Origin of the sequence: Variovorax sp. Sphag1AA (assembly GCF_014192575.1) — a bacterium.
Lineage (GTDB): Bacteria > Pseudomonadota > Gammaproteobacteria > Burkholderiales > Burkholderiaceae_C > Variovorax.
This window is the reverse complement of record NZ_JACHYC010000005.1, coordinates 558,460-613,747: the sequence shown is the minus strand read 5'-3', so window position 1 is coordinate 613,747 and position 55,288 is coordinate 558,460. Positions and strand designations below refer to the sequence as shown.

Sequence of the window (55,288 nt, the reverse complement as noted above, 5' to 3'; positions counted from 1 at the left end):
CAGCACCCGGGCCTCTTCGATCGCGACAAGCTGCTGGCGGCGCGCGACCTGTACGACTTCGACAACATCTTCACCGCACCGCTGCACGGGTTTCGTGACACCGACGACTACTGGTCGCGCGGCTCCGCCAAACCTCACCTGCATCGGGTCGAGATTCCGGCGCTCGTCGTGAACGCGGCCAACGATCCCTTCGTGCCCGCCGCCAGCCTGCCACGGCCCGGCGAAGTCGGTCGGCATGTCACGCTCTGGCAGCCTGCTCATGGCGGCCACGTGGGCTTCCCGCTCGGTTTTCCGCCTGGCCACGTGCGCGGCATGCCCGAGCGCGTCGTCGGCTGGCTCGCGGACCGGTAGCCGAGCAAAATACCCCGATGGACGACATCGTCAAGCAGGCCCTCGCGAAGTGGCCGAACGTGCCGCATTGCTACGGTTGGCTCGGCCTCGACGCCCGCGGCAACTGGTACCTGCGCGATGCGCCCACGCAGGCCGCCGGGCCCTTCGCGGCATCGAAAGGCTCGATGCTCCAGCACGAGAAGCTGATCGAATTCATCCAGCGCAACTACGAGCACGACGCGGAAGGGCAGTGGTTCTTCCAGAACGGGCCGCAGCGTGTGTATGTCGAGCTCGAAGCGACGCCGTGGATCTGGCGCGTGGCCGAGGATCTCTCGGTCAGGTCCCATTCGGGCGAAGAGGTCGAGCCCTCGGCCTGCCTGCTTGACGAGGACGGCAAGCTGTATCTGGTCGCGCCGATCGGCCTGGGCCTCGTGCACACGCAGGACGTCGGCTTGGCATCGGAGGCGATCGAGCAGGGTCGTTGGGTGCCCGAAGATGTCCGCGCGGCCGATCTTCCGGCCCGTTTCGGCTACGTGACCAGCCCCGAGGCACGGCAACCGACCAAGCCCGCTCCGTCGCCCTGAGTGCCGCGCAGGCAAAAAAAGAGCCCGCATAAGCGGGCTCTTTTGTTCTGTGAGGGCCGTTACTTTGCGGCACCTTCGGCAGGCTTGGCCGCATCGGCCGTCGCTGCACCTTCGGCCGGTGCTGCCGCGGCGGGCCGATCCGGCACCGGGAAGTTGGCACCGCCGGCGTTGGCCATGTAGACCACGGCGCGGCCGATTTCCAGGTCCTCGAAGTCGCCGCCGCCCTGCGGAGGCATCGCGCCCTTGCCCTTGAGGGCATGTTCGAGGAGCGTCGCGAAGCCCTGGCCGATACGGGGGCCCCAGGCTGCCGCGTCGCTGAAATGCGGCGCGCCGGGAATGCCGGGGGAACCGTGGCAGGTCACGCACTGCGCCTTGAAGACCGCTTCGCCGGTGGCGAGCGGACGGTTGGCGTCGCGGATTTCGATGGAGCCGACCTTCTTGAGGCGTTCGGCGACTTCGCGGTCACGGACGTCTTTCGAAACGCCATAGAGCGACATGCCTTCGCCCTGTGCGGAACCCGAGGGATGGGTGCCCGAGACCACGTACGAGACAAGGCCCGCAATGATCAGGATGGGAGCAACGAACGAGAAAAATACCGCTAGCAGGAGTTGCTTGGGATTCTTGATCGGGCCGGTGTGGGCTTCTTCTGTGGCCTGGTAGTGCACTTCGTCGCTCATTGGGTCCTCAGTGTGGGGCTCGTCGGGGGCTTTTTAGATCACGGCGGATTATAGGGACCACCCCCGACCTGAGCTGTCGCGCATTCCCGGGGGTGTGCCGCTACCTCGTGCTCCAGCCGCCGCCCAGCGTTTTGTAGAGCGCCACCTGGTTCTGCAGCTTGGCCTGACGCGCCTGCGCCGTCGCCAATTGCGCCGTGTACAGCGACCGCTGCGCATCCAGCAGATCGAGCCCGCTCGCGATGCCGTTGCGATAACGCATGTCCGACAGCTTGAAGCGGATCTCTTCCGCGTTGGCCTGCGCGATGAGCGCGCGCAACTCCTCGTTGAAGGTCGCCTGCCCGGCGAGCGCATCGGCGACTTCGCGGAACGCAGTCTGGATGGCCTTCTCGTACTGGGCCACGGCGATATCGCGTTCGGCCTTCGCCGAATCGAGGCCCGCGCGGTTGCGGCCAGCGTCGAAGATCGGCAGCGTGATCTGCGGCGCGAAGGTCCACGCCTTGGATCCACTCTTGAAGAGCCCCGAGAACTCGGTGCTCGCAGTGCCGATCGACGAAGTCAGCGTCACCCGCGGGAAGAACGCAGCCCGCGCCGCGCCGATGTTGGCGTTGGCGGAAATCAACTGCTGTTCCGCCGCGCGGATGTCGGGCCGCTCAGTGAGCAGGTCCGAAGGCAGCCCCGCAGGCAGGTCCTGCATCGGCGTGAGCGCCTGCAGGCCGGCCGCGCTGCCGGCAAACGCTTCCGGCGGCACCGGCGAGCCGAGCAGCAGCGCGAGCGCGTTTTCGTCCTGCATGCGCAGGCGTTGCTGCTGCGCATAGGCAGCGCGCGCAGTCTCGGCCTGCGACTCGGCAAAGCGGTAGTCGATCTCCGATGCCACGCCGTTGTCGAAGCGCAGCTTGGTCAGCTTGAGCGACTCGTCGCGCGTGTCCATCGTGCGGCGCGTGATCTCGAGGAACTCGTCGTCGCTGAGCACGGTAAGCCAGCCGGTCGCGACCGCACTGACGAGGCTGATCTGCGCCGCCTTGCGCGATTCCTCGGTTGCGAGGTATTGCGCGAGCGCCGCGTCCTTCAGGCTCGCAATGCGGCCGAAGAAGTCGATCTCCCACGACGTGATGCCAACGCCGACCGCATCGACTTCCGACACGTTGCCGATGCCGGTCGCCGAGGGCCGCTGCCGGGTCTGGCTCGCCGAGGCGTTGAGCGCCGGGAACAGCGCCGAACGCTGGATCTGGAACTGCGCGCGCGCCTGCTCGATGTTGAGCACCGACACACGCAGGTCGCGGTTGTTCGCCAGCGCGATCTCGATCAGCTTCACGAGGCGCGGATCGGTGAAGTAGTCCTGCCAGGCGATGGTCGCTGCCGGCGGCTGTTGCGCAGCCGGCGCGGCCGTGTTCGGGAAGGCCTGCGGCACCGGCAACTCCGGACGCTCGTACTTGGGTGCCAGCGAGCACCCGCTCAGGAAGAGGGCCGCGCCCGCCGCGACGGCGGCGAAGCGCATGCGCGGGGTGTGCTTAGTGTTCATGAGATTCCTCGATGCCCGCGGCTTCCGCATGGCGCTTGTCCATCTGGTGCTGGCGTTCGCTGCCCTTGAAGAGCGTGCGGACGACCACGAAGAACACCGGAACGAAGATCACGGCGAGCGCGGTGCCGGTCAGCATGCCGCCCAGCACGCCGGTGCCGATCGCGCGCTGGCTCGCGGAGCCTGCGCCGGTCGCCATGGCCAGCGGCACCACGCCGAGACCGAAGGCCAGCGAGGTCATGATGATCGGCCGGAACCGCAGGTGCGCCGCGGCCAGCGCCGACTCGATCACGCCCTTGCCCTGCGCCTGCAGGTCCTTCGCGAACTCGATGATCAGAATCGCGTTCTTCGCTGACAAGCCGATGATCGTGATCAGGCCCACCTGGAAGTACACGTCGTTGGAGTAGGCCCGCAGCAGCGTCGCCAGCAGCACGCCGAGCACGCCCAGCGGCACCACCATGATCACCGACAGCGGAATCGTCCAGCTCTCGTACAGCGCCGCAAGGCACAGGAACACCGCCAGGATCGCGAAGCCGTAGAGGATGATGGCCTGCGAACCCGCGAGCTTTTCTTCACGCGACTGGCCGGTCCATTCGTAGCCGAAGCCTGCCGGCAGTTGCGCCGCCAGCTTTTCCATCTCCGCCATCGCCGCGCCCGAGCTGTAGCCCGGTGCGGCCGAGCCGGAGATACGCACCGCCGGATAACCGTTGTAGCGAACCGTCTGCTGCGCGCCCGTGACCCATCGCGTGCTCGCGAAGGCCGACAGCGGCACTGGCACGCCCTTGCTGTTGCTCGCGTTGAGCTTCAGCAGGTCTTCCGGCTGCATCCGTGCCGGCGCATCGGCCTGCACCACCACGCGCTGCAAGCGACCCCGGTTCGGGAAGTCGTTGACGTAGGACGAACCCAGCGCCGTCGACAGCGTCGTGTTGATCGCGTCGAAGGTCACGCCCAGCGCGTTTGCCTTGTCGCGGTCGATGTCGATCTGCAACTGCGGCGCGTCTTCGAGGCCGTCCGGACGAACTTGCGTCAGCAGTGGGCTCTTGCTCGCCATGCCCAGCAACTGGTTGCGCGCGTTGGTGAGCGCCTCGTGCCCTGCGCCCGACCGGTCCTGCAGGCGGAAGGTAAAGCCGCTCGCGTTGCCCAGTTCAGGAATCGGCGGGGGGCTCAGCGGGTAGATGAACGCATCGCGAATGCTCGAGAGCGCGCCGAATGCACGGCCCGCCAAGGCATCGGCGGAATGCGCCGGGTCCTTGCGCTCGTCCCAGTCCTTCAGCGTCACGAAAGCAAGACCGGCGTTCTGGCCTTGACCCGAGAAGCTGAAGCCAAGCACGCCCACCATGCTCTGCACTTCGGGTTGCTTGAGGATGTAGCCTTCGACGTCCTGGATCACCGACAGCATCCGCTCTTGTGTGGCGCCCGGCGGGAGCTGCACGTTCACGATGATGTTGCCCTGGTCTTCCTGCGGCAGGAACGAAGTGGGCAGGCGGCTGTAAAGCAGCGCCACCGCGCCGATGATCGCCACGTAGATGATCAGATAGCGCGCCGCGCGGCGCAGGATGCGCGCCACCAGGCTTTCATAGCCCTTGGCCGTGCGCGAGAACCCGCGATTGAACCAGCCGAAGAAGCCCTTCTTCTCGTGGTGATGGCCTGCTTCGACCGGCTTGAGCAGCGTCGCGCACAGCGCCGGCGTGAGCGACAGCGCCATGAAGGCCGAGAAGCCGATCGACGCCACCATCACCGCCGAGAACTGGCGGTAGATGTTGCCGGTCGAGCCCGAGAAGAAGGCGAGCGGCACGAACACCGAGATCAGCACGACCGTCACGCCAATGATGGCGCCGGAGATCTGGCGCATCGCCTTGCGGGCGGCCTCGAGCGGAGAAAGACCTTCCTCGCTCATGATCCGCTCGACGTTTTCGACCACCACGATCGCGTCGTCCACCACGATACCGATCACCAGCACCATGCCGAACATCGTCAGCACGTTGATCGAGAAGCCCAGCGCGGACAGCACCGCGAATGTGCCCAGCAGCGCAATCGGCACCACGATCGTCGGGATGATCGTGTAGCGCCAGTTCTGCAGGAACAGGAACATCACCAGGAACACCAGCGCCACCGCCTCGAACAGCGTCTTCACCACTTCCTTGATGGAGATGCTCACGAAGCGCGAGCTGTCGTAAGGGATGGTCCACTTCACGCCCTGCGGGAAGAACTTCGACAGCTCTTCCATCTTGGAGCGGATCAGCTTGGCCGATTCGAGCGCGTTGCCGCTCGGTGCGAGCTGAACGCCGATACCGACCGCGGGCTGGCCGTTCAGGCGCGCCGACGTCGAATAGGCCTGGCCACCCAGCTCGATGCGCGCCACATCGCGCAGCCGCACCGCCGAACCGTCGGTGTTCGCGCGCAGCACGATGTTGCCGAACTGCTCGACCGTCGTGAGCTGGCCGTTGACCACCACCGTCGCGGCAATCGCTTGCCCCGGCACGTTCGGCAGGTCGCCGATGATGCCGGACGACACCTGCGCGTTCTGCGCCTTGATCGCGTTGTTCACATCGGCCGGCGACAGGTTGTAGCCCTGCAGCTTGGCCGGATCGATCCACACCCGCATCGAACGCTCGGTGCCGAAGAGCTGCGCCTGACCGATGCCGGCGACGCGCTGCAGTTCAGGCACCACGTTGCGCGATGCATAGTCGCCCAGCGCGATCGGATCGAAGGCCGGGTTGTCCGAAGACAGGATCGTGAACAGCAGGAAGTTGTTGCGCGACTTGTCGACGCGCACACCCTGCTGCGTCACCGCAGCGGGCAGGCGCGGCGTGGCGCGCGACAACCGGTTCTGCACGTCCACCTGTGCGAGATCGGGGTTGGTGCCCGTCTCGAAAGTGACCGTGATCGTGCCGGTGCCGTCCGCCTGCGCGACCGACTCCATGTAGATGAGGCCGGGCGAGCCGTTCATTTCGCGTTCGATCACCGACAGCACGCTGTCTTCTAGCGTCTGTGCAGACGCGCCGGGATAGGCGGTGCTGATGACGATCGCGGGCGGCGCCACGGGCGGGTATTGCGAGATCGGGAGCTGCGTGATCGCCACGCTGCCCATCACGATGATGAACAGCGCGATCACCCACGCAAAGATCGGTCGATCAATAAAGAACTTGGCCATGCGGGCGGGCTCCTTACTGCTTTGCGGCAGGAGCCGGAGCGGCTGCCGCGGCAGCAGGAGCGGAGGTATCGGCCGGCTTCCACGGCACCGGCTTCACCGGCGTGCCGGGCGGCATCATCTGCAGCTTCTGGAAGCCGTCGACCATCACCTTTTCGCCGGCCTTCAGGCCGTCGATCACCACCCATTGGTTGTTCTGCGCGGCGCTGATCTTGACGGTGCGCTTGTTCAACTTGCCGTCGTCGCCCACCACCGTGACCGTGTCGCCCTGCTGCGTACGCGTCACCGCCTGTTGCGGCAGCGTGATCGCATCGGCGGCCTGCGCCTGCTCCACGCGCACACGCACGTAGAGGCCCGGCAGCAGGTTCTTGTTCGGGTTCGGCACTTCGGCGCGCAGCGTGACCTGGCCGGTCGTCGAATCCACCGTCAGGTCGGAGAAGAGCAGGCGGCCCGGCAGCGGATATTCACTGCCGTCTTCGAGCACCACGCGCACGCTGGCCGCGTTCGGGCCTTCGGCGCGCTTGAACTGGCCCGCTTCCATCTGGCGGCGCAGGCGCATCACGTCCGTCGCGGACTGCGTGAAGTTCACGTAGATCGGATCGATTTGCTGGATCACCGCGAGCTGGGTTGCATCGCCTTGGCCCACCAGTGCGCCTTCGGTCACCAGCGCACGGCCGATGCGGCCGGAAATCGGCGCCGTCACCGCGGCGTAGCCCAGGTTGATCTTGGCCGTCGTCAGCGCGGCACGGCTCACGCCCACGTCGGCTTCGGCCGTCTTCTGCGCGGCGACCGCGTTGTCGTATTCCTGCTTGCTGACCGCGTTGGCCGACACCAGCGGCTTGTAGCGCTCGGCCAGCGCCTTGGCCTGCGCTGCATTCGCTTCGGCGCGCGCGAGGCTCGCTTCGGCGCTGCGCGCGGCGGCGGCATACGGTGCGGGGTCGATCTTGAACAGCAACTGGCCGGCCTTGACGTCGCTGCCTTCCTTGAACACCCGCTCCATCATGATGCCGGCCGCACGGGCGCGAACTTCCGAAACGCGCGAGGCCTCCAGACGGCCGGGCAGTTCGGTCACAAGGCCGACGCTCGTCGGCGTTGCGACCACCACGCCCACTTCAGGCGCTGGCGGTGCTGCACCACCATGGCCGCCGGCTGCGGGCGCTTCGCTCTTGCCGCAGGCCGCGAGCGTCAGGACAACGGCGGTGGCGGCGGAAACGGCCGCAACGCGCGGCGAAAACAAAAAGGGGCGCGAGACATGCAGTTTGGGCATGCGAATCCTTTGTATCTAGGACGGGGGACAGCGCCTGTTCGCGCAGGGGCCTAAAGCAGCACGGCGAACTCGGCTATCGGGAAAGGGCGGTAGTTTACATACATTCGTGCATGTATAGTGACAGCCTTCACGCGCAAAGGGCCGATTTTAGAAACGGGAGACAAAAATGGTGAGACGCACAAAGGTAGAAGCGCAAGAGACGCGCCAGCGCCTGCTGGACGCAGCCGAAGTGCTTTTTCAGTCGCAAGGCGTGTCGCAAACCACCCTGCAGCAGATCGCCCAGCACGCCGGCGCCACGCGCGGCGCCATCTACTGGCACTTCAAGGACAAGGCCGATCTCTTCAACGCCATGATGGACCGCGTCACCCTGCCACTCGAGGCCGCGGTGCAGCAGGTGGCCAAAGACGGATCGATGGACGGCGTCGAACGCATGATGGTCGAGGCCCTGAAACTCATGACCACCGACCCGCAGATGCGCCGCGTCTTCGAGGTTGCCACCCACAAGGTCGAATACACGCACGACATGCAGTCGGTGCACCGCCGGCACCTGGACGCACGCAATGAATGCGTGGTCGATTTCGAGAAAGCCATGGTCGCCGAGGCCCGCAGCTCGCGCATCAAGCTGCCCATCCCGGCGGCGCAGGCCGCGCAGGGGCTGCACGCGCTCATCAACGGGCTCATCCAGAACTGGCTGCTCGACCCGGAAGCCTTCGACCTCGTCTCGACCGGGCGACGGACCTTCCGCGTCTATCTTGCGGGGCTGGGTTTCGGAAAGTCCGAGCCGGGGTGCGGCTGATAGGCGATAATGTCGGGCTTCCGACAACGTCGGAGCCCAGATCCTCGCTGTATTTCAACGGATAGAATTCGGCCCTCCGAAGGCTGAGATCCAGGTTCGATTCCTGGCGGCGGGACCAGAAAAAACCCTCAAATTGCCCGTTTCCCTCTGTAGACCCACTCTGACAGAGCGAGAAAAAGGGGCTTAAGCGCCGACAGACGGCGATAATTGCGGTACGGAAAGCGGTACGAAGCGGGATGGGCTCGCAGTTCGTACCGCTTTTCGTGTTCGGGCGTTGGAGGCCCGACCGCATGAAACTCACTGATGCAAAGGTGCGCGCTGCCCGGCCTACCCCCGGCGCGGCCCGCACGAAGATTGCCGACGGAAAGGGGCTGGCTCTGGAGATTGACCGGCTCTCAGGTGACCGCTACGCGAAACGTTGGACGCTGCGCTATCGCCTTCGGGGCGTCGAAAAGCGCATGGTGCTCGGCACCTATCCGGAACTGACCTTGAACGATGCGCGCGAGCGCAGCGCGAAGGCACGGCGAGAAGTGGCCGACGGGGGCGACCCGCTCGTGACGCGCCAGCGCGAGCAGGAGCGCCGGAAAGCCGTTGGCGACGGCACTTTTGCAGATGTCGCCGCCGCCACGCTGGAAGCCAAGCGCGAAGGCTGGACGCCGGGCTATGCCGCGAAATGGTGGCGCTACATCGAGGCCGATCTGATTCCCTCGATGGGTGCCCGGGCGGTCGCGGATATCACTGCGCAAGACCTCTTGCGCGAAATCCGGCGCATCGAGGCGCGCGGTGTCGTCGAGATTGCCAAGCGCGTGATGAAAGGCGCAGAGGCGGTTTTCTCGCACGCGCTGGCGCTCGGGATGGTCGAGCGGAACCCGGTGCTCGATGTGTTGCCGTTGATCAAGACCGCACCGCCGCCCAAACCCCACGCGGCCGTTTTCGACCGGAAGGCATTGGGCGCGATGCTGCGCGACTTGCGCGACTACGCCAGCGCGCCGGGTCGTCACATCTTCGTTCAACATGCCGCGCTGGCGCAGTTTCATACCGCGCAGCGGCCGGCGATGGTGAACGGCATGCGGTGGGAGCACATCGACCTCAAGCGCCGCGAATGGCGCGTGCCGTTGGAAACCATGAAGGGGCGTCTCGCCGCGAAGGTCCGCGCCGCAGCAGTCAGTCGCGTGCACGTCGTGCCCCTGTCCCGGCAGATGATGACCATCATCGAGGCCCAGCGCGCGGCGGTGCCCGACGATGTGCCTTTCGTCTTTCCGAGCACGGTCGCGAGCCGGCAGCGCACGACGCCGATCAGCGAAAACACGGTCGGACATGCCTTGCAGCGCTTGGGCTTCGAGCAATCTGCGCACGGTACTAGGTCTTTGTTTCTCACGCTGATGCAGGAAGACGCGAAAGTCGCGTTTGATCATCTCGACCCGGTGCTCGCGCACGGCAAAAGCGGCGTGCGTGGCGCGTATGACCATGCGCAGTTTCTCGAAGAGCGGCCGGCGATCATGCAGCGGTGGAGTGATCTGCTCGACGCTCTGCGCGATGGCGGCAAGGTGCTCCCCATGCGCCGGAAGTCGGCAGCATGATCGGCGGGCCGGAAGCGCTGCGGCGCACGCATTACCCGCTGCGGGAAGTCGCCGAGCACTTCAAGGTCGCGCCGGCCGACTTGCTCGCGCTCGCCTTGCGAGAGACGACGCCGGGCGGGCTGATCCTTTGCAATCTCCACGGTGCAGCAGGGCCAACTGTGGCGATCTCGACGTGGCCGGCCGACGACTGGTTTCCGCCGAAGATTGACGATCTGGCAGGAATGCCGCGAAGTCTGCCCGTCGGGCTGGCATTCATCGACGATGGCGCATTGCGCCGAGTCATGGATGGCAGGCGCGCCCTCATCGAACAGGTAGGGGGATTTGAGGCCCGCAAGCTGGTTGCAATCCGCTTCGAGCCGGCCATCGAGATCGGGCTCGACGATCTCGTGATCCTGGCCGATGGCATTGACCGGCTTGCCGCCATGCTCGGCACGCGGCCCGAACCGGAGCCGCCGATCGACCCCCAGCCTCCGCGCCCGACGAAGGGCGGCAAGCGCCCGCTGCCCGAGAGTGACGCTGACGACATCGAGGCCGAACTCGTCAGGATGTTCGGCAGCATTGCGCGGGTGCCGCTTCCACCGAAGCCCGGAACGCGTTACGAACTTCGCAAGACCTTGGCCGATCCCTATCCCGGCAAATCGCGCTTTACCCGAGCTTGGTCTGCGCTCTGCAAACGCCATCCGCGCCTAGCGCAGAAGTGACCCGCGCCACCCCTCGCAAGAAACGCAAGGGGTTCATTTCGTAAGGTGCAAGGGGTATCGCCGACCCCTATGTCGCGCCCAAAGTCGCCCTCATCGAACATCAGGAGCGCGACACCATGACCCCCGCCAAACTTGCCGCCGCCGAGAAGCGCGACGGTTCTCCGCACGCGAAAAAGGGCTCGGTGGCGCGCGCAACGCCAAGCAGTGTCAGCCGGGCACCCGCTGAGCGTCGCAAGCTCTGGATTGACGTGCATGAGGTTGCCGCACGCTACGACATCGCCCCCGAACTGGTACGAGTTTGGGCGCGCCAAGGTGTCATTCCATCGGGGGTCGTTTTCTCCGAGCGCGTCACGCGCTGGTCGGTCGCTGCGCTGGACGCTCACGACGCCGAACTGCTCGCCAAAGAGGCGCAGAGAGCCGCCTGACAAAAGGAAGCCGGTCGGCCGATCCGGTCCCGGCATCAAGTTCCACGAACCCGGCGCGGTCGTAACGCGCCATCAGGAGCGAGCCATGAGCCGTCCCGACAGTCGCGATTCTCGTCGTTCATCGCCGCCTCGCAAGGGCAAGCGGCGACCCGGCCGACGTGAGCGCGAAGCCGCGAAGGCCCGCCGCCATCCCGAGCCCGTGGGCTCGATCGCCGGGCAAGCCGCAAGGTAGATCGTCATGAGCGCCGCCGATATCGCCGGGCTCGTGCTCGACTTCTGCGCCGGCATCGACCTCGCGCTCTCGGCGCGTCGCAGGACCGACAAAGCTCGCACCGACCATGGCATGCGAGGGAACATTCGCAGCGGTCGTGCGCTGCTGCGATGCCTGCACTTCGAGGGCGCGGTGCTCTTCGAGCTGCTGCATCGCACTTGGCCCCGGCTCGACGCCGCGCTCGAAGAGGCGGGCCGATGACTGCCGCCGCCGATCTTGTCGACCTTGCCGCCCTCGCGCCCGGTGAGCATCGCGTGCGGTGCCCGAATTGCGGGCGCGACAAGCCCGGCGACAAGACGCTCGGCGTGACGGTCGATCAATCCGGTTTCGTCGCGCATTGCCATCGGTGCCACCACATCGAACACGCGCACGCGAGTCGGCGCACGAAGCGCGTGGGCAAGCCGCCGCCAATTGCGCGCGCAGTCGCACGGCATGAGCGTCTGAGCGACGCTGGTGTCGCGCTGTGGCAGTCGACGCGCGAGCTGTTCGATGACGATTCGCCCGCCGCCCGCTACCTGCGCGCGCGGGCTTGCCCGATCCCCCGGCATTCGTCGCTGCGCTGGCTCGACCGCCATGCGCACCCCAGCGGCTACTGCGGCCCGTGCCTCGTCGCGCTGATTCGGGACGTGCTGACCGGCGAGCCGATCTCGCTGCATTGCACCTGGCTGACCCGCGACGGCACGAAAGCCCCCATCGACCCGGCGCGCCGGTTCCTGCCCGGCCATCGCAAGCAAGGCGGCGTGATCGAACTCGCGCACCCCTCGAACTTCGCGGGTGTCGTCGGCGTCGCCGAAGGCATCGAGACCGGGCTCGCGATGATGCACGTCGGGCTCGAATTCGTATGGAGTGCCATCGATGCGGGCAACCTCGCAGCGCTGCCCGTCGTGCCCGGCGTGGCGCAGCTCTGGATTGCCGCCGATGGCGATCCACCCGGCCGCAGCGCGGCCGAATCATGCGCGGCGCGCTATCGGGCGAGCGGCGTCGACGACGTGCGTATCTGGCACGCGCCCGACGGGCTCGACCTCGCAGACCTTGCCGCCGATCCCGAGGAGACACCATGACCGCGAAAAAGGCAGCGGATGCCCTGCGCGACGCGCAACCCTTCGGCGAACCCCAGCGGTCGCGGCGGCGGGCGCAACCCGTCAACGGGCACAGCGAAGAGGCGCGCGCGCTCAACGGCTTCGAGCTGGATGCGCCAGCGGATGCCGTGCCCATCGGCGAGACCGAGGATGAACTCGCGCAGGTGTTCGCCCTTCGAGCCGCCCCGATGCTGCGCCGCTCGCCCGGTCTCGGCTGGATGCACTACGACGGCAGGATTTGGCAGCGCGACGAGTCGCTGATCGCGTACGACCTTTCGCGCGATGTCTGCCGGGAGGCCGCTGCCCGCCACGACCGCGCGCGAGTGCGGCTCGGGTCGGCGCGCACGCGCAATGGCGTGCTCGCGCTGGCCGAAGCGGACCCGCGATTGGGCGTGCCCGTGGCCGACTGGGACCGCGAGCCCTTCGAGCTGAACACGCCGACGGGCATCGTCGACCTGCGAACCGGCAGCATGCGCCCGCGCGTCGCGACCGACTACGTGACCATGTGCACGAGCGTCGGCCCCGACCCCTTCGGCGACTGCCCGCGCTTCAAGAGCTTTCTGGCCGAAGTCTTCCCGGGCGACGACGGCGAGGGCGACGTGCAGATGATCGAATTCGTGCAGCGATGGCTCGGCTACTGCCTCACTGCCGACACCCGCGAGCAGGTGCTTGCGTTCGCGCTTGGCACGGGCAGCAACGGCAAGAGCGTCTTGACCGACCTGACGGAATCGCTCTGGGGCACCTACGCGGTCAAGCTCCCGAGCGCGACGCTCATGCAGGCGCGCGGCGAGCGCCACCCGACGGGGCTTGCGATGCTGCGGGCCAAGCGGCTTGCGATCAGCTCGGAACTTGAGGAAGGGCAGCACTTCGCCGAGAGCCTCGTGAAAGAACTCACCGGCGACGCGACTCTGAGCGCTCGCTACATGCGCCAGGACTTCTTTACCTTCCGGCTCACGCAAAAGCACTTGATCGTCGGCAACACCCGCCCCCGGCTGCACGGCGGCGATGCCGCCATGGCGCGGCGCGTCTTGCTGGTGCCGTTCAACGCGAAGTTCTCCGGCTCGCGCATCGACAAGTCGCTGCTCGCCAAGCTGAGAGCCGAAGGCCCGGCCATCCTGCAATGGGCGATTCGCGGGGCGGCGCTCTGGTATGCGTCGGGGCTCGCGGTGCCCGACAGCGTGCGCGCCGCATCGGCGGACTACATGGAAGAGCACGACGACATCCGCAACTGGATCGCCGAACGCTGCGAGCGAACCGGTCGCATGCGCGCGCAGCCCGCTTACGAGTCGTTCGCTCTGTGGAAGCGCGAGCGCGGCGAAAACGCCCCGTCGGCGACGGTCTTCGGCAACCGGATCACGCAAATCGAGGGCATCGCCAAGCGCAAGAGCAATGGCGTCTGGTACGAGGGAATCTCGCTCACGCCGTCGGCGAGCGAGCGCATTGCCGAAGCTGCCTATCGGGCGCGCTTTCGCGATGAATGAGAGACCGAAATGGAACACTTGGAACACTTTGACTGTTTGCGACGTACGCGCGCGCGCACGCGATATACGTCCATAACGTGCGAAGTGTTCCAACCCTTCCAACTGGCGGCATGTCTCGCACTGCGAGCGCTTAAAAAATGAGCATCGCCGCACTCGTCACGGGCAAGCTCGCCGACAACCCCGAGCGCCGGGTCGGGCCATCGGGCAAGTCGTTCGCGCTCGGGCATCTCATCGCCGACGACGGCGAGCATGTTCACCGCGTGACGCTCTTCGCGTTCCGTGAATCGGCGCAAGAGGTCTTGCTCGCGCTCGGCACGGGCGCAGCGCTCTCGGCGAGCGGCGCGCTCAAGCTCTCCACCTGGACGCCCAAGGATGGCGGCGAGCCCCGCGTGCAGGCGAGCATGGTCGTCGATGCACTCTTGACCTTGCACGAGCGCGCACAGGTCGACCGTGCGGTGCGCCGGGCTCGCGACGCATCGAAGCAGCGCGGGAGCATCGAGCGCAGCCATCGCGAAACCCGGGCCATCTGGCACGGCAACGGCGGTGCATCCGGGTTCGATGACCTGCAAGACGATGAACCCTGAAAGGAGTTCGGACCATGAAGACGCCGCCGATCACCACATCGCTATCGCTCGCCCTGCGTCTCGGTGTTGACCATGCCCGCATCCTGCGCGCCATCGACCGCGCCGCGCTGGACCATCGCAAGGTCGGTGCTGCTGGTGCATGGAGTACCCATGCCACCCCGCGCACGTTCGTCGATGCGAGAGGTCGGGCCTGCGGGTGCTGGCAATTCACACTTGAGGGGTTGTTCCTCGTCGGTTCGTACCTGCCGCACACGCCACGTAAGCTGCGCTGGCAATGCGACGTAGCGAAGGCACTCTCGCAGCGAATCGATGAGCAGGGACTCGGCGAGCAGATGGATGCATGGCTGCTTCGGCATGTCGGGCCAGCGAGCGAGCCATGACCCGCCGCAGAGGGCTCGCCATCTTCGCCACGGGGGCGCGGCTCGACGACCGGGGGGTTTTGGATTTGCTCGCGGTCGGTGACCGGAAACCTAGCATCGCCCACGGCAAGAGCACAAAGGCCCCCGATTCGCCCGCCTCGCCGGACTTGAATCCGCGCCGCAGCGGGCCAAGAATGGGCGTCACGACCGCCGCTGACCTACACCCGAGGGACGTTGACCATGACCGCACGCCGAAGGATCGATCCTGATGTCGCGACGCCCGGGGCCGACTACCTGCGAGCCGTCGTGCTGAACACGAAGGCATCGCACGCCGACCGCATGAAGGCTGCATTGGCTTTGGCACCGCTCGAAAAAGCCGTCGCCACACGTGCGCACGAACTGGGTAAGCGAGCGCGAGAACGGAAGGCAGCGACCGAGCCGAGCGGCGACGGCTGGGATGCGCTGCTGACCCCGCCGAAGCGCGCGCAGTGATCTCGGGCGCTCGAAGATCGCCGCCGCGAAGAACATCGGCGAGCGACTTCCGACGGCACCCAATTGGGACGAGCGGCCCGCAACTAATGGCGCAAATCGGTGCTCGGGAGTCCTTTGCGAGTGTCAGCCCGTGCACAATGCCGGCGTCCAAAAGTCAGCAAAAGGCATCGCCGTTCATGATGGAAATCCTTCGCGATTCAGCTTGGCAATTTGTCGGGATAGTCCTAGCGCTGCTCAGCATCGTTGCGACGTTCGCGGTCTACTTGTGGCAGCGGCAGACGAAGGAACTGGCCTTCGGCGTAGTTTCGTCGAGACGACCCATAGCAATCGCCGATGAGCTTTCGTCACGCGTCACGGTGCATGTAGATGGCAAGCCCGTCGAAAACCTTCGCCTGATGGTCTTTGGCCTGAAGAACTCGGGGCACCGCGCCATAGCCGTGGCCGACTTCGAGCGTCCGCTGTCTGTTGCCTTCGGCGGCGGTCAAATTGTCTCGGCCGAGATCGCTAGCCAGCATCCGAAGAATCTCGGTGCCGAGCTTAGCTTCAGCAATTCGAACGTAGTGCTGTCTCCGATGCTCTTGAACCCCGGCGATCAATTGCTCATTCAAGTCCTGTTGTCCGCCGCGAAGCCTGAGTGGTCACTCGACGCCCGCATCGTCGACGTGCCTTCGATTGCGCCGATCAATGCGGCACCCCGATTGCCGCCTTTTTTTCAATCCGCCATGCCTGAGTCAATCGCGTTTGTTCTCGCTCTAGCCGTGGGAGCTTTCTTGCTTGAAAAGGAGAAGAAAGGCTCGGTCATGCTGTTCGGGCTGGCGGCGTTCATGCTGATCATCAGCGGTGTGCATCGCTGGGTGCATGGGCTAGGCAAATCTGCAAGACGAATGCTCGACGCCTAGCGGCGCGTCAAGCGCAAGTACAGGAAGGTAATGCGAGAGGAGCTGAAATCCGGCCCCATGAGCGCGAGACCGCCGTCGACGCACTCGTGCATTGCCGCACTCGTGATCGCGTCTCCTGCGACCGGCCCGGGCCAGCGGCGAGCATTCCTAGCGCCCGCTCGGCTGCCGCCCGAGATAGTCGTGAATCCAGAAACGCGCCTTGTCCGCAAGGGCAGCGGTCGCGGCTTTGGCATCGCCGCCGGCCCCGAGTGCGACTGATAGGCGGCACATCGTGACGCCCGCGCGCTTCACTTCGGCGGTGTAGAGGTTGCCCCTCCTGAAGCGCTTCCATCGTCCATTCGGGCGGTGCGAGTGGCGCGCTTGTCCTGCCCGCGCTCGCCTTGTCTAGATTCATCGCTCTTCCTCCGGCGCAAGGCTTGCCCTCTATACGGGACAGCTCTTGTTCAAACCGGGCGTCAATGTACTCCTGTGCGGGCGCAGAATGAAGCCGCAATGCTGCGCCCGCGCAATTCATCGCGACTCGTCGACGAACATCTAGATCGCGAGCACGCGCTCGCCCGGCTCGGCGAAGTCGATGCGCAACTGCGACGCGCTCGCTGCGGCTTGCCCGGCAACGTGTTCCAGGTGGAAGCGCTGGAGGCGCGGCGCGCGCGCTTGCGTGCATTGGTCGCGTGCTCATCGCGCCTCGGGTATCTCACGCGCCGCCGCTGAACGCGCTCTCTCTTTGTGTTTGCATTTCCGCGCTGACGGCTTACTCTTGCCAGTGATCGCGCGACGGTGGCACCGGTGCTCTTGCAGTAAATCCGGCTCGGTCTTTTCTCCAATGAAAGGACTTGCCATGATGAGCATTCACCGGTCGCACGGGCGCACCCCGCACAGCGACGACGGCGGTCTCCCGCCCCCCATCCCTTCGCTCGGCGAACTGCTTCGTCAGAAGCTCGCGCAGGACGATCCGCCGCAGGACGGCGAACGCGATGCAGCCGACGAGGCCGTCGCCGCGATCTGCGCCGCAGCTTCCCGCGCCGGTGCTGATGACGTGCAGGAGGTTCGGCCATGACTTCCGCACTCCTGTCGACGCGCCGCACGCATCCCGCCCACGAACGCACCCGCATCGCCTCTGTGCGCCCTGACCGTGGCGAGCAGGTGCTTCGCGCTATCGGTCTTACATGGGCCGCTGGTGCCGCGAGTGTGAGCGTCGGCCGCATCGCGAGCGAACGTCTGGACGGCAAGGACGATCCCGCCGCGATGCGGGCGCTCCTGAAGATCGTCACGCGCGCGGCGCAATCCCCAGCCATGACGGATGTAGATGCATGGGCCGGCGCGCTCGCGCTGCACCAGAGCGTCGAGGCACTGCTCGACCTGCTCGCCGAGGAAGACAGCGTGCTCGCGCAACTGCCCGCCTCGCGCTATGCCTTCGCGGGCCGGGGCTTGGTCCGGGTGCCGGTGCGCATCTCGGGGTCGACCCTGACCGCGACATTCAGGCGCGAGGGCGACCCGATGCGGGTCGGCGGCTTGACGCTGGCGAGCCTCGAACTCGCGCCGCTCGGGGTCGGCGTTCTGAGCACGACGACGAACGAAATGCTCGAAAGCGCATTGCCCGACGAGCTGGAGACCATCGTTCGCGAAGCCGTGCTCGGCGACACGAGCCGCATGCTCGACTCGATCCTCTTCGATGACGTGCCGGCCGATGGCGTGCGTCCTGCGGGCTTGCAGGCGGTCGGAACGGTGACGCCGGGCACGGGCTCCGATGCTGCCTCGATCGCGAGCGACATGCGCGCCGCACTCACGCGATTGCATGCTGCCGGTTACGGCAACCCGACCACGACAAGGTGGGTCGTGAACAGCGAGGTCGCCGCGTCGCTGGCCGAACAGTCCGACGAAATGCGGATGAACGGAACGTTCCTGAAAATCGAGGTCGTGAGCGGGCTCTCGGTGCCGAGCGACGCGATCTTTCTGATGGACTGCCGCGCCGTGGCCATCGCGATGGAACTGCCGCGCTTCGAGTCGGGCACCGAGGCTTCCATCGTCGAGCAGGACGGCACGCCGTTTACGGGCGGCGTCACCGGCCCGGTAGGGACGCTCGATGCCGGCGTGCCGGCTCGCAGCCTCTTTCAATCGAATAGCAGCTCGCTGCGCGGGACATGGCCGATCAATTGGGCGCTTGCCGCTCCCGGCGCTGTGCAGGTGATCACGCCGCAGGAGGTCGGACCATGAACGACTATTGCACCCGCGATCTCGCCGGGCTGAGCTTCACGCGCGACGGCCCGGATTTCCTCGTGCCTCTTCCGAGCGGCGGCGCGCCCGTTCGCGTGAACGCCCGGCGTCCTGATATCGCGCAGCTCGTGGCGGGGGGCGTGCTCGTGCCGAAGTCGGTGTATCAGCTCGCGACGTGGCCCGAGCGCAAGCCCGGCGCCTTCACCGCCGCCCAGGTGTATCAGCTCGCCGACCTGATCGGCGACGCGCTCGAAGGCCACGACGAGCGCAACCGCCGCGCCGGGGAGCGGGCCGCGCCCGTCCTGCCCGAGACCCCTGATCTCATCGCGCAGGCACGCGCGGCCGTCGCCAGTGCGCGCGCCGTGGCTGCTCGGGCACTCGGGCGCACCATCGAGCCCGCAGCGAGGGCATCGTGACCATGCGCCTGAGACCGCCCGCCGAGGTCCGAACGAGCGTTAAGCTCGCGCAGCTCGTGAAGAGCGGCGACCCCGCCGCTCGCACCTTTGCCGACGAGGTTCTGCGCAAGCAGCGCGAGCGCGACGCCGAGCTGACGAAGGCGCGGGCCGGTCGCCCCGAGCCCGACCCCCCCGCGTCGTTGAAAGGCCGGGCGTGACGGGGCCGCAAAATGGACAGGCGCCGGCCCGATGGGCGGGCCGGCTAACCGGTACGGCTTCGGGTTGGAGCCGTCACCGCATCGGCTGGCTACGATTGTCAGGGATGCCGCCTTTGCGAAAGCGGTACTGAAAACGGTACGAATTTGCCAGTTCTACCGGATCTCCCCTCTGAAGTTCGATTTCTGGCGGCGGGACCAATTCAAAGGCTGGAAGCTTCCACAAGCTTCCGGCCTTTTTCGTTGCGTAGCGCGAGCTGTCCGCCGGCAATCAGTCTTGCCGCGAAGTCCGGATAGATCGTCTGTTCGACTGACAACGGGCAAATTGGCAAAACGCTCTGCCTCATCGCCTTCGTGGCGTGAGCGGAAGTTAGACGCTCTGGAATCACGCCAGCAAGCTGGCGCGCAGGTCGAGTGAGAAACCACAGCGGATGGCGGACCACCAGTGCTGGAGTTCTACGTGGAGCATCCGTTCGGACTCCGCGGGTGAGATGCTCGCGTCTGCGCACCAGCTGATTGGCTGAACATGGATGTCACCAACTTGGACACGCTGGGGAATCTTGCTTGTAACGTGCTGTGAGAAACCGAGCAGGACCGAATGCTCGGTTCTGAACGCAGCGGCAAAGGCCACCACTTGGTAGAGGTCGTTGCGTCGCCAGTCAGGTCCGAGGGTTCGGTACTTGATATCGCCCACTGCGCAACTTCCGTTGAAGACCAGATCAGGATTCATCGTCAATCCAGTTTTCGAGATCGCTTTCGCTCGCTTGCTGACCGAAACACCAGGCAAGGCGCGCGACACGACATTGCGAAGACCCTCCTCGATCAGTTCGGGGGTGCGAATGAGAAACGCTGTTCCTGATTGGGCTCCTAGGTGCAGGGATACGCCCAGACTACGGAGGACAAGCTTGGCGAGCGAGACAGCAGACTTGTAGGCGCCTGACGTGCGATCAACGTGCACGAGGAGATCGGTAGGGCGCATCTCCGTGCATTGGAATCTAAAGGAGGCGCGTCGGGCGCGGGTGCGTGTGTTGTGCCGCAAGGTTGGGTTGCTCGCCAGCCGTTGGCACGCCGCCTTGAGAACTCTGTTGAGTGGTGCGTCCTCTGAAAGCTCTTCGAAGGTGCAATGCGCAACCGGTTGACCCTGCATGATGGCCAGCGTCGTCTCTACTGCTTTGAGGTGCCCTCGAACGGCTGGCAGTTCGTCGTCGAACGCGAGATAGTCTGGACGCAACCCTCGCCTCAGCAACCCTTCGACATCTTCTAAAAACCAAAGTGCGAGGATCTCGGCAAAGCTTGCATCGGCTTCGATGTTGACCTCCGACGTGTCTGTCCGAGGAGAAAGAGTGGCACGCTCGGTCAGGTAGAGGAAGTGTGATTCGGGGATTTTGGGCGCGACTTCGAGTTGAGCATCAGGAAGGCGGATGACGCCAACCATGTTCATGATCGTGACCCAGTAGCTCTCAGCGCCTGCGGGGGTGACCTGAATTACGGAGCGAGATGGCGCTTCGTCGCTCTCGTCAGTTGCACCCCACCAAGTCGAGGCCGAGGAGAACTGCCGCCCCAAGCTGCGAAGTGAGGCCGCGTCCTGAGCGCTCAGGACGAGCTCGGTAGGGCGTGACTCAACTATCTTCAGGATCCGCATGGCGTTTGCTGTAGCTAGTCGACCCAGAAGCGCTCTAGCTCGAACTGCCCCAGAAGGTCCGGCTGATCAAAAAAGTACTCCTCGATGAGTGGGTAGATTTTTCGCCGCCAAGTGCTTTGGAGCATCTCCCTGCTCCAGCTCGGCCGCATAAAAAACGCGTGTCCGATAGTGTGATGGCGGTCGAGGTGTTGGGTCAGCGCTTGGTTTAAGGCGACAAAGCCGCGAACAAGACTGCGCGCATCAAAGTCGGCGTTGGCCTTGCGGTGGTAGCGTTCGAGTACTTCGGGGTCTGGGCCAAGCTCGAAGACTTCGAAACGACGGCGCAGGGCGATGTCGATTGACCGAATGCTGCGGTCCGCCGTGTTCATTGTCCCGATGAAGCGGAGGTTGCTGGGCAGTGCGAACTCGCTGGAGTACTGCAGTTGAACTGTCTGATCGCGATACTCGAAGGCGAACATCAGCTCCCCCAGAACTCGGGGCAGGTTGGCACGGTTGATCTCGTCCATGACGATGACGTAGTCGACGTCTCTTCGGTCAGCGAGGTTCTTTTCGCGCATGTCTGCAACGGTTGCAAGGACCAGCCCGGGCGTGAGCTCGAACTGGATGCCGCCGTTGCTTTGTATGGGGCGAAGGCCCTCGATGAACGATTCATAGCTGTAGCTCGGGTGGAATTGGACGAAGCGCACGAACTCGGGCTGATGAGCCGCCAGGTGGTGTGCGAGCTCGCGAGCGAGCCACGTCTTGCTGGTGCCCGGCGGGCCCGCGAGCAATATTTGGGGCGAGTTCCCGAGCAGGGCGTCCTGCATTTCTTGAAGCAGTTCGAGTCGTAGCCCCGTACGCTCCTCGAGCACTGAGAGGTCCTGACGACGCGGTAGCACAAGATCGGGCACAACTGGCGGGCGCGAGATCGGAGATTCGTCTTCGATGACGTAGCCAAACGAGTTTTGATTGATGACGCTGTCTGGTGTCGAAAGGCCGACTGCGGGCTCGAGGTCGTCTACTGAGCGGGGAGGTGCCAGCCTGTCGATGGCGCCAATACGAACCCAGGTCTTGAAGATCTCACTTTGCCTGTCGCCGGCGCGCTTCTTCCCGAGCCAATCTGAATCTGTGACTTCAGGCCAGGGTGACTCGATGCCGACGTTTCCGTTGCTGGTGCTGATTTCGTCAACCCTCAACCGTGCCGCGAGGCGCCTGTTGCCCTCATAGGCATACAAATTGAATGGGGGGCGAAGTCGATCGAGCGCGCCCTCTTTAATCGGAAAGCTCCACCAACTGGCCCAGCTTCCATTTCTGTCGATGGCTTCTCGCACCTTTGCGAGGTGCTGATCGACCTCTCTCCAGGTCCCAATCAGCGAAAGGGGGCGGTCGTCCTTGGCTACGCCTTGCTGACGCACCCGGTCCGCCACGATGGGCTCGTACTTGGCCAGGAGCACGAGAAGATCGTTCTGGAGCTCTCCGTCTGAGGGGACAGCATCCGCAGCGTAGTACTTGGAGGCGATGCTGGAGGCCTCGTAGAGCCGCGCTAGCCGGGCGTTCGATCCGAGGTCTGACTTTCCAGTCAGGTCCCAGCCTTGATTGGCGAGATCGAGCAAGTCTGGACGCAGCTCTTTCGCGCGCTCAGAGAGCACCTCGAAGGCGGACTTCTCTCCAAATTCGTCTTCGACTTCGGTGACGCCTTGTGCCAGTTTCAGGTAGACGCCTTGCCCGCCGTCACGGAAGAGGTACACCACATAAGTCCCTCTTTGCGTCGACTTGGTCTCGCGCGTATCGAGGATCGAGATCCAAGGGATAGTGGCCCAGTTGCCCTTGCCGTAAGAGGAGACGACTTGCAGATTTGGGTTGGCAGTGGTGTTCACCCATCCCTGAAGAATTTCGCGGGCGCGCTTGAACAGCTCTCTGGCCTCGCTGTTTCCCTTGAATTCTTGCGTGGTGCGCAGAGTCGGGTAGCGGGCCATGATGTCCGCGAATACAGCGCGCAATCCCGCGTCACGGATGCGCCTGATTGCGAAGCCGCGGTCACTGAGGTACTTGTTGGTCTCTTGGCCGCCCGAAAAGCTGTTAACGGAGGTCCCGGTGGCAAGGGAGACGATCTTCTTGGGAGGGTAGAGCCGATCGTTGCACTCGACTGCCCACAGCTGTGCTTCGTTGCTTTGCCAGTCTTTGTACTCGTCGGTATCCCTGAGCTCCGCATCAAAGGTCTGCATCGCTCGGGCGATGGCTTGCGCATCGACGGGGGCAATCGGCATCGCGTCTCTCCAGGCACACTTTTTTGCAAATGTACTTGAAGTGTTGCTGGAGCCGGGAGAGCGGGCGCGGCGCCTGATGTGGCTGGAGGGGGCCTTAGAACTACCCGCGAAGGGCATCACCAGTCGACCACCTTTGCGCAGCGTGGCCGAGCTGCGTAGCCAATCGCCGGGAGCTGCGACTGGGGATCGCAGGGGCCCCTCTCTTGGCGACGGAGCCTATAGCGAGCTCAACTCCTTTTCGTATCGCTCCTGCACTGACAACACCAGTTCCCACGGTGCAATTTCTAGCCCGTTGGCGAGCCGAAAAAGGGTGGTCAGCGAAGGACTGGTCGTTGCCAGCTCCAACTTCGCTACAAAAGTTCGATTCAGTTCTGAGGCGTACGCAAGTGTCTCTTGATTGATTGCCAACGCGCCGCGCCGCGCTTTGAGTTCGGCTGCAAATGCTCTAAGCAGAGCGGGGTCTTGATTCGATCGCATCGATTGAATCTCGGCGTTCAGCATCCGTTATGCACCCGCTTGTATGGTACAAATCGAACAACAAATAGCGACATCAGGGAGATGCCATGCAGAGCTTGTTCAAGCTGCTCACGTTCGCCGCGACCTCGTCCGTGCGCGAGCCCATATCGGCCGCCGACGTCGGCGATTCGCCGTACCCAAATCGCCCCATCCGCCTAGTCATCGGCTACCTGCGCAGCGCCCCCATCGAAAGCATCGCCCACGTACTCGCCCGCAAGCTGAGCACCTACCTCTGCCAACCAGTCGAAATCGACAGCCACCCCGGCACAGGCGACACACTGGGCCTCGCCACGTTGGCCCGCTCAGCACCCGACGGCTACACGCTGCTGATGACCAGCACCGCAACGATGTCGATCTCGCGCTACCTGTACAACCACCGCCCCCTCGATCCACGCGGCAGCTTCGTTCCCGTCGCATTGCTCTGCCCGTTGTCGCAGGGAGCCGTGAAGGCAAGCCGGCGTATGCCGGACGTGCAGCGGAACATCGACGGGTTGATCAAGAGCCGCAGCGAGATCGAAGGCATCTACGCGCCGCCGGGCACGCCTCGCGCCATCGTAGACAGGCTGGCCCATGCCATCACGCGCACGATCGGGACGTTCGATGTGCACGCAGAGCTGGACAAGCACGACATCGATCTCGTGGTGCTGACCGGGCCGTCGCTTTGTGCGTATCTGGATCAGGAGGATGCGAGCCGGGGCGATGCAGTCGTGTGACGCGAACCCACCCAACTTGGGGCGCGATCTCGGGGTGACCCATACGAGTGCCAGGCGCACCACGATGGCGTTTGGAGAAACGGCCGCCTACAAACTTCCGGCTCTCAGAGCGGCTCGGACAAGGTCTTGAGCCCCAGCCAGGCCGCGCCGATCACCGCATTCACCGACACGCTCAGGGCGCTCGGCACATAGAAGATCGCCGACACTGCCGGCGCACCAAGCAGGATTTCGACAACGCCGCCCATGCCGTACAGCAACGCTGCGCAGCACATCCAGCGCCACATGTAGGTGAGAAGCCAGTGCGCCTGCGACTGGTTGTGCCGCAGGGCCGCGGAGCGCTCGAGGAGATTGCCCTGGTTGACGTCCATGAACAGCCACTCGAAAAAGAAGTAGCGGTACAGCAGAGTGCGGAATGTCAGCTCGTGCACGATCCATGTCCTTCCGATGGCGGTGCTCCGTCCCGACCTTTTTTGACAGCACGTGCCATGGCAGGTTTCAGCGCCTCGCGAAGCCATCATTCTGCTGTGAATCCGGCGAATCGCATGTAGGCGTCTTCGCGCACAGAGGGTGCGCCTGGCCCTCGGGTCGTCTCTAGCGGCCCGTCGCCTGTGAGAACTCCTGGAACGCAGCGACCGCGTTCGCGGCATACATCAGTGAAGGACCGCCGCCCATGTAGGTGGCCACGCCAAGCGTCTCCTCGACTTCCTGCCGCGTGGCCCCGAGCTTGACGAGCGTCTGCATGTGGAAGCCGATACAAGGGTCGCATCGTGCGGCAACGCTGAGCGCCAGCGCGACCAACTCCTTGGTCTTGCGGTCGAGCGCACCGTCTGACGTGGCGTGCCGGCCGAGTTCGCTGAAGCTTTTCATGACCTCCGGGGTGCCGGTCCGCAGGCTCGCAAGGTTTGCGGAGACGTTCTGCGTCAGGTCGCGGTACTTGGTGGTTGGGTTGGACACGGTCGGTTTTCCTTCCAGTGGATCGCAAGGCTGGCGGGCCACACCTGGCGCACTTCCATCATGCTGTCCACCTGAAAACAGACCATGACGCAGATCAAGAGAAGGAATGGGTCGCGCGTCAGAGTTCGCTGGCGTCGCGCGTCTGGCGCTGCTTGTAGATCAGTCGCAGGCTCGCGCGATGCACGTCGCCGGTGCGTTGCAGGATCACGTCGAGATCGCTGCTGCTCCACGACACGTAGGTGCTGCCCGGATCGAGGGCGGCGAGTTCGGTGCCGAAGTTGTCGCGACCCCACTTCAGCAGCGCCGAGAACGCAGCCTCGCCGCCGTCGGGCTGGCCTTGCGCGGAGGCGTCGTATTCGATGCGCCTCAGTTGCCCACTGGCGAAGTAATAGGTCGGCTTGAACATCAGCCCGCCGATGGGTGCGGTCTCGCCGCGCCAACTGCCCAGCAGACCGCCTGCGAGGCGTTGTGGGCGCGATACCGGTTCGGCGGAGGGGAGCGTGGCTTGCAGCTCCTGCGCCGTCATGCCCATGTGGACGCCCGGCGGCAGTGCTTGGGCGTGCGCGGCAATCGAAGCCACGCCGATGAGCCCACCAACGAGCAAGGAATGGAGGCGGCCCAGGAACAGACTTGGCATGGTCAGCAGCCGGTGTTCTGCACCCGCTCCACTTCAAGACCGAACAGCGGCCGCAGCCGGGTGCCGAGCACGTTGCCGGCAAAGGCGCAGATTAGCCACAACCAGCCGTGGATGCTGCCGGAGACGATGCCGCTGAAGTACGCGCCGATGTTGCAGCCGTACGCGAGTCGCGCGCCGTAGCCGAGCATCAGCCCGCCGACGACGGCAGCAACGATGGAGCGCATCGGGATGCGCCACACCGGCGCATAGCGGCCCGCGAGCGCGGCTGCCGCCATGGCGCCGAGAACGATGCCGATGTCCATCACAGTGGTCACGTCGAAGCTGAGCGGCGCGGACAGCGCTGCGGCGTTGGGGCCGGCGCTCCAGTACTTCCAGCTCGCGATGTCGACGCCGAGCGCAGAGGCGCCCTTTGCCCCCCACAGCGCGAAAGCCGAGGTCACGCCCCACGGACGGCCCGCGAGGGCGAGGGTCGCGAAGTTGAGCACCGCCAGTGCGACCGCGCCCGCGATGAGCGGCCAGGGGCCATGCAGCCAAGGCGATGCATGCGCAGCGCGCGTGGGTTCGTTGACGAGGCGGCCATGACGGCGCTTCTCGATCACGACGGTGAGCGCGGCAATGCCGGCGAACACCAGCAGGTTGAGCACGAGCGCGGTGCCGACGCCGAGCGTCTTGACCAGCGACATCGGCGCGAGTTGCGGCATCGAGGTCCAGAAGGGCATGTGCGCGGTGGCGATGACCGATCCGACGATGAACCCGAGCAGCGTGATGACCATGCGCGTGCTGCCGCCGCCCACGGTGTAGAGCGTGCCCGAGGCGCATCCGCCGCCGAGCTGCATGCCGACGCCGAAGATGAAGGCGCCGACGATGACCGAAGTGCCGGCCGGCGAGACGAGGCCGGCGACTGGCTGGCCGAAGAGCGTGCCGGCCGACAGCGCCGGGAAGAACAGCATCACGCCGATCGCAAGCATGACCATCTGCGCCCGCAGGCCTGCGCCGCGACCATCCGCGATGAAGACGCGCCATGCGGAGGTAAAGCCGAAGGCCGCGTGGTACAGCGTGACGCCGAGCAGCGCGCCGACCACGTAGAGCGCGGCCTGGCGGATGCTGACGGTCTGCGCGAGGTAAATCGCGCCGAGGGCCACGAGCAGCACCGCGACGGTCAGCGGCTTGGGGTTGATGGGATCGAGGCGGCGCGGCGGCAGGCCGGCGGTCGGGGAAATGGAAGACATGAGAAGACCTGTTTTTCTTGACGGAGCTGCTGACGACCGGGCCTTGGCACCCGGTTCAGCCCGGAAACGAGCGATTTTCCGGGATTCGCGGAGGGCTTGATGGGTGTGGGACTTCTCCCGGCCGCGCCGTCACCGCGGTCACATCGGCGAAACGCCGATCAGCCGCGCGTGCGCCCAGAACAGGAAGACTGCGTACACCACCAGTCCGCCCACGAGCGCAATGACGTCGTTCATCGGACCCGGAGGCGCGCCGGGCACTTTGTTCTGCACGGCGCGGCGCTTGACAGAGATGCGGTCTGCGACCGCCCACACGAGAAAACCGCCGAACAGCAGCACGTCGGCCAGCATGCCGTTGGCAAGCAGGTGCGCCGTGGCCCAGAACTTGACGGCAAGGAGCATCGGGTGCTTCGCCGCGCTTTGGATGCGTCCGGGCATGTAGGCCGCGAAGAGCAGGGGGAACACCGGCACCATCAGCAGCAGTGCGAGGTGCCGCAGCGCGACCGGCGGGGAGTAAATGAGCACCGGTGACTGCCGCGCCAGGCCGTAGCCATAGATGATCAGCGCGAAACCGATGATCGAGACGAGCGCATAGATGCCTTTGTAGGCGCGCTCCCGCTGCGCGATCTGCGCGGCCCGCCAGCCGGGCGCGACGATCGACACCGAGTGCACACCGAGGAACAAGACAAGGCCTAGGACGAGCAGGGTCATGGAAGTGCTCCGACGAACAGACGGCGCATTGTGGGCGATTGCCGTGACGGTGTGTGCCCGTATGCTGCGTGCCTGATCTGCGTCGGAGGGACTCAATGGCCTACCAACTGCACTACTGGCCCACCATCCAGGGCCGCGGCGAATTCGTCCGCCTCGCGCTCGAAGCGGCGGGCGCTGAATATGTCGATGTGGCGCGCGAGCCGCCTGCAAAGGGCGGTGGCGAATCGGCGCTGATGCGCGATCTGGACGACCCGCGCAATCCGCGTCCTTCCTTCGCGCCGCCGTTCCTGGTCGATGGCGATGTGGTCGTGGGGCAGACGGCGGCGATCCTCCTGTACCTCGGCCCGCGTCTCGGGCTCGCGGGGGCAGGGGAGATCGATGCGCTGTGGACGCACCAGATCCAGCTCACCATCGCCGACGTGGTGATGGAGGCGCATGACACGCACCATCCACTTTCGACGGGGCAGTACTACGAGGATCAGCGCGAAGCGGCGTTGGCGCGCGCGAAGGCGTTTCGCGACGAGCGGATTCCGAAGTTCCTCAACTGGTTCGAGCGCATCCTCCAGCGCAATCCGGCCGGCGATGTGCATCTGGTCGGCGATGCGCTGACCTATGCGGATCTCTCGCTGTTCCAGCTCGTGGCGGGGCTGCGCTACGCGTTCCCGAAGGCGGCCGCGCGGGCGCTGGCCCACACGCCGGCGGTCGTGAAGCTGTATGCCAACGTGTCACGCCGGCAGCGGGTACATGAGTATCTGCAGAGCCCCCGGCGCATTCCCTTCAACGAGGAAGGCATCTTCCGGGCCTATCCGGAGTTGGACGGCTGAGTTTCAGTCGTTGGTTTCGTCGCGCATCCGGAGGCCGGCGTCATAGAGCGCATTGCGCGGTGCGCCGGTGATTTCCGCTGCGATACGCACGGCGCTCTTGAGCGGCAATTCGGCCATCAGCAGGCGCAACACGCGCTCGCCTTCGCCGTTCTCGCCCGTCGTGACCGGCTTGGGATGCAGCACCAGCGCGAACTCGCCGCGCGTGCGGTCGCGGCTTTCGGCGAACCACTCGGGCAGAGAAGCTGCGGTGACGGTTGCGATTTCCTCGAACTGCTTGGTCAGCTCGCGGCCGACCGTCACGCGACGGTCACCCAGCGCCGCCAGCGAGCGGGCCAGTGCCTCGATGCGATGCGGCGCTTCGAGCAGCACCACGCTGCGCGGCTCGTCGGCCAGCGCGAGCACGGCGGCATCGCGCTCGCCGGTCTTGCTCGGGAGAAATCCGGCGAAGACGAAGGCGCTGGACTGCTCGCCTTCGGAAACGAGACCGGCCGCGCCAACCAACGTCGTGACGCTGCTCGCACCCGGTAGCGGCAGCACGCGGTAGCCTGCTTCGCGCACCGCGGCGACGAGTCGCGCGCCCGGGTCGCTCACGCCGGGCGTGCCGGCATCGCTCACATACGCAATGCGCTCACCGTTCGCGAGCCTGCGGATCACCGACTGCGCCGCCTCCGCCTCGTTGTGCTGATGCACTGCCAGCAACCGCGCCGATGGGCTCTCGATGCCGTAGGCGCGCAGCAGGCTTTGCGTGTGGCGTGTGTCCTCGCACGCGATGGCATCGACGATCTGCAGCACATGCAATGCGCGCAGCGTGATGTCGGCGAGATTGCCGATCGGCGTCGCGACGATATAGAGCGTGCCCTGCGGATAATGCTGCGCGCCCGCAGCGTCGCTCGCGGCCTGAAGTGCGGCGCCGAACGAAGCGGGAGCGAGGGAGTTCAATGGGTTTTCTCCATAACAACAAGGTCACGACCAAGGAGCGCGGCGATGCGGCCGAGGATGCCGCGCTCGATCATCTCCAGGCAGCAGGCCTGCAACTGATCGCGCGCAATTATCGAACGCCGGGCCGCGGCGGCGGCGAGATCGATCTGGTCATGCGCGAACCGCGCGACGGGACGCTGGTGTTCGTTGAAGTGCGGCAGCGCGCATCAGGCACGCACGGCGGCGCGGGCGGCAGCATCACGGGTGTGAAGCAGCGCCGCATCATCTTCGCCGCGCGGCACTACCTGAGCCGCCTTCGCACACTGCCGCCGTGCCGCTTCGACGTGGTGCTGGTAGAAGACCGCATCGAATGGCTTCAAGGCGCCTTCGATGCCGGTTGATCCGTTGGGTCGGTATCATCCGGCCCCATGCTTGAGCAACGGATTCAGCAGCACTTTATTGACAGCGCCGACCTGAAATATCAGGCCGGCCCTCTCCTCGAAAAACCCATCGCGCAAGCCATGCAGGCTCTGCTCGCGTGCGTCACCAGCGGCGGCAAGATCCTTTCATGCGGCGCTGGCGTCTCCAGCTATCTGGCCGCGCAGTTCGCAACGCATTTCGTCGGCCGCTTCGAGCGCGATCGGCCCGAGCTGGCCGCGCTCGCCTTGCAAGGCGATGCCACCGATCCTGCCGCCGACACGCCTGGTGCATCCGACCCCGACTGCTACGCGCGACAGGTGCGCGCGCTCGGTCAGGCCGGCGACGTATTGCTGGCGCTGAGCGCAAGCGGCCAGTCGGTTGCGGTGCTCGCCGCCGTCGAGGCGGCCCACGCGCGTGACATGACTGTGATCGCGCTGCTCGGCAATGCGGGCAACACGGGCGGCGGCAATGGCGGCGCAGTCGGCCGCGCATTGCGCGAAACCGACGTGCTGGTCTGCGTGCCGCATGAGCGCGCGGCGCGCATCCAGGAAGTCCACATGCTCACGCTGCATTGCTTTTGCGACGGCGTGGACGCCCAGTTGCTGGGCGACCAGGACACCGACTCTTCGCTGCTGTCCGCCTGAGCGGATCTACTGCTGCGAGGCGGCCGCTCCTTGTGTGGACGGTGCGCTCCCGGTCATGTTCTGCTGAAGTTCGCGGTAGGCGGGGGTTTCGCGCAGCAGGCGTCCGCCCAGTTCGCGGAGCCGGTCGACCGCTTCGTCGGGCAGCACGAAGCTGGTCGGCAGGTTCATGAAGTAGCGACGCTCCTCGGGGTCCTCGATGGATTCGAAGCTCACGTCGATCGCATCGAAGCGCAACTTGGGCACCGCAGCCTCGGCCTGCGCCTTCGACATGCCGGCGAGCCGGCGTTCGGCGATCTCCAGTTCGCGCTTGTCGGCCCAGCGCTGGGAGATGTCCTTCAGCAACTCGACCGACTCCGACGAGAAATGGTCGATCGGCACGCTCGACGACTGGAAGAGCTGCGACACGATGCCTGGTGCGTTCGGCCGACGGTCCCAGTCGGTGTCGGGCGAGGAGCGCGAATTGACGACAACGACCACGATCCGGCGCAGGTTCTTGAAGCCCACCTGGTTCTGGAAAGCGCGGCTGGCCTCCACTTCCTCCATCGCCTCCAGCAGTCCGCGCAGGCCCAGGTTGTCGGAAACGCCGCCGTCGACCACGTGGATGTACGGACGATTCTTGCTGTCCTGAAAGCTCTGCATGTCGCGGTAGCGAAGCAGCGCACGGCCCGCGGGGCGCGAGGGGTTGTTGGGCCGCGTGACGTCGGCGACCCACGCGGGCATGACCGCGCCGCAGTTGCCGCCGTAGTTGTGATACGTGACTGGCGAAAGCACTGCCGGCACGGCGGACGACGTCGCCGCTGCCCGCGCGAGGCGCACCTTGCCGAGATCCGAGCACAGAAGATCAAAGTGGTCCTGCGAGAACGGGAAGCGCGCGCCGGTCGACAGGTCGGTTCCCGTGACTGCAGTGACCGGCGTGGGCTTGTCCAGCAGGTCGTCGAAGGTCGCGCCGTTGAAGAGGATCTCGTCGTAGTAATCGGCGGCCAGTTCCGAGCGGCCGTAGAGCCCGCTGCCCAGCGCGAACCAGTTGGCGGGGTTCAGGGTACGCCTCGTTAGCGTGCCTTGCACGTCGCGCTTGAGAAAGCGGGTTTCGTATTCGGTGAAGAGCCTGTCCCCGTAGAGTGCGTAGGCGAGCGCGGTGAAGCTGCCGCCCGACACGCCGGCGATGGCATCGACCTCCTGCAGGAGGTTGACCTGCTTGCCATTCACGTTCACGTTGGTGCGCCGCAGTTCTTCGAGCACGCCGTAAGAGAACGCTGCCGCACGCGTGCCGCCACCGGAGAAGGTCAGCAGGAAGAGCGTTTCGGAGTCGTTCTTGTTGCCGTGCGTCCGCTTGAGCATGTTGCCGACGCGATAGCCGTGGTCCAGGTCGACATGGTCGATGCGCGGATTGACCGGCGCCATCGAGTTGCATCCGGCAAGGACCAGCGCCGCCATTGGAAGAAGCGCGGCGGCCAGTCGTTGAGCCAGCCTCGTCTTCGATTCAAGGTGTGGATTCAAGTGAGTGCCTTTCCTCGCTCGATCGCATGTCAACAGACATCGGGATTGCTTGCAACAAGTGCGCCATCCTACGCATCCGGACGACAAGCCTAGCGTAAATTGCAGGAATGCCGTCCAGATGACACGTCGTAACGGCGACCAAAAGTCGCTGGGCTACCATCGGCGATCTCGATCTCACTACTCAGCAGGAAGGCTTGAATCCATGACGACGACCATCACCGCACAACGCATCGCGTTCGCATTGGCTGCAGGGGCGGTGTCGCTGGCATGCCTTTCCGCTTGCGCGCCGCTGGTGGTCGGAGGAGCCGCGGTGGCGGGCGCCGGCATGGTGGCCACCGATCGCCGGACCTCGACTGCGCAGGTCGACGACCAGGCCATTGAATTGCGCGGCGCGGCACGCATCCGCGACATCGCCAACGATTACATGAATGTGACGGTCACGAGCTTCAACCGGCAGGTGCTGCTCACCGGCACCGTGGGTTCGGAAGCCGACAAGCGAAAGGTCGAAGACACGATCCGCGGCGTCGACAACGTGCGCTCCGTCGTCAATGAAGTGGTGGTGGGTCCCGGCAGCAGCTTTCCGGATCGCTCGAACGACACCTTCATCACCGGCAAGGTGAAGGCGGCACTCCTCGATCAGAACGACATCTTCGCGAACTCGTTCAAGGTCGTCACCGAGCGCGGCGTGGTCTATCTCATGGGCATCGCCACGCGCAAGGAAACCGATCGCGCGACCGATGTGGCGCGCAACACTTCGGGCGTGCAGAAGGTCGTGCGCATGGTGGAGGTCATCAGCGAGCAAGACCTCGCGAACCTGAAAGCGCAGCAGCCGCTTTCGTCGCTGAACAGTGCGTCCGGATCGTCGACGTCGGGCTCTTCGTCGGCGCCTGCTTCGACGTCCGGCTCGACTTCTTCCTCGCGCGTGCCGCTGCCGCCGATGGAACCGCTGCCCGCATCCGGGTCGGCGGCGCCTGCCACGGTGCCGGCCAGCAGCGGTGTGGTCACGACGCCGGTGCGCTGAAGCTCACCGGCAACGCGCCTACTTCAGGCGTGTGATCAGGCTCGACGTGTCCCAGCGCGCTCCGCCGGCCTGCTGCACGTCGGCGTAGAACTGGTCGACCAGCGCAGTCACCGGCAGGCGAGCGCCATTGCGCTTGGCCTCGTCCAGCACCAGACCGAGGTCCTTGCGCATCCAGTCGACTGCGAAGCCGAAGTCGAACTTGCCGTCGATCATCGTCTTGCCGCGGTTGTCCATCTGCCAGCTTTGCGCTGCGCCCTTGCCGATCACGCCGAGCACCTCGTTCATGTCGAGGCCGGCGCGCATGCCAAAGGCGATGGCTTCGGATAGGCCCTGCACCAGGCCTGCGATGGCAATCTGATTCACCATCTTCGCGAGCTGGCCGGCGCCGCTTTCACCCAGCAACGTGCAGGCGCGCGCGAATGCCGAGATGACCGGCTTGACGCGGTCGAAGGTGGCCGAGTCGCCACCGCACATCACCGTCAGCACGCCGTTCTGCGCACCGGCCTGTCCGCCGGACACCGGCGCATCGATGAACTGCAGGCCCTTGGCGATCGCCGCCTTGGAAAGCTCGCGCGCGACGTCGGCGGATGCGGTGGTGTGGTCGACGAACACCGCACCCTTGGGCATGTCCGCGAAGGCGCCGTTTTCGCCGAGCGTGACCGAGCGCAGGTCGTCGTCGTTGCCGACGCAGCAGAAGACGATGTCCGCGTTCGACGCGGCACCACGCGGCGTGGACGAGTGGGCGAGGGTGCCTTTGGCCTGCGGCTTGAACTCGGCAATCCAGGCGTCGGATTTGGTGTCGGTCCGGTTGTAGACCGTCACGCTGTGACCGGCCAGCGCAAGATGGCCGGCCATGGGGTAGCCCATCACGCCAAGGCCGAGGAAGGCGACCTTTTGCGGCGGGATGGATTCGTAAGATTTGGGAGTAAGGCTGCTCATTCCCCAAGCTTAGCGCGCAAGCCTGGGGCGAGAGCGATCAGACGATCGCGAAGTGCTCGGTGCCTGCGGACAAGTCGGTCGTGCGCGCGCGCTGGCTGTTGAGCTTGATCTGCAGCCGCAGGTCGTTCGCCGAGTCGGCGTTGCGCAGCGCATCTTCGAAGGAGATCGCGTGGCCTTCGAACAGGTCGAACAGCGCCTGGTCGAAGGTCTGCATGCCGAGGTTGCGACTCTTCTTCATGATCTCCTTGATCTCGCCGACCTCGCCCTTGAAGATCAGATCGGAGATCAGCGGCGTGTTCAGCAGGATTTCGACCGCAGCGATGCGACCGTGGCCGTCTTCCGTCGGGATCAGTCGCTGGGAGATCAGCGAGCGCAGGTTGAGCGACAGGTCCATCAGCAACTGTGCGCGCCGCTCTTCGGGGAAGAAGTTGATGATCCGGTCCAGCGCCTGGTTGGCGCTGTTGGCGTGGAGTGTGGCCATGCAGAGGTGACCGGTTTCCGCGAACGCCACCGCATGTTCCATGGTTTCGCGGTCGCGAATTTCACCCATCAGGATCACATCGGGCGCTTGCCGCAGCGTGTTCTTGAGTGCGGCTTCCCAACTGTCGGTGTCGATGCCGACCTCGCGCTGGGTAACCACGCAGTTCTTGTGCGGGTGCACGAATTCGACAGGGTCCTCGACCGTGACGATGTGGCCGAAGGAGTTCTCGTTGCGCCAGTCGATCATCGCGGCCAGCGTGGTCGACTTGCCCGAGCCCGTGGCGCCGACCAGGATGCACAGACCGCGCTTGGTCATCGTGACGTCCTTGAGGATCTGCGGCATGCCGAGACCGTCGATGGTCGGCAGCTTGGCGGGGATGGTCCGAAGCACCATGCCGACCTTGCCCTGCTGCACGAAGGCATTCACGCGGAAGCGGCCGATGCCGGTCGGCGAGATCGCGAAGTTGCACTCCTTGGTGCGCTCGAACTCGGCCGTCTGGCGGTCGTTCATGATCGATCGGGTGAGCGCCAGCGTGTGCTGCGCGCCGAGCGCCTGCTGCGACACCTTCGTGATCTTGCCGTCCACCTTGATCGCCGGCGGGAAGTCGGCGGTGATGAACAGGTCGCTGCCGTTGCGGCTCACCATGAGCTTCAGCAGGTCGTTGATGAACTGACTGGCCTGATCGCGTTCCATGAGCGCTCCTAATAAAAGTTCAAGCCGGTCGAGACCGGCATCGCCGCTTCAGCCCAGGAACCCCGCGGAACCGGCTTTGCCGGGCCGTTGGGGTTGCCCCCGGAGAGGGAGTGTCCGAGCCACACGAAGTGGGCGAGGCTGGGGGTGAACTCATTCATCCCGGGAAATTCTCGGGGATCTTCGCCTTGCCGCGCGCTTCCGCCGAGGAAATGACATTGCGCCGCACGAGGTCGGTGAGGTTCTGGTCCAGCGTCTGCATGCCCTGGCCGCTGCCGGTCTGGATCGACGAATACATCTGCGCGACCTTGCCTTCGCGGATGAGGTTTCGGATCGCGGGCGTGCCGAGCATGATCTCGTGCGCGGCCACGCGGCCCTGGCCGTCCTTGGTCTTGCACAGCGTCTGCGAGATGACGGCCTGCAGCGATTCGGACAGCATGGCGCGGATCATTTCCTTTTCTTCGCCGGGGAAGACGTCGATGATTCGGTCGATGGTCTTGGCTGCCGACGAGGTGTGCAGCGTGCCGAAGACCAGGTGGCCCGTTTCGGCCGCAGTCATCGCGAGGCGGATGGTTTCGAGGTCGCGCATTTCGCCGACGAGGATCGCGTCCGGGTCTTCACGCAGTGCGGAGCGAAGTGCATTCGCGAAGGACAGCGTCATCGGCCCCACTTCGCGCTGGTTGATCAGGCACTTCTTGGATTCGTGCACGAACTCGATCGGGTCTTCCACGGTGAGGATGTGGCCGTACTCGGTTTCGTTGAGGTAGTTGATCATCGCCGCCAGCGTGGTCGACTTGCCGGAGCCGGTCGGGCCGGTCACGAGCACGAGGCCACGGGGCTTGAGCGCGAGATCGCCGAAGATCTTGGGCGCGTTGAGCTGTTCGAGCGTGAGAATCTTGGACGGAATGGTCCGGAACACCGCAGCCGCGCCGCGCGACTGATTGAAGGCGTTCACCCGGAAGCGCGCGAGGCCGTCGATCTCGAAGGAGAAGTCGACTTCGAGGAACTCTTCGTAGTGCTTGCGGTGCGTGTCGCTCATGATGTCGTACACCATGGCGTGCACCGCCTTGTGGTCGAGTGCATCGACATTGATGCGGCGCACGTCGCCGTGCACCCGGATCATGGGCGGCAGGCCGGACGAAAGATGCAAGTCGGATGCCTTGTTCTTGACGCTGAAGGCCAGCAGTTGGGTGATGTCCACGCAGTTCCTCGGTGACGTTTTGATACGCTTTGACGATTATGACGATGATTGGCGACAACCTCCAGCACGTTCGGGAGCGGATCGTGAAGGCGTGCACGGCCGTCGGGCGCAATCCCGCGAGCGTGCACTTGCTTGCGGTCTCGAAGACTTTTCCCGCCGATGTGGTGCGGGAGGCACACGCGGCCGGCCAGACCGCGTTCGGCGAAAACTACGTGCAGGAAGGCGTCGCCAAGATCCAGGAGCTCGATGACCTGCGCAGCGGCCTCGAATGGCACTGCATCGGCCCGCTCCAGAGCAACAAGACGCGGGTGGTGGCCGAGCATTTCGACTGGGTGCACAGCATCGACCGGCTGAAGATCGCCGAGCGTCTCTCGGAGCAGCGTCCAGCTGGCCTGCCGCCGCTGCAGGTGTGTCTGCAGGTCAATGTCGATGCCGGGGCCAACAAGTCCGGGGTGTCACCGGACGAGGCGCTGGCCCTGGCGCGCGCCGTGGCGGCGTTGCCACGCTTGCGCCTGCGCGGCTTGATGGCGATCCCCGAACCCGCGCCGGATTTCGAATCGCAGCGCGAGCTCTTCCTCGCCGCGGCGCGAGTGTTCGAGGCGATACGTCAGGACGGCATCGAACTCGACACGCTATCTCTCGGCATGTCCGCCGACCTCGAAGCCGCGATCGCCGCCGGCAGCACCATGGTGCGGATCGGCACGGCGATCTTCGGACGGCGCTAGCCTGGCGCCTTGCGCTTGGCGGCCTGCTCGCGCCGCCAATCGGCAACGGGCAGTCCGCCCACACCCCAGTTGTCGAGATCCACTTCATCGATCACCACGAAGGTGGTGGCTGGGTCCTTGTTCAGCACGCGGACCATCAGCTCCGTGGCACCTGCGATCAGTTGCTTCTTCTGATCCGGCGTCACGCCTTCGCGCGTGATCTCGATCCTGATGTAGGGCATGTGCGTCTCCTTTTCACCAGTGGCCGGCGGCCTGCCCGCCGTCGACATGGAGGATCTCGCCGGTCACGAAGGCTGCCTTTTCGAGGAACAGCACCGCGTCGACGATCTCCTGCATCGTCCCCATCCGGCCCAGCGGATGCAAGCCGCTGAGCGCTGCATGGGTTTCCGGCGGGTGCATCGGCGTCTTGATGATGCCGGGCGACACCGCATTGACGCGAATGCCGCGCGAGGCGTACTCGATTGCCAGTGACTTGGTCGCGGCATTGAGTCCGCCCTTCGTCAACGACGCCAGCACCGACGGCACACCATTGATCGGCTGATCCACGAGGCTCGTCGTGATCTGGACGATATGGCCCGAGCCCTGCGCTTCCATGCGCCTCAACGCGTGCTGGGTGACATGGAAGAAGCCGGCCAGGTTCGTACCGATGTTGGCGGCCCAGTCCTCCGCGGTGAACTGCGTGAACGGCTTGGCGGTGAAGATGCCTGCGTTGTTGACCAGCGTGTCGATGCGTCCGAAGCGCGCGACGCCTTCGCTGAAGATGCGCTCGGCCGTCTCGGGCGAGGAGATGTCGCCGCTGATCGCCACGATGCCCGGATCGGCACTCGGTGCGATCGATCGCGAGTTGGCAACCACGCCATAGCCGGCTTCGCGGAAAGCCTTGACGAGTGCCGCGCCGATACCGCTCGAAGCGCCAGTGATGACCGCGACCTTGGAAATGTTGCTCATGGAACTGTCCTTTCAAAGTTGAAGAAAAGCCGAAGAGGCTGATCAGGACTTTATTGATGCGGTCGATGCGCTTAAAGTAGTCTGCACACAAATCAATCGATACATGACGTAATGAATCGCCCATGAACCGACAGTTCGACGACCTGATGCTCGGCAGCATCGAACTCTTCTGCCTCGCCGCGGAACAGGGCAGCTTCACCGCCGCCGCGAACATCGCCTCCGTCACGCCAGCGGCGGTCAGCCGCTCGGTATCGCGGCTCGAAGAGCGCATCGGCGTGCGGCTGTTCGTGCGCACCACGCGGCAGATGCGGCTGACCGAAGAGGGGCGCGTGTACTTCGAGCAGTGCCGGCAGGCGCTCAACCAGCTGGTGGAGGCTGAGCGCGAGGTCAGCGGCCATCAGGTCGAGCCGTCCGGGCTGCTCCGCATCAGCGCGCCGAGCACCTATGGGCACTATCGTCTGCTCCCGCTCGTGCCGGGTTTCCGGGCGCGCTATCCGGGCGTGAAGGTCGAGGTCAACATCAGCAACCGCAACATTGATTTCGCCGAGGAGGGCTATGACCTCGCGGTGCGCGCGCGGGTCACTGCCGATTCGGGGCTGATCGCGCGGCACCTGGAGGACACGCCGCTGGTCGTGGTGGCGTCGCCCGACTACCTCGCGCGCAGCGGCACCCCGAAGTCCCTCGAAGATCTGGCGCAACACGAGTGCATCCAGTTCGAACTGCCCAGCAGCGGGCGCAGCATCCCCTGGCTGTTTCGCCGCGACGGGCAGGACATCGAATGGCAGACGGCCGGCGGCTATGCGTGCTCCGACGACGTGACCGCCGGCGCCAGGCTCGCGCGGCATGGCGCGGGCGTCTTCCAGTCCTATCGTTTCGTCGTCGAGGAAGACCTGCGCGCCGGACGTCTTGTCGAACTGCTGCAGGACTTCGGCGGCCGTTCGCGGCCACACAGCCTGCTGTACCCGCACCGGCGCTTCGTGCCACTGCGGGTTCGGGTGTTCGTCGACTACATCACCGGACTCAGAAACCCAGCGGAAGCCGCGCGCTGCTCTTGACCTCTTCCATCACCGCGTAGGTCCGGGTCTCGCGCACGCCGGGGAGCTGCCACAGCACCGTGCCCGCGAATTCGCGGTAGGCAGCCATGTCGGCCATGCGGGTCTTGAGCAGGTAATCGAAGCCGCCCGCGACCATGTGGCATTCCATGATCTCGTCGCGCACCTGCACGGCGGCCTTGAATTCGTCGAAGACGTTGGGTGTGGTCCGGTCGAGCAGCACTTCGACAAACACCGTGAATCCGCGGCCCAGCTTGTGCGGATCGAGGCGCGCCTCGTAGCCGAGGATGAAGCCGTCGCGCGTAAGGCGCTGCACTCGCGCCAGCACGGCAGTCGGCGACAGCGCGACTGCCGCCGCGAGCTTGAGGTTCGAGATGCGACCGTCCTCCTGAAGAACCTTCAGGATTTTCATGTCGATGCGGTCGAGATCAGTTGCTTCGGTGCTCATGTGTGGCGAATTATCCGGTTAGCAATCGAATTTTTGGTGAATAACTCGCCGAGAGAAGGCGGACGATCGCATTCATTCGACCTTCCACGCGAGAACACGCCATGCGCCTGCCCATCCCCTACCGCCCCGAAGCCGACGTCGTCGCGCACCGCCTTGCCGCGCTGAAGGGCGCGCTCGACTGGACCTCGGTCTCGCCCGTCGCCACGCCGTGGGTTCGCGCGGTGCGCGACCGGCCGCCACCGTTCTGGGCCATGGAAAGCCTGCTGCGCGAATACCCCATCTCCAGCGCCGAGGGGCTCGCGCTAATGCGACTGGCCGAGGCGCTGCTACGCGTGCCGGATGCGGAAACCGCCATCGCGCTGACGGCCGACCAACTGGGCCGGGCCAACTTCGAAGGCGCGGCAGATTCGACGCTGGCCCGTCTTTCGTCGTCGGCAATCGCGTTGTCGAAGAAATTCCTCCCGCACCTGTCGGATGAAAACGGCGATGCGGAGCCGGGCCCCGGGCTGATGGCGCGACTGGGTGCGCGCACCGTCGTCGCCGCGACGCTGCGAGCGGTGCAACTGCTGGGGCGCCAGTTCGTGCTCGGCCAGACGATCGACGAAGCGATGACCGAGGCACGTTCGGCGCATCGCAAGCACGCGGCCCTGCGCTTCAGCTACGACATGCTCGGCGAGGGCGCGCGCACCGAAGCCGATGCGCAGCGCTATCTGGACAGCTACATCAACGCCATCCGCTCGATTGCCGCAGCGGGCAACGGCGACCGGCCCGAGGACAACGACGGCATCTCGATCAAGCTCAGTGCGCTGCATCCGCGCTACGAGGACGCCCAGCGCGAGCGCGTGATGCGCGAGCTGGTGCCGCGCGTCTGGCAGCTTTGCGAACTGGCGGCCGATGCGCATCTGAACCTGACCATTGATGCGGAGGAGGTGGACCGGCTCGAACTCTCGCTCGATGTGTTCGCGGCGCTCGCGGCGCGCGTTGCGGCCGAACGCCCGCAGTGGCGGGGCTTCGGCGTCGCGATGCAGGCTTACCAGACGCGCGCGCTCGAACTGATCGAGCACATCGCCGCGATCGCGCGCAAATACAAGCTGCGCCTGATGTGCCGGCTGGTGAAGGGCGCGTACTGGGACGCCGAGATCAAGCGCGCGCAGGAGCTTGGGCTGCCGCACTACCCGGTCTTCACGTACAAGCATCACACCGACGTGAGCTACCTGGCCTGCGCGCGCGCACTGCTGGCTGCGCCGGACGCGATCTATCCGCAGTTCGCCACGCACAACGCGGGGACCATCGCCGCGATCCTGCAGATGGCCGCGCAGGCTGGCGATGTGCCCTTCGAGCTGCAGCGCCTGCACGGGATGGGCGAGGGCATCTATCGCGAAGTCATGAAGAGCACCGGCGTGCCGGTGCGCGTCTACGCTCCTGTGGGGCGGCACAAGGACCTGCTCGCGTATCTGGTGCGCCGCCTTCTCGAAAACGGCGCGAACTCGTCATTCGTGAACCAGCTCGGCGACGAGTCGGTCGGCATGGGCGAACTCCTGTCGTCGCCGCTCTGGCTCGACAAGGAAACGTCGCTGCCACTGCCGCCGGCGCTTTACGGACCGCCGCCCGCAAGGCGCAACAGCCATGGCGTCGACATGGCGGTCGAGTCCATGCGCGCGCCACTGCTCGACGCGCTGGCCGCGACCACAGTGCCGACGGTCCCGGAGTTCAATCCGCAGCGCGCTGCCGAAGCGGTTGCGAGCGCCGCGGCCTGCTTCCGGTCGTGGTCCCACACACCGGTGTCGCAACGCGCCGGCGCACTTCGCCACGCTGCCGATGCGCTCGAAGCCGCCTTGCCGCGCTTCTGCGCGTTGCTGGTGAAGGAGGCGTTCAAGAGCTGGACCGACGCGATCGCCGAAGTGCGCGAGGCCGTCGATTTCCTGCGCTACTACGCCGACGAGGCCGAACGCATCATGCGACCGGTCGCGCTGCCGGGCCCGACCGGCGAAAGCAACGAACTGCGGCTCACCGGACGCGGCCCGTGGGTGTGCATCAGCCCGTGGAACTTCCCGCTTGCGATCTTCCTGGGCCAGGTCGCTGCGGCGCTCGCGACCGGCAACACGGTGCTCGCCAAGCCGGCCGAGCAGACGCCGGCGGTCGCTTCCGAAGCCATCAAGCTGCTGCACGCCGCCGGCGTGCCGACGCAGGCTGTTCAACTGCTGCATGGCGCCGGAGAGACCGTCGGCGCCGCGCTCGTGGCCGCGCCGGGCGTGGCGGGCGTGGTGTTCACCGGATCGACGCAGGTCGCGAAGATCATCCACCGCGCGCTGGCCGCCAAGGACGGCCCGATCGTCCCGCTGATCGCCGAGACCGGCGGCATCAACGCGATGCTGGTCGACCCGACCGCGCTGCCGGAGCAGGTGGTCGATGCGGTGGTGCAGAGCGCCTTCCGGTCGGCAGGCCAGCGCTGTTCGGCGCTGCGTCTGCTGCTGGTGCACGACAGCATTGCCGACGACGTGATCGCCATGATCCAGGGTGCAGCGAAGGAATTGGCGGCGGGCGATCCGGCATTGCTCTCGACCGACGTCGGCCCGGTGATCGACCGCGAGGCCTTCGAAGGCATCCAGCGGCACCTGCAGCGCCTGGATGCCGAAGCGAAGGTGATCGTCGGCCCCAGCGAGCCCGCGCAGGAGCTGCCCAACCTGATCGCGCCGCGCGCCTACGAGGTTTCATCGGTGAACAGCGTCAAGGCGGAAATCTTCGGCCCGGTGCTGCAGATCGCGCGCTGGTCGGGCGATCCGCAGGCGGTGATCGAGCAGGTCAACGGCCTCGGCTTCGGGCTGACGCTCGGCATCCAGACACGCATCGACAGCCGCGCGCAGGCGCTGGCGTCCAGGGCGCATGTCGGCAATATCTATGTCAACCGCAACATCATCGGCGCGGTGGTCGGCGTCCAGCCGTTCGGCGGCGAAGGACTCAGCGGCACCGGCCCGAAGGCGGGCGGACCTCACTACCTGCTTCGTTTCTGCGCGGAGCAGACGCTCACCATCAACACCACCGCCGCGGGCGGCAATGCGGCGCTGCTTGCCGCAAGCGCATAACCGGAAAAGCAACGCGCATAGCCGTGGCGCGTCGCGCGGCGGAGGAATATCGTCGCGCCTATCGTTCAACAACACGAGACCGCCATGAGTTCCTCCTCCCTTTCCTACGTCCATCCGACCCCCAACAGCCCGTGGGGCACGTACCTGTCGCAGGTCGACCGCGTGGTGCCGTACCTGGGCGACCTGGCGCGCTGGGTCGACACGCTCAAGCGCCCGAAGCGCGCGCTGATCGTCGACGTGCCGATCGAGATGGACGACGGCACCATTGCCCACTTCGAGGGCTATCGCGTGCAGCACAACCTGTCGCGTGGTCCCGGCAAGGGCGGCGTGCGCTTCCACCCGGATGTCACGCTGGAAGAAGTCATGGCGCTCTCCGCGTGGATGACCGTCAAGACGGCGGCGGTGAACCTGCCCTACGGCGGTGCCAAGGGCGGCATCCGCGTCGATCCCAAGAAGCTCTCGATGAAGGAGCTTGAGAAAGTCACCCGCCGCTACACCAGCGAGATCGGCATCATCATCGGCCCGCACAGCGACATCCCCGCGCCTGACGTGAACACCAACGCGCAGATCATGGCGTGGATGATGGACACCTATTCCATGAACGTGGGCGGCACCGCGACCGGCGTGGTCACCGGCAAGCCGCTGCACCTGGGCGGTTCGCTCGGCCGCGTGAAGGCCACCGGCCGCGGCGTGTTCGTGACCGGCCGCGAGGCGGCGCGACGCCTTGGCATGGACCTGAAGGGCGCGCGCGTCGCGGTGCAAGGCTTCGGCAACGTGGGCTCGGTGGCGGCCGAACTCTTCGCCGAAGCGGGCGCGAAGATCGTCGCGGTGCAGGACCACACCGGCACCGTCGTCAATGACAAGGGCCTGGACATGCCCAAGCTCATCGAGCAGGCGCGCAAGGAAGGCGGCATCGTCGGCTTCAAGGGCGGCGACACCGTGGCGAACGACGCCTTCTGGGACGTGGCCTGCGACATCCTGATCCCGGCCGCACTCGAAGGCCAGATCACGGCCGAGCGCGCCAAGCAGACCAAGGCGAAGCTGGTGCTCGAAGGCGCGAACGGCCCGACGGTGCCGGAAGCCGACGACATCCTCGGCGACCGCGGCGTGCTGGTGGTGCCCGACGTGATCTGCAACGCCGGCGGCGTGACGGTGAGCTACTTCGAGTGGGTGCAGGACTTCTCGTCCTTCTTCTGGGGCGAGGACGAGATCAACGAGCGCCTCGACCGAATCATGATGAATGCGTTCAGCAGCATCTGGGACAAGGCCGACCAGCACAAGATCTCCCTGCGCACCGCGACCTACGCGGTGGCTTGTGGCCGGATCCTGATGGCGCGCCAGGAGCGCGGCCTCTACCCGTGATCGAGTTGCCGGCCTCCGAGCTGGCGCGCATCGATCGCCTTCTGGCTGGCGGGCAGCGCAGGCTGCTCGGGCTGGTTGGCGCGCCAGGGTCCGGCAAGTCGACGCTGGCCCAGGCGCTGCTGGATGCGCTGCCGCCCGGCCGCGCGCAGGTGGTGCCGATGGACGGCTTTCACCTCGCGAATGTCGAACTCCGGCGTCTCGGCCGGGCCGACCGCAAGGGCGCCCCGGACACCTTCGACAGTGCCGGCTATGTCGCGCTCTTGCGGCGTCTGCGCGAGCAGCGCGAAGAAATCGTCTACGCGCCCGAGTTTCGGCGCGAGATCGAGGAACCGATCGCCGGCGCCATCGCCGTGCTGCCGCAGACGCAGCTGGTCATCACCGAGGGCAACTACCTGCTGCTCGACGAGGGCGCGTGGGCTGGCGCCGCGCCGCTGCTCGACGAGGCCTGGTATGTGGACGTGGACGACGAGCTGCGGCGAGAGCGCCTCATACGCCGGCACGAGCAATTCGGCCGCAGCCGTGACGCGGCCATCGCGTGGGTGGAGAACACCGACGAGCCCAACGCGCGCCGGATCGCCGCGACGCGGAGCAGGGCGCAGCACGTGATTCGCATCGACGACTGAATCGTGTAGGTCAACGGGAACGTCCGCTGCGGCGTGATGTCCAAGCGGAGCCGCTTGCTGGCGGCTTGCCGCTAGCATTGCTCCCGTTTCGCTTTTTCTTCCTGCCGACATGCGCCCTTCGTCTTCCCTTGCAGCAACGGCTGCGTTGCTCGTCGCCGTCCTCGTCTCCGGCTGTGGCGTCACCGAACGCCAGCGCGTGACGTACGAGCCAGAAGAATTCGACTCCACCACCACCCACACCCGCAGCTTCGTCGCGGGCGAGGCCCAGACCTGCGAGGCCGCGCGCCGCGCGCTCCTGAGCCAGGGCTACATGATCACGGCGGCCAACGTGGAGCTGGTGACCGGCCGCAAGAGCTTCCAGCCGGCGTCCGAGGTGCATGTGGAGGTGGAGTTCCGCGTGGTCTGCGCCCGCGAGGGCGGCAAGTCGCGAAGCACCATCGCTTTTGCGAGCGCGCTGCAGGACCGCTACGGCGTCAAGAAGGTCAACAACTCGGCGAGCGTCGGCGTGGGCGCGATCGGCTCGCTGTCGCTGCCGTTCTCGTCCAGCGACGACGCGATGGTCAAGGTCGCGAGCGAAACGCTGACGGACGACCGCTTCTACGACCGCTTCTTCTCGCTGATCGAGCGCTACCTGCCCGAGTCGGTCGAACCTGTTGCGCCGGCTGAGGCTCGTCCTGTCACGACGCCGCGTCCGCCGGTCGAGGTGCCGCTGCAGTTGCAAACGGTGCCTCTCTCCCCAAGCCGCGGCTGACAAGTCCCTGCCCTTGGCGCGGCCGCCGCGTTGTGCGATTCTGCGCGGATGATCAAGATCGGCACGCTCTGCTACGTGGTCCCGAGCTGCTTGGCCAGCCCATTCACCCAGCGGGCGGTCTGCAGGATCGTCGAGGTCGTCTCCGAGCCCTATGACGCGCCGGACTGGACCTATCTGCCGGGCACCTACTACGACGTGATGTTCGAAGGCTGGACCTTCTTCTGCCGGAGCGACAAGCTGCGGCCCATCTCGGACCCGGACGCCGAGGTTTCCGAGCCCTCGTGGGCGACCACCGAGCTCTGACTAGCGGGACAAGGTCGATTTGCCGAACAGGCTTTCGATCAGCTCCACCGCCACCTCCGCCGTGCGGTTGCGCACATCCAGCGCGGGGTTGAGTTCGACCACATCGAGCGACGACAGCCGTCCGGTGTCCGCGATCATCTCCATGCAAAGCTGCATCTCGCGCCATGTCGGGCCGCCGCGCACGCCGGTGCCCACGCCCGGTGCGTAGTCGGGGTCGAGGCAGTCGAGGTCGAAGCTCACGTGCAGGTGCGTGTCGTCGTCCACGTCCTGAAGCGCTTCGGTCATCGTGGTGCGCATGCCGTGCTCGTCGATGTGGCGCATGTCGAACACATTGAGGCCCATCGTGCGAATCGCCGCCTTTTCGTGCGCATCGACGCTGCGGATGCCGATGAAGCGGATCGCATCGTGCTCCAGCGCGGCGCGTTCGCCGCTCCAGCCCGTCAATGCATCCGGGCCGTGGCCCAGCAGGCACGACACCGGCATGCCGTGCAGGTTGCCGCTTGGGCTCGTGGTCTCGGTGTTGACGTCGGAGTGGGCATCGAGCCACAGCACGCGCAGCTTCTTGCCGCGGCGGCGCGCATGCCATGCGATGGCGCTGATCGAACCGACCGCGATGCTGTGGTCGCCGCCCAGCAGGATCGGCAGGCGGTTGGCGGTGAGCGCGGCATCGACCGCGTCGTAGACCGCCCGGTTCCAGGTGACCACTTCGTCGAGGTGATGCAGCTCGGTCGTCGGCGCGATCCACGGCGTTGCGGGTCCGGAGAGATTGCCCTGGTCCACCACCTCGAAGCCAAGTCGCGCGAGCATCTGCGCGAGGCCGGCCACTCGAAGGGCATCGGGCCCCATGCCGGCGCCGCGCGTGCTGGCGCCGATGTCGGTCGGTGCGCCGATGAGTTGCAGGGTCCCAGTCATGAGCGGTGGCCTCCGTGGATGCGGACGTGCGATACCGAACGGTACAGCACTAACGCCACCGCGTCTTGACGGTCAAGGCTGCGCCATCTTGCAGTCCGTGCCCTGCGCGAGTTCGTTGCCGCTGTAGATGGCGTCGGTGCGGAAGCCGTAGTTGGTGCCTTCCCATCCGACCTTCACCGTCTTGCCGTCCACCGGCGCGATGGTGTTGACCACCTGCGGGATCAGCAGTTGATGGTCTTCGGCGCGCATGCGAACCGGGCCGACCACCGAATCGAAGGTGAGGTTCTCCAGGGCGTGCGCGACCTTGGGCGTGTCCGTGCTGCCGGCCTTGTTGATCGCGGCGGCCAGCAGGCGCGGCGTCATGTCGATGCGCGGCGCGAGGAAGTCCTTGCCCGTCTTGGCCTTGTAGGCCTTGGCGAGCGCATCGACCTTGGGCGAATCGGCCTGGCCCGGGTGCCATTCGGCGACCCAGGTCAACTGGCCGAGCTTGGCTTGCGACACCGCGAGCACCGTGCCCGGCACCGCGCCTGCGCTGTGGTTGAAGTAGTGCAGGTCGTAGCCCGCATCGCCCGCGGCCTTGAGCAGCAGCGTCATGTCCTGGCCCCAGTTGCCGGTGATCACCGAATCCGCGCCCGACTGGCGGATGTTCGCGACATAGGGCGCGAAGTCCTTCACCCGGCCGATCGGATGCAGCGTCTCGCCGACGAACTGGATGTCGGGCCGCGCGAGGCCGACGAGCTGGCGGCCGTAGCTGGCCCATTGCTTGCCGTGCGCGTAGTCCTGATTCAGCAGGTAGACCTTCTTCACCTCCGGCGTCTTCTTGATGTAGTTGGCGATGGCCTTCATCTTCATCGCCGTGTTCGCATCGGTCTGGAAGTGCCAGAAGCTGCACGACTTGCCGGTGAGTTCGGGGTCGATCGACGAATGATTGAGCACCAGCAGTTCCTTGCCCGGATTGCGCTGGTTCCACTTGTTCACCGCCTGCACGATCGCGCTCACCACCGACGAGCCCGAGCCGCCGGTGACGATCGCACGCGCACCCTGGTCGATCGCGGCCTGCAGCGCACTCTGGCTCTCCTGCGCGGAGAGCTTGCTGTCGAACTGAAGCAATTGCAGCTTGGTTCCCCCGAGCACGCCGCCCTTGGCGTTGATGTCCTCGATCGCGAACTGCGTGTGCGTGAGCATCAGCTCGCCCACGTTGGCGAAGGGCCCCGAGAGCGGGTCGATGTAGGCGATCTTGTAGGTCTGCTGCTGCGCGTGCGCCGAACCGATGGTGAGGAGCGCTGCGGCCGCCACGGGCGCGAGCAGAAGGGGGAACTTCATGAACTGTCTCCGGTAGGTTTGGAAAGGTCAGGTGCGCTCGCGCAGGCCGATCACGCGCCATGCGAGCTTCGAAAGCTTTGCCGTCATCTCTTCCGGCGAGAACCGGCCGTCGGGCTTGTACCAACTGAAGAGAAAGCCGGGCAGGCTCAGCGCCGCGTAGGCGGTGATCTTGGTTTCGTCGAAGTCGAGGTCACCGTCGCTTCGTGCCTGCTCCAGCAGCGGGAAGAGCTGGTCGTAGAAGTGATGCGCGAGCTTTTTCTGGGCCTCGAGGTACTCGGGCCGGTACACCTGCGGCTCCTTGTAGGCAAAGAAGGCGGCTGGGTAGTGCGAGATGGTCGCGCGGATCAGCCGCTCGATGCCTTCCTTGACCTTCTCGACCGCGGGGCGCGGGTCGTTCGCCGCGAAGTCCAGCGCAGTGAAGCAATCGACCGCGGGCCGCCACGACAGCGTTTCGAAGATCTCCTGCTTGTCGCGGAAGTAGTAGTAGACGAAGGGCTTGGTCGCGTCCAGTGCGCGCACGATCTGCGCCATCGTGGTGTTGGCATAGCCCTGCGTCGCGAAGAGATGCGTGGCGGCTTGCAGGATGCGCTCGCGCTGCACATCGGTGCCCGCGGTGGCGGTGCGCTGCCGGCCCGTGCCCTGCGGCCGGTCGGGCCGCGCGGCAGGCGGAGGGCCTTGCTCAGAGGGTTTGTGCGGTGTCGCCGAAGTTATACCCATGGGTAGGATTGTTCGTGCACCATGCGGCAGTTGGCAAGCGGCCAACCCTATCGATAACCCTGTGAGAGTGACGCCATGGAGACAACCCAGCTTCCCGACCGCCCGCAGCAGCCCCTGCACGAGTACCTCCGCACGCATGCGCGCGAGCGCGGCAGCCATCCGGCCTGCATCTGGTACGGCCATGCGATGAGCTATGCCGAGCTCGACGCGGCGAGCGATGCCTTCGCCGCAAGGCTGCAGGCGATCGGCGTGAAGAAGGGCGAACCAGTGGTGCTCTTCCTCAACAACTGCCCGCAGTACCTCGTTGCCCACTACGGCATCCAGAAGATCGGCGCGATCGTCTGCCCGAGCGGCCCGCTCAACAAGGAGCACGAACTGGCCTACCAGGTGAACGACCTCAAGGCACGCGTGATCGTCGCGGCATCGTCGTTGCTGCCGGTGGTGGACAAGGTGCGTGCGACGAGCGCGCTCGAACATGTATTCGCGGTGCACTACGCGGACTTGCTGCCATCGTCTTCGACGCTCGATCTGCCAGCGGAATTGGCGGCGGCCCAGAAGGAAGCGCGCAGCGTGCCCGCCGGATGCGAAGACTTCCTCGCGGTGATGAAGAGCGGCGCACGCCCTGCGCCGGTCGAGGTGTCGCTCGACGACGTCGCGCTCATGACCTACACGTCCGGCACCACCGGCCTGCCCAAGGGCGCGATGCTCAGCTACGGCAACGCCCTCTTCAAAACGCGCGCCGCAGCGGATTGCAATGGCGTCAAAGGCGACGATGTTTTGCTGTCGATCGCGCCGCTGTATCACATCGCCGGCATGCTGATGGGCGTGAACGTGCCTGTGTTCACCGGTGCAACTTCGGTGCTGCTGCATCGCTTCGAACCGCGCGCCGCGCTGCAGGCGATCGAGCGCTACAGGGTCACCTGGTGGTACAGCATCGCGCCGATGAATGTCGCGTGCATGCAGGTGCCGGGCATTGCCGACATGGATCTGTCGAGCCTGCGCATGAACCCGGTGACCAGCTTCGGCATCGCCTTCACCGAGCCGCTCGCGCAGCAATGGCGCAGCTTCGCGAAGAACTGCAGCTCGTTCGAGGCCGCCTATGGCCTGAGCGAAAGCCACACCTGCGACACCTACACGCCGCACCATGCGCCGCGCTGGGGCACGCAGGGCGTCGCGGTGCCCGGCGTGACCATCCGCATCATCGATCCCGATACCGGAACGGACAAGCCGACGGGCGAGATCGGCGAGATCGTGCTCACCAGCCCCGGCACCTTCAAGGGCTACTGGAACAAGCCGGAAGCCACTGCGGCGACCCTGCGCAACGGATGGGTGCACACCGGCGACATGGGCAAGCTCGATGCCGACGGCTACCTGACCTTCATCGGCCGCTTCAAGGAAATGATCAAGGTCTCGGGCTACAGCGTCTTCCCCGAAGAGGTCGAGACCATCCTCATCAAGCACCCCGCTGTGGCACAGGCAGCCGTTGTGGCGCAGCCGGACGCGGAGAAGGGCGAAGTGGTCAAGGCCTTCATCGTGAAGAAGCCCGGCGCCGACATCGATGCGGACGGCCTCGTCGCGTGGTCGCGCGAGAACATGGCGAACTACAAGGCACCGCGCGTGGTGCGCTTCATCGACGCTCTGCCGACAACCGGCGCGGGCAAGGTGCTGCGCCGGCTGCTGAAGGATTGATCGAATGCTGAAAAGAGTTCTGATTGCCAACCGCGGCGAGATCGCGGTGCGGCTGGTGCGCGCGCTGCGCGACCTGGGCATCGCGAGTGTCGCGGTGCATGCGAAGGACGACGCCGCGGCACTGCATGTGCAGCTGGCCGACGTGGCAGTGCCCTTGTCCGCCACCGGGCCGTCGGCGTATCTCGACACGGCCGCGCTGATCGCGATTGCGCGCGCGCAGGGCTGTGATGCGGTGCACCCCGGCTATGGCTTCCTGAGCGAGCGCGCCGATTTCGCGCAGGCTTGCACCGACGCGGGGCTGCGCTTCATCGGCCCGACGCCTGACCAGCTTGCGCTCTTCGGCGACAAGGCGCGTGCTCGCGCGCTGGCCGAGCAGTGCGGCGTGCCGGTGATGCCCGGGAGCGCAGGTGCGGTGACGTTGGCTGAAGCCCAGGCCTTCTTTGCGGCCCAGCAAGCGGAAGGTGCCGGCGTGATGGTGAAGGCCATCGGCGGTGGCGGCGGCCGCGGGATGCGCGCGGTGCTGAACGTCGACGATCTGCCCGAGGCCCATGCGCGTTGCATGTCTGAAGCGAAGGCCGCGTTCGGCGTCGAAGGCGTCTACGTCGAACGCCTGATGCGCAACGCGCGCCATATCGAAGTGCAGGTGCTCGGCGACGGGCATGCTGTCGCGAGCCTGGGCGAACGCGAATGCACGCTGCAGCGCCGATTCCAGAAACTGGTCGAGATCGCGCCGAGCCCTTCGTTGCCTGAAGCGCTGCGCGAGAAAGTGACGCAGGCCGCGCTTCGCATGGCAAAGGCGGTGGGCTATCAGAGTCTTGGCACGTTCGAATTCCTGGTGGACGAACACTCGGCCTCGCTGCCCTTCGTCTTCATCGAAGCCAATCCGCGTCTTCAGGTCGAACACACGGTGACTGAAGCGGTGACCGGCCTCGATCTGGTGCAACTCCAGGTGGGCATCGCGAGCGGGCAGACGCTTGCGGATCTGGGCATCGACATCACGCGCACCGCACCGCAGCGCGGCTTCGCGATCCAATGGCGCATCAACGCCGAGACGCTCGATGCGCAAGGCAACGCCCGTCCGTCGGGTGGTACGTTGACGCGATTCGACCTGCCGGCAGGGCCTGGCGTGCGCGTCGATTCGCACGGCTATGCGGGGCTCGCGCCTTCGCCGCACTACGACACGCTGCTCGCCAAGCTCATCGTGCACTCGGCATCGCCGCGTTTCGCCGATGCAGTGAGGCGATCGCTGCGTGCGCTCGAAGAGTGCCATGTCGACGGCATTGCGACCAATCTGTCGCTCCTGCGCGCGATCGGAACGCGGCCCGAGTTCGCCACTCAGGCGGTGCACACGCGCTTCGTCGAGGCGCATCTTGCGGACCTGCTCGCGTCCGCCGCGCACATCGATGCAGCGGTCGCCAAGCATGCGCGGCCGGCAGCCGTTCACGCCGAGGCCAGCGTGCAGCAGGACGACGAAGACGGACTTCGCGTCAAGGCGCCGATGCCCGCGAAGCTCGTGCAGTTCGAAGTCGATGTCGGTGACGTGGTCCCGGCCGGTGCCCAGATCGGCGTGCTCGAAGCGATGAAGATGGAGCACCTGCTGCATGCACCTGCGGCCGGCCGCGTGGTTGCGCTGCTCGCCGAGCCGGGCGACTACCTCGTCGAAGGCCAGTCGCTGGTAAAGCTGGAGCCGGTCGATGCGCATTCGATCGAAGCCGAGGCACGCGCCGAGCACGACCTCGACGCGATCCGGCCCGATCTGCAGAAGGTGATCGATCGACACGCGTTCACGCTCGATGCGAACCGCACCGCCGCCGTGACGAAGCGCCACACGCAGGGCGGCCGCACTGCGCGCGAGAACATCGCGGACTTGTGCGAGCTGGCCGATGATCCCGGCAACTTCACCGAATACGGCGCGCTGGCCATCGCCGCGCAGACGCGCCGCCGTTCGCTCGAAGACCTGATCGCCAACACGCCCGCCGATGGCATGGTGACCGGCATTGGCAGCATCAACGCGAAGCAGTTCGGCGCGGAGAAATCGCGCTGCGTGGTCATGTCGTACGACTACACCGTGCTTGCCGGCACGCAGGGCATGCGCAATCACCACAAGACCGACCGCATGCTGGGCATCGCGCACCAGCTGCAGTTGCCGGTGGTGCTGTTCGCCGAAGGCGGTGGCGGACGGCCGGGCGACACCGACATGCCGATCGTCGCGGGCCTGAACAACCACACCTTCAGCCAGTTCGCCGCGTTGTCGGGCAAGGTGCCGGTCGTCGGCATCGTGCATGGACGCTGCTTCGCCGGCAATGCGGCGTTGCTGGGTTGCGCGGACGTGATCATCGCGACCGAGGCCAGCAACATCGGCATGAGCGGCCCCGCGATGATCGAAGGCGGCGGCCTCGGCACCTTCGCGCCCGAGCAGATCGGGCCGAGCAGCGTGCAGTCGCGCAACGGCGTGATCGACATCCTCGTGAAGGACGAGACCGAAGCGGTCGCGGCGGCGAAGCAATACCTCTCCTACTTCCAGGGGCCGACGAGCGACTGGGAATGCGCCGACCAGCGTGCGCTGCGCCATGCGGTGCCCGAGAACCGGCTGCGGGTGTACGACGTGCGCGCGGCGATGCGGGGTGTGGTCGATACCGGCTCGCTGCTGGAACTGCGCGCCGGCTTCGGCGCCGGCATCGTGACTGCGCTCGCGCGCATCGAGGGCAAGCCGGTGGGGCTGCTGGCGAACAACCCGCACCATCTCGGCGGGGCGATCGATGTCGAGGCGGCCGACAAGGCGGCGCGCTTCATGCAGCTCTGCAATGCGCATGGCCTGCCGCTGGTGTCGCTGTGCGATACGCCCGGCTTCATGGTCGGCCCGGAGGTCGAAGCTCAGGCGCAGGTTCGTCATGTGTGCCGCATGTTCATGGTCGCATCGCATCTGCGTGTGCCTTACTTCGCGGTGGTGCTGCGCAAGGGCTACGGCCTCGGCGCGCAGGCGATGACCGCCGGCGGCTTCGATGCGCCGGTGTTCACAGTCGCGTGGCCGACCGGCGAATTCGGCGCGATGGGACTCGAAGGTGCCGTGCGCCTCGGTTTCCGTAAGGAACTCGAAGCCGCCGCGGAAGGGCCGGAGCGCGATGCGCTCTTCAAGAAGCTGGTCGCACAGCAATACGCGAATGGCGAAGCGATTCACATGGCGCAGACGCTGGAGATCGATGCGGTGATCGATCCGGCCGACACGCGCGCATGGCTGGTGCGTGGCCTGGCGTCGGCGGCCAGTTCGAAGCGCGAGGCGACGGCCTACGTCGACACCTGGTGAAGCGCACGCTTCGCAGGTGTTCCCTACACTGCGAGGCTCTTGCGCATGAACGCCTTCCGTCGATTCATCGGTTTGTTGTTGCTGGGCCTCCTGCTGGTTCATCCGCAGGCGCAGGCCCAGTCGCGCGCACCTCGCGCTGAAACGCACTGGGTTGCAAGTTGGGCGGCAGCGCCGCAGGACTTCGCGCTCGCGCCGGCGTGGGCGGTACCGAAGCAGCCCGCGCCTTCTTCGCTGGCCGACCAGACATTGCGCCAGCAATTGCAGCCGACTCTGGGCGGCCAAAGGTTGCGCATCCGGTTCTCCAACCTCTTCGGCAAGACGCCCCTGCACATCGCCTCGGCGACCGTGGCCGTCGGCACCGGCGCGGCATCGGTGTCGCCTTCCACGTTGCGCAACCTGCGATTCGGCGGCCGCGCCGGCATCACCATCGCGCCGGGTGCGGAGGCATGGAGCGACCCGGTGCGGCTGGACGTCGATCCCGCGCGCTCGTTGATGGTGAGCTTTCACATCGACGCGCCGATGCCTTTCGCGACCGTGCACATGCTCACGCCGGGCGCGACGTGGATCGCCGCGGGCGATCAGGTGCGGCGGCCCGCATGGCCCGATGCGACCCGGTCGATGTGGAATCACATCGTGACCGGGCTGGATGTCGCGCGATCGTCGCCCGCGCGGGTCGTGGTCGCTTTCGGCGATTCGATCACCGAAGGCGCAGGCATCGAGGAAGCGGCAGCGCGCTACCCCGAGCGGCTCGCGGTGCGCCTGCGAGGGCAGCCGCGCACGGCGGGCTTCTATTCGGTGCTCAACACCGGTATCTCGGGCAACCGGCTGCTCACCGACGGCATCGGACCGCGCGCGATCGATCGCTTCCGGCGCGATGCGCTGGGGCAGAGCGGCGTCACGCACGTGATCATCCTCATCGGCATCAACGACATCGGCATGAGCATGCCGGCGGGCGAGTCGCCCCCGGTATTGGGACCGCCATCGGCGGAGCAGCTCGCGGCCGGCCTGCAGCAGCTGATTGCGGAGGCGCGCGGGAAGGGCGTGAAGGTCCTGCTGGGCACGCTCCTGCCCTTTCAGGGCGCGATCTACTGGAGCGCGGAAAAGGAACTGCGCCGGCAGACGCTGAACCGTTGGATTCGCGGGCGCTTCGATGTCAATACCGTCGTCGACTTCGATGCCGCGTTGCGCGACCCCGCGAATCCGCTCGCGCTGAACCCGGTGTACGACAGCGGCGACCACTTGCATCCGGGCAAGGTCGGCCATGCGGCGATGGCCGACGTCATCGATCTACGCGGATTGCAGGACTAGGCCTACGGGCCGTGGCGCCGTCGACGAGGGAAGACACAGCTCTACACAACACTTCGTCACAGACTTACAAACAGTTCACATGGCGCATGGAGGATGAAGGCTCCAGCAACTCAAAGGAGTCCTCCATGAAAAAACTCGCTGTCACCCTGGTCATGGGAGCCGCATCTTTCCTGACGCTTGGTACTGCAGTCATGGCGCCGACCAGCGCGATGGCGCAGCCGGTGATCTCGGTGCAGGTCGCACCGCCGCCGCCGCGTCATGAACCTGTCCCGCCGCCGCGTCGGGGCTATGTCTGGGCGCCGGGCCACTACGAGTGGAACGGCCATCGCTATGTGTGGAACAACGGCAACTGGATGCGCGAACGTCCTGGCTACGCCTATCGCTCACCGGAATGGCGTGAACACAATGGCCGCTGGGAATACCAGTCCGGCCGTTGGGACAACG

The 55,288-nt window shown here is 65.8% G+C and carries 57 protein-coding genes and 1 tRNA gene (2 of these 58 running past the window's edge); 35 read left to right on the top strand and 23 right to left on the bottom strand.

What is annotated here, in order from left to right; translation table 11 throughout:
- Both FHW64_RS22490 and FHW64_RS22485 read left to right on the top strand, forming a co-directional pair.
- Nucleotides 1–351, top strand: the end of a protein-coding gene (locus tag FHW64_RS22490) for a YheT family hydrolase (RefSeq protein WP_184530307.1). 612 nt of this gene lie to the left of the window's left edge; 351 of the gene's 963 nt are visible here — the last part of the coding sequence; its start codon lies off the left edge, out of view; its stop codon occupies nt 349–351.
- 17 nt (nt 352–368) lie between these two features.
- A complete protein-coding gene (locus tag FHW64_RS22485) occupies nt 369–914 on the top strand; it encodes a DUF2946 family protein (RefSeq protein ID WP_184530305.1) in 546 nt (181 codons plus the stop codon).
- A 59-nt stretch (nt 915–973) separates the two neighbouring features.
- On the opposite strand, the gene FHW64_RS22480 is transcribed toward FHW64_RS22485, so the two are convergent.
- From FHW64_RS22480 to FHW64_RS22465, 4 genes are all read right to left on the bottom strand, one after another.
- Entirely contained in the window at nt 974–1,591 is a 618-nt protein-coding gene (locus tag FHW64_RS22480) for a cytochrome c5 family protein (protein ID WP_184530303.1), read from the bottom strand.
- A gap of 100 nt (nt 1,592–1,691) precedes the next feature.
- Entirely contained in the window at nt 1,692–3,110 is a 1,419-nt protein-coding gene (locus FHW64_RS22475) for an efflux transporter outer membrane subunit (RefSeq protein WP_184530301.1), read from the bottom strand.
- Nucleotides 3,100–6,261 carry an efflux RND transporter permease subunit gene (locus tag FHW64_RS22470; protein ID WP_184530299.1) on the bottom strand — a complete coding sequence of 1,054 codons (3,162 nt, stop codon included), beginning with the start codon at nt 6,259–6,261 and terminating at the stop codon, nt 3,100–3,102. Before FHW64_RS22470 ends, FHW64_RS22475 begins: the two co-directional genes overlap by 11 nt.
- A 13-nt stretch (nt 6,262–6,274) precedes the next feature.
- Complete coding sequence (locus FHW64_RS22465; RefSeq protein ID WP_184530297.1) at nt 6,275–7,525, bottom strand: efflux RND transporter periplasmic adaptor subunit; 1,251 nt, start codon at nt 7,523–7,525, stop codon at nt 6,275–6,277.
- A gap of 166 nt (nt 7,526–7,691) precedes the next feature.
- On the opposite strand from FHW64_RS22465, the gene FHW64_RS22460 reads away from it, so the two are divergent.
- The 17 genes from FHW64_RS22460 to FHW64_RS22380 all read left to right on the top strand — a co-directional run bounded on the left by FHW64_RS22460 (nt 7,692) and on the right by FHW64_RS22380 (nt 19,019).
- Nucleotides 7,692–8,321, top strand: coding sequence for a TetR family transcriptional regulator (locus FHW64_RS22460; protein WP_184530295.1), 630 nt, complete (start codon nt 7,692–7,694; stop codon nt 8,319–8,321).
- 43 nt (nt 8,322–8,364) lie between these two features.
- Nucleotides 8,365–8,439, top strand: a tRNA-Arg gene (locus FHW64_RS22455).
- Between the two features lie 172 nt (nt 8,440–8,611).
- On the top strand, nt 8,612–9,901 hold the full coding sequence (locus tag FHW64_RS22450; protein WP_184530293.1) for a phage integrase central domain-containing protein: 1,290 nt from the start codon (nt 8,612–8,614) through the stop codon (nt 9,899–9,901).
- On the top strand, nt 9,898–10,602 hold the full coding sequence (locus tag FHW64_RS22445) for a hypothetical protein (RefSeq protein ID WP_184530291.1): 705 nt from the start codon (nt 9,898–9,900) through the stop codon (nt 10,600–10,602). Before FHW64_RS22450 ends, FHW64_RS22445 begins: the two co-directional genes overlap by 4 nt.
- A gap of 116 nt (nt 10,603–10,718) precedes the next feature.
- Nucleotides 10,719–11,027 carry a hypothetical protein gene (locus FHW64_RS22440; RefSeq protein ID WP_184530289.1) on the top strand — a complete coding sequence of 103 codons (309 nt, stop codon included), beginning with the start codon at nt 10,719–10,721 and terminating at the stop codon, nt 11,025–11,027.
- A gap of 238 nt (nt 11,028–11,265) precedes the next feature.
- Complete coding sequence (locus FHW64_RS22435; protein WP_184530287.1) at nt 11,266–11,499, top strand: hypothetical protein; 234 nt, start codon at nt 11,266–11,268, stop codon at nt 11,497–11,499.
- Nucleotides 11,496–12,359, top strand: a complete 864-nt coding sequence (locus FHW64_RS22430) for a toprim domain-containing protein (RefSeq protein WP_184530285.1) — start codon at nt 11,496–11,498, stop codon at nt 12,357–12,359. Before FHW64_RS22435 ends, FHW64_RS22430 begins: the two co-directional genes overlap by 4 nt.
- Nucleotides 12,356–13,858: a phage/plasmid primase, P4 family gene (locus FHW64_RS22425; RefSeq protein WP_184530283.1), complete on the top strand. Its 1,503-nt coding sequence runs from the start codon at nt 12,356–12,358 to the stop codon at nt 13,856–13,858. The genes FHW64_RS22430 and FHW64_RS22425 overlap by 4 nt, the downstream gene beginning before the upstream one ends.
- Nucleotides 13,859–13,995: 137 nt before the next feature.
- Nucleotides 13,996–14,442: a hypothetical protein gene (locus tag FHW64_RS22420; protein WP_184530281.1), complete on the top strand. Its 447-nt coding sequence runs from the start codon at nt 13,996–13,998 to the stop codon at nt 14,440–14,442.
- A 14-nt stretch (nt 14,443–14,456) separates the two neighbouring features.
- Nucleotides 14,457–14,822: a hypothetical protein gene (locus tag FHW64_RS22415; RefSeq protein WP_184530279.1), complete on the top strand. Its 366-nt coding sequence runs from the start codon at nt 14,457–14,459 to the stop codon at nt 14,820–14,822.
- Nucleotides 14,823–15,041: 219 nt separating this feature from the next.
- Nucleotides 15,042–15,293: a hypothetical protein gene (locus FHW64_RS22410; RefSeq protein WP_184530277.1), complete on the top strand. Its 252-nt coding sequence runs from the start codon at nt 15,042–15,044 to the stop codon at nt 15,291–15,293.
- A 176-nt stretch (nt 15,294–15,469) separates the two neighbouring features.
- The gene (locus FHW64_RS22405; RefSeq protein ID WP_184530275.1) at nt 15,470–16,192 is read left to right on the top strand and encodes a hypothetical protein; all 723 of its coding nucleotides are present in this window, start codon (nt 15,470–15,472) and stop codon (nt 16,190–16,192) included.
- 492 nt (nt 16,193–16,684) lie between these two features.
- The gene (locus FHW64_RS22400) at nt 16,685–16,903 is read left to right on the top strand and encodes a hypothetical protein (RefSeq protein ID WP_184530273.1); all 219 of its coding nucleotides are present in this window, start codon (nt 16,685–16,687) and stop codon (nt 16,901–16,903) included.
- A gap of 127 nt (nt 16,904–17,030) precedes the next feature.
- Nucleotides 17,031–17,249, top strand: a complete 219-nt coding sequence (locus tag FHW64_RS22395; protein WP_184530272.1) for a hypothetical protein — start codon at nt 17,031–17,033, stop codon at nt 17,247–17,249.
- Complete coding sequence (locus tag FHW64_RS22390) at nt 17,246–18,406, top strand: hypothetical protein (RefSeq protein ID WP_184530270.1); 1,161 nt, start codon at nt 17,246–17,248, stop codon at nt 18,404–18,406. The genes FHW64_RS22395 and FHW64_RS22390 overlap by 4 nt, the downstream gene beginning before the upstream one ends.
- A complete protein-coding gene (locus FHW64_RS22385) occupies nt 18,403–18,822 on the top strand; it encodes a hypothetical protein (protein ID WP_184530268.1) in 420 nt (139 codons plus the stop codon). Before FHW64_RS22390 ends, FHW64_RS22385 begins: the two co-directional genes overlap by 4 nt.
- The gene (locus tag FHW64_RS22380) at nt 18,819–19,019 is read left to right on the top strand and encodes a hypothetical protein (protein WP_184530266.1); all 201 of its coding nucleotides are present in this window, start codon (nt 18,819–18,821) and stop codon (nt 19,017–19,019) included. The genes FHW64_RS22385 and FHW64_RS22380 overlap by 4 nt, the downstream gene beginning before the upstream one ends.
- Before the next feature lie 382 nt (nt 19,020–19,401).
- Here FHW64_RS22380 and FHW64_RS22375 read toward each other — a convergent pair whose 3' ends face one another.
- The 3 genes from FHW64_RS22375 to FHW64_RS22365 form a co-directional block, all read right to left on the bottom strand.
- Nucleotides 19,402–20,658, bottom strand: a complete 1,257-nt coding sequence (locus FHW64_RS22375; protein WP_184530264.1) for an McrC family protein — start codon at nt 20,656–20,658, stop codon at nt 19,402–19,404.
- 14 nt (nt 20,659–20,672) lie between these two features.
- Nucleotides 20,673–22,904, bottom strand: a complete 2,232-nt coding sequence (locus FHW64_RS22370) for an MrcB family domain-containing protein (RefSeq protein ID WP_184530262.1) — start codon at nt 22,902–22,904, stop codon at nt 20,673–20,675.
- A gap of 216 nt (nt 22,905–23,120) precedes the next feature.
- Nucleotides 23,121–23,405, bottom strand: coding sequence for a helix-turn-helix domain-containing protein (locus FHW64_RS22365; protein ID WP_260306261.1), 285 nt, complete (start codon nt 23,403–23,405; stop codon nt 23,121–23,123).
- Nucleotides 23,406–23,467: 62 nt separating this feature from the next.
- Here FHW64_RS22365 and FHW64_RS22360 point away from each other — a divergent pair, with 62 nt between their 5' ends.
- A complete protein-coding gene (locus FHW64_RS22360; protein WP_184530261.1) occupies nt 23,468–24,133 on the top strand; it encodes a tripartite tricarboxylate transporter substrate-binding protein in 666 nt (221 codons plus the stop codon).
- A 104-nt stretch (nt 24,134–24,237) separates the two neighbouring features.
- Here the strand turns inward: FHW64_RS22360 and FHW64_RS22355 are convergent, their stop codons facing one another.
- From FHW64_RS22355 to FHW64_RS22335, 5 genes are all read right to left on the bottom strand, one after another.
- Nucleotides 24,238–24,561, bottom strand: a complete 324-nt coding sequence (locus FHW64_RS22355) for a hypothetical protein (protein ID WP_184530259.1) — start codon at nt 24,559–24,561, stop codon at nt 24,238–24,240.
- Between the two features lie 163 nt (nt 24,562–24,724).
- On the bottom strand, nt 24,725–25,087 hold the full coding sequence (locus FHW64_RS22350; protein WP_311733347.1) for a carboxymuconolactone decarboxylase family protein: 363 nt from the start codon (nt 25,085–25,087) through the stop codon (nt 24,725–24,727).
- Between the two features lie 118 nt (nt 25,088–25,205).
- Nucleotides 25,206–25,724, bottom strand: coding sequence for a hypothetical protein (locus FHW64_RS22345; RefSeq protein ID WP_184530256.1), 519 nt, complete (start codon nt 25,722–25,724; stop codon nt 25,206–25,208).
- Between the two features lie 2 nt (nt 25,725–25,726).
- Complete coding sequence (locus FHW64_RS22340; protein ID WP_184530254.1) at nt 25,727–26,953, bottom strand: YeeE/YedE family protein; 1,227 nt, start codon at nt 26,951–26,953, stop codon at nt 25,727–25,729.
- A gap of 138 nt (nt 26,954–27,091) precedes the next feature.
- Entirely contained in the window at nt 27,092–27,661 is a 570-nt protein-coding gene (locus tag FHW64_RS22335) for an NnrU family protein (protein ID WP_184530252.1), read from the bottom strand.
- A 95-nt stretch (nt 27,662–27,756) separates the two neighbouring features.
- On the opposite strand from FHW64_RS22335, the gene FHW64_RS22330 reads away from it, so the two are divergent.
- A complete protein-coding gene (locus tag FHW64_RS22330; protein WP_184530251.1) occupies nt 27,757–28,485 on the top strand; it encodes a glutathione S-transferase in 729 nt (242 codons plus the stop codon).
- A gap of 3 nt (nt 28,486–28,488) precedes the next feature.
- Here FHW64_RS22330 and rsmI read toward each other — a convergent pair whose 3' ends face one another.
- Nucleotides 28,489–29,424 carry a 16S rRNA (cytidine(1402)-2'-O)-methyltransferase gene (gene rsmI, locus FHW64_RS22325; protein WP_184530249.1) on the bottom strand — a complete coding sequence of 312 codons (936 nt, stop codon included), beginning with the start codon at nt 29,422–29,424 and terminating at the stop codon, nt 28,489–28,491.
- On the opposite strand from rsmI, the gene FHW64_RS22320 reads away from it, so the two are divergent.
- Both FHW64_RS22320 and FHW64_RS22315 read left to right on the top strand, forming a co-directional pair.
- Nucleotides 29,424–29,804 carry a YraN family protein gene (locus FHW64_RS22320; RefSeq protein WP_184530247.1) on the top strand — a complete coding sequence of 127 codons (381 nt, stop codon included), beginning with the start codon at nt 29,424–29,426 and terminating at the stop codon, nt 29,802–29,804. The genes rsmI and FHW64_RS22320 overlap by 1 nt on opposite strands.
- A 27-nt stretch (nt 29,805–29,831) precedes the next feature.
- Nucleotides 29,832–30,467, top strand: a complete 636-nt coding sequence (locus tag FHW64_RS22315) for an SIS domain-containing protein (RefSeq protein ID WP_184530245.1) — start codon at nt 29,832–29,834, stop codon at nt 30,465–30,467.
- Nucleotides 30,468–30,473: 6 nt separating this feature from the next.
- Here the strand turns inward: FHW64_RS22315 and FHW64_RS22310 are convergent, their stop codons facing one another.
- On the bottom strand, nt 30,474–31,964 hold the full coding sequence (locus FHW64_RS22310) for a patatin-like phospholipase family protein (RefSeq protein ID WP_221210438.1): 1,491 nt from the start codon (nt 31,962–31,964) through the stop codon (nt 30,474–30,476).
- Nucleotides 31,965–32,166: 202 nt separating this feature from the next.
- On the opposite strand from FHW64_RS22310, the gene FHW64_RS22305 reads away from it, so the two are divergent.
- On the top strand, nt 32,167–32,985 hold the full coding sequence (locus tag FHW64_RS22305; protein WP_184530243.1) for a BON domain-containing protein: 819 nt from the start codon (nt 32,167–32,169) through the stop codon (nt 32,983–32,985).
- An 18-nt stretch (nt 32,986–33,003) separates the two neighbouring features.
- On the opposite strand, the gene FHW64_RS22300 is transcribed toward FHW64_RS22305, so the two are convergent.
- The 3 genes from FHW64_RS22300 to FHW64_RS22290 all read right to left on the bottom strand — a co-directional run bounded on the left by FHW64_RS22300 (nt 33,004) and on the right by FHW64_RS22290 (nt 36,296).
- A complete protein-coding gene (locus FHW64_RS22300) occupies nt 33,004–33,924 on the bottom strand; it encodes an NAD(P)-dependent oxidoreductase (RefSeq protein ID WP_184530241.1) in 921 nt (306 codons plus the stop codon).
- Between the two features lie 37 nt (nt 33,925–33,961).
- Entirely contained in the window at nt 33,962–35,098 is a 1,137-nt protein-coding gene (locus tag FHW64_RS22295; protein WP_184530239.1) for a PilT/PilU family type 4a pilus ATPase, read from the bottom strand.
- A 154-nt stretch (nt 35,099–35,252) separates the two neighbouring features.
- A complete protein-coding gene (locus FHW64_RS22290; protein ID WP_093162313.1) occupies nt 35,253–36,296 on the bottom strand; it encodes a type IV pilus twitching motility protein PilT in 1,044 nt (347 codons plus the stop codon).
- 38 nt (nt 36,297–36,334) lie between these two features.
- Between FHW64_RS22290 and FHW64_RS22285 the strand changes: the two genes are divergently transcribed.
- A complete protein-coding gene (locus tag FHW64_RS22285) occupies nt 36,335–37,021 on the top strand; it encodes a YggS family pyridoxal phosphate-dependent enzyme (RefSeq protein ID WP_184530237.1) in 687 nt (228 codons plus the stop codon).
- Here FHW64_RS22285 and FHW64_RS22280 read toward each other — a convergent pair.
- Both FHW64_RS22280 and FHW64_RS22275 read right to left on the bottom strand, forming a co-directional pair.
- Nucleotides 37,018–37,242 (bottom strand): 4-oxalocrotonate tautomerase family protein, encoded by a 225-nt coding sequence (locus tag FHW64_RS22280; RefSeq protein ID WP_184530235.1) that lies wholly within the window; start codon nt 37,240–37,242, stop codon nt 37,018–37,020. The genes FHW64_RS22285 and FHW64_RS22280 overlap by 4 nt on opposite strands.
- A gap of 13 nt (nt 37,243–37,255) precedes the next feature.
- Entirely contained in the window at nt 37,256–37,969 is a 714-nt protein-coding gene (locus FHW64_RS22275; RefSeq protein WP_184530233.1) for an SDR family NAD(P)-dependent oxidoreductase, read from the bottom strand.
- 122 nt (nt 37,970–38,091) lie between these two features.
- On the opposite strand from FHW64_RS22275, the gene FHW64_RS22270 reads away from it, so the two are divergent.
- Nucleotides 38,092–39,024 (top strand): LysR family transcriptional regulator, encoded by a 933-nt coding sequence (locus FHW64_RS22270; protein WP_184530231.1) that lies wholly within the window; start codon nt 38,092–38,094, stop codon nt 39,022–39,024.
- On the opposite strand, the gene FHW64_RS22265 is transcribed toward FHW64_RS22270, so the two are convergent.
- Nucleotides 38,990–39,469, bottom strand: a complete 480-nt coding sequence (locus FHW64_RS22265) for an Lrp/AsnC ligand binding domain-containing protein (RefSeq protein WP_184530229.1) — start codon at nt 39,467–39,469, stop codon at nt 38,990–38,992. The two genes, FHW64_RS22270 and FHW64_RS22265, sit on opposite strands and share 35 nt — an antisense overlap.
- A 101-nt stretch (nt 39,470–39,570) precedes the next feature.
- Here FHW64_RS22265 and FHW64_RS22260 point away from each other — a divergent pair, with 101 nt between their 5' ends.
- The 5 genes from FHW64_RS22260 to FHW64_RS22240 all read left to right on the top strand — a co-directional run bounded on the left by FHW64_RS22260 (nt 39,571) and on the right by FHW64_RS22240 (nt 45,591).
- Nucleotides 39,571–42,552 (top strand): L-glutamate gamma-semialdehyde dehydrogenase, encoded by a 2,982-nt coding sequence (locus FHW64_RS22260; protein WP_184530226.1) that lies wholly within the window; start codon nt 39,571–39,573, stop codon nt 42,550–42,552.
- An 84-nt stretch (nt 42,553–42,636) separates the two neighbouring features.
- Nucleotides 42,637–43,914 (top strand): Glu/Leu/Phe/Val dehydrogenase, encoded by a 1,278-nt coding sequence (locus FHW64_RS22255; RefSeq protein WP_184530224.1) that lies wholly within the window; start codon nt 42,637–42,639, stop codon nt 43,912–43,914.
- Nucleotides 43,911–44,537, top strand: coding sequence for a nucleoside/nucleotide kinase family protein (locus FHW64_RS22250; RefSeq protein WP_184530222.1), 627 nt, complete (start codon nt 43,911–43,913; stop codon nt 44,535–44,537). Before FHW64_RS22255 ends, FHW64_RS22250 begins: the two co-directional genes overlap by 4 nt.
- Nucleotides 44,538–44,682: 145 nt before the next feature.
- The gene (locus FHW64_RS22245; protein ID WP_311733346.1) at nt 44,683–45,288 is read left to right on the top strand and encodes a DUF2242 domain-containing protein; all 606 of its coding nucleotides are present in this window, start codon (nt 44,683–44,685) and stop codon (nt 45,286–45,288) included.
- A 90-nt stretch (nt 45,289–45,378) separates the two neighbouring features.
- Nucleotides 45,379–45,591: a hypothetical protein gene (locus tag FHW64_RS22240; protein WP_260306258.1), complete on the top strand. Its 213-nt coding sequence runs from the start codon at nt 45,379–45,381 to the stop codon at nt 45,589–45,591.
- Here the strand turns inward: FHW64_RS22240 and rocF are convergent, their stop codons facing one another.
- The 3 genes from rocF to FHW64_RS22225 all read right to left on the bottom strand — a co-directional run bounded on the left by rocF (nt 45,592) and on the right by FHW64_RS22225 (nt 48,543).
- Nucleotides 45,592–46,503 carry an arginase gene (gene rocF / locus FHW64_RS22235; protein ID WP_184530218.1) on the bottom strand — a complete coding sequence of 304 codons (912 nt, stop codon included), beginning with the start codon at nt 46,501–46,503 and terminating at the stop codon, nt 45,592–45,594.
- Between the two features lie 72 nt (nt 46,504–46,575).
- Nucleotides 46,576–47,826 (bottom strand): branched-chain amino acid ABC transporter substrate-binding protein, encoded by a 1,251-nt coding sequence (locus FHW64_RS22230; RefSeq protein ID WP_184530216.1) that lies wholly within the window; start codon nt 47,824–47,826, stop codon nt 46,576–46,578.
- A gap of 27 nt (nt 47,827–47,853) precedes the next feature.
- Nucleotides 47,854–48,543 (bottom strand): TetR/AcrR family transcriptional regulator, encoded by a 690-nt coding sequence (locus FHW64_RS22225; protein ID WP_184530214.1) that lies wholly within the window; start codon nt 48,541–48,543, stop codon nt 47,854–47,856.
- Nucleotides 48,544–48,618: 75 nt separating this feature from the next.
- Between FHW64_RS22225 and FHW64_RS22220 the strand changes: the two genes are divergently transcribed.
- The 4 genes from FHW64_RS22220 to FHW64_RS22205 all read left to right on the top strand — a co-directional run.
- Nucleotides 48,619–50,232 (top strand): AMP-binding protein, encoded by a 1,614-nt coding sequence (locus FHW64_RS22220; protein ID WP_184530212.1) that lies wholly within the window; start codon nt 48,619–48,621, stop codon nt 50,230–50,232.
- Nucleotides 50,233–50,236: 4 nt separating this feature from the next.
- A complete protein-coding gene (locus FHW64_RS22215) occupies nt 50,237–53,536 on the top strand; it encodes a carboxyl transferase domain-containing protein (RefSeq protein WP_184530210.1) in 3,300 nt (1,099 codons plus the stop codon).
- A gap of 45 nt (nt 53,537–53,581) precedes the next feature.
- Entirely contained in the window at nt 53,582–54,844 is a 1,263-nt protein-coding gene (locus tag FHW64_RS22210) for an SGNH/GDSL hydrolase family protein (RefSeq protein ID WP_184530208.1), read from the top strand.
- A 125-nt stretch (nt 54,845–54,969) separates the two neighbouring features.
- Nucleotides 54,970–55,288, top strand: partial view of a YXWGXW repeat-containing protein gene (locus tag FHW64_RS22205; protein ID WP_184530206.1) — the 5' portion only. Its footprint extends 59 nt past the window's final position; the window shows 319 of its 378 coding nt (coding positions 1–319); the start codon lies at nt 54,970–54,972; its stop codon lies beyond the right edge, outside the window.

Excerpts from the sequence above, each read along its gene's own strand:
- FHW64_RS22210 (WP_184530208.1), top strand. The coding sequence starts at position 53,582 with ATGAACGCCTTCCGTCGATTCATCGGTTTGTTGTTGCTGGGCCTCCTG.
- FHW64_RS22315 (WP_184530245.1), top strand. The coding sequence starts at position 29,832 with ATGCTTGAGCAACGGATTCAGCAGCACTTTATTGACAGCGCCGACCTG.
- FHW64_RS22280 (WP_184530235.1), bottom strand. The coding sequence starts at position 37,242 with ATGCCCTACATCAGGATCGAGATCACGCGCGAAGGCGTGACGCCGGAT.
- FHW64_RS22420 (WP_184530281.1), top strand. The coding sequence starts at position 13,996 with ATGAGCATCGCCGCACTCGTCACGGGCAAGCTCGCCGACAACCCCGAG.
- FHW64_RS22410 (WP_184530277.1), top strand. The coding sequence starts at position 15,042 with ATGACCGCACGCCGAAGGATCGATCCTGATGTCGCGACGCCCGGGGCC.
- FHW64_RS22295 (WP_184530239.1), bottom strand. The coding sequence starts at position 35,098 with ATGGAACGCGATCAGGCCAGTCAGTTCATCAACGACCTGCTGAAGCTC.
- FHW64_RS22475 (WP_184530301.1), bottom strand. The coding sequence starts at position 3,110 with ATGAACACTAAGCACACCCCGCGCATGCGCTTCGCCGCCGTCGCGGCG.
- FHW64_RS22370 (WP_184530262.1), bottom strand. The coding sequence starts at position 22,904 with ATGCCGATTGCCCCCGTCGATGCGCAAGCCATCGCCCGAGCGATGCAG.
- FHW64_RS22340 (WP_184530254.1), bottom strand. The coding sequence starts at position 26,953 with ATGTCTTCCATTTCCCCGACCGCCGGCCTGCCGCCGCGCCGCCTCGAT.
- FHW64_RS22400 (WP_184530273.1), top strand. The coding sequence starts at position 16,685 with ATGCTGCGCCCGCGCAATTCATCGCGACTCGTCGACGAACATCTAGAT.
- FHW64_RS22320 (WP_184530247.1), top strand. The coding sequence starts at position 29,424 with ATGGGTTTTCTCCATAACAACAAGGTCACGACCAAGGAGCGCGGCGAT.
- rocF (WP_184530218.1), bottom strand. The coding sequence starts at position 46,503 with ATGACTGGGACCCTGCAACTCATCGGCGCACCGACCGACATCGGCGCC.
- FHW64_RS22345 (WP_184530256.1), bottom strand. The coding sequence starts at position 25,724 with ATGCCAAGTCTGTTCCTGGGCCGCCTCCATTCCTTGCTCGTTGGTGGG.
- FHW64_RS22465 (WP_184530297.1), bottom strand. The coding sequence starts at position 7,525 with ATGCCCAAACTGCATGTCTCGCGCCCCTTTTTGTTTTCGCCGCGCGTT.
- FHW64_RS22435 (WP_184530287.1), top strand. The coding sequence starts at position 11,266 with ATGAGCGCCGCCGATATCGCCGGGCTCGTGCTCGACTTCTGCGCCGGC.
- FHW64_RS22335 (WP_184530252.1), bottom strand. The coding sequence starts at position 27,661 with ATGACCCTGCTCGTCCTAGGCCTTGTCTTGTTCCTCGGTGTGCACTCG.
- FHW64_RS22450 (WP_184530293.1), top strand. The coding sequence starts at position 8,612 with ATGAAACTCACTGATGCAAAGGTGCGCGCTGCCCGGCCTACCCCCGGC.
- FHW64_RS22255 (WP_184530224.1), top strand. The coding sequence starts at position 42,637 with ATGAGTTCCTCCTCCCTTTCCTACGTCCATCCGACCCCCAACAGCCCG.
- FHW64_RS22385 (WP_184530268.1), top strand. The coding sequence starts at position 18,403 with ATGAACGACTATTGCACCCGCGATCTCGCCGGGCTGAGCTTCACGCGC.
- FHW64_RS22220 (WP_184530212.1), top strand. The coding sequence starts at position 48,619 with ATGGAGACAACCCAGCTTCCCGACCGCCCGCAGCAGCCCCTGCACGAG.
- FHW64_RS22445 (WP_184530291.1), top strand. The coding sequence starts at position 9,898 with ATGATCGGCGGGCCGGAAGCGCTGCGGCGCACGCATTACCCGCTGCGG.
- FHW64_RS22405 (WP_184530275.1), top strand. The coding sequence starts at position 15,470 with ATGATGGAAATCCTTCGCGATTCAGCTTGGCAATTTGTCGGGATAGTC.
- FHW64_RS22375 (WP_184530264.1), bottom strand. The coding sequence starts at position 20,658 with ATGCGGATCCTGAAGATAGTTGAGTCACGCCCTACCGAGCTCGTCCTG.
- FHW64_RS22470 (WP_184530299.1), bottom strand. The coding sequence starts at position 6,261 with ATGGCCAAGTTCTTTATTGATCGACCGATCTTTGCGTGGGTGATCGCG.
- FHW64_RS22390 (WP_184530270.1), top strand. The coding sequence starts at position 17,246 with ATGACTTCCGCACTCCTGTCGACGCGCCGCACGCATCCCGCCCACGAA.
- FHW64_RS22330 (WP_184530251.1), top strand. The coding sequence starts at position 27,757 with ATGGCCTACCAACTGCACTACTGGCCCACCATCCAGGGCCGCGGCGAA.
- FHW64_RS22225 (WP_184530214.1), bottom strand. The coding sequence starts at position 48,543 with ATGGGTATAACTTCGGCGACACCGCACAAACCCTCTGAGCAAGGCCCT.
- FHW64_RS22425 (WP_184530283.1), top strand. The coding sequence starts at position 12,356 with ATGACCGCGAAAAAGGCAGCGGATGCCCTGCGCGACGCGCAACCCTTC.
- FHW64_RS22395 (WP_184530272.1), top strand. The coding sequence starts at position 17,031 with ATGATGAGCATTCACCGGTCGCACGGGCGCACCCCGCACAGCGACGAC.
- FHW64_RS22430 (WP_184530285.1), top strand. The coding sequence starts at position 11,496 with ATGACTGCCGCCGCCGATCTTGTCGACCTTGCCGCCCTCGCGCCCGGT.
- FHW64_RS22305 (WP_184530243.1), top strand. The coding sequence starts at position 32,167 with ATGACGACGACCATCACCGCACAACGCATCGCGTTCGCATTGGCTGCA.
- FHW64_RS22270 (WP_184530231.1), top strand. The coding sequence starts at position 38,092 with ATGAACCGACAGTTCGACGACCTGATGCTCGGCAGCATCGAACTCTTC.
- FHW64_RS22365 (WP_260306261.1), bottom strand. The coding sequence starts at position 23,405 with ATGCTGAACGCCGAGATTCAATCGATGCGATCGAATCAAGACCCCGCT.
- FHW64_RS22415 (WP_184530279.1), top strand. The coding sequence starts at position 14,457 with ATGAAGACGCCGCCGATCACCACATCGCTATCGCTCGCCCTGCGTCTC.
- FHW64_RS22285 (WP_184530237.1), top strand. The coding sequence starts at position 36,335 with ATGACGATGATTGGCGACAACCTCCAGCACGTTCGGGAGCGGATCGTG.
- FHW64_RS22460 (WP_184530295.1), top strand. The coding sequence starts at position 7,692 with ATGGTGAGACGCACAAAGGTAGAAGCGCAAGAGACGCGCCAGCGCCTG.
- FHW64_RS22230 (WP_184530216.1), bottom strand. The coding sequence starts at position 47,826 with ATGAAGTTCCCCCTTCTGCTCGCGCCCGTGGCGGCCGCAGCGCTCCTC.
- FHW64_RS22485 (WP_184530305.1), top strand. The coding sequence starts at position 369 with ATGGACGACATCGTCAAGCAGGCCCTCGCGAAGTGGCCGAACGTGCCG.
- FHW64_RS22360 (WP_184530261.1), top strand. The coding sequence starts at position 23,468 with ATGCAGAGCTTGTTCAAGCTGCTCACGTTCGCCGCGACCTCGTCCGTG.
- FHW64_RS22265 (WP_184530229.1), bottom strand. The coding sequence starts at position 39,469 with ATGAGCACCGAAGCAACTGATCTCGACCGCATCGACATGAAAATCCTG.
- FHW64_RS22300 (WP_184530241.1), bottom strand. The coding sequence starts at position 33,924 with ATGAGCAGCCTTACTCCCAAATCTTACGAATCCATCCCGCCGCAAAAG.
- FHW64_RS22215 (WP_184530210.1), top strand. The coding sequence starts at position 50,237 with ATGCTGAAAAGAGTTCTGATTGCCAACCGCGGCGAGATCGCGGTGCGG.
- FHW64_RS22260 (WP_184530226.1), top strand. The coding sequence starts at position 39,571 with ATGCGCCTGCCCATCCCCTACCGCCCCGAAGCCGACGTCGTCGCGCAC.
- FHW64_RS22440 (WP_184530289.1), top strand. The coding sequence starts at position 10,719 with ATGACCCCCGCCAAACTTGCCGCCGCCGAGAAGCGCGACGGTTCTCCG.
- FHW64_RS22480 (WP_184530303.1), bottom strand. The coding sequence starts at position 1,591 with ATGAGCGACGAAGTGCACTACCAGGCCACAGAAGAAGCCCACACCGGC.
- FHW64_RS22275 (WP_184530233.1), bottom strand. The coding sequence starts at position 37,969 with ATGAGCAACATTTCCAAGGTCGCGGTCATCACTGGCGCTTCGAGCGGT.